The 57,671-nt window shown below is 47.5% G+C and carries 49 protein-coding genes and 1 riboswitch (2 of these 50 cut by a window edge); of the genes, 5 read left to right on the top strand and 44 right to left on the bottom strand.

From position 1 onward, the window contains the following. The 3 genes from MZO40_RS06375 to MZO40_RS06365 form a co-directional block, all read right to left on the bottom strand. On the bottom strand, window positions 1-334 hold the 5' portion of the coding sequence (locus tag MZO40_RS06375; RefSeq protein ID WP_105920076.1) for a ribonuclease HII. It extends 434 nt beyond the left edge of the window; 334 of the gene's 768 nt are visible here — the first part of the coding sequence; it begins with the start codon at window positions 332-334; the stop codon falls past the left edge of the window. Continuing rightward, entirely contained in the window at window positions 327-1,181 is an 855-nt protein-coding gene (ylqF, locus tag MZO40_RS06370; protein ID WP_105920075.1) for a ribosome biogenesis GTPase YlqF, read from the bottom strand. The genes MZO40_RS06375 and ylqF overlap by 8 nt, the downstream gene beginning before the upstream one ends. Before the next feature lie 381 nt (window positions 1,182-1,562). Then, the gene (locus MZO40_RS06365; RefSeq protein WP_105961990.1) at window positions 1,563-2,711 is read right to left on the bottom strand and encodes a cobalamin-independent methionine synthase II family protein; all 1,149 of its coding nucleotides are present in this window, start codon (window positions 2,709-2,711) and stop codon (window positions 1,563-1,565) included. A 184-nt stretch (window positions 2,712-2,895) separates the two neighbouring features. Between MZO40_RS06365 and MZO40_RS06360 the strand changes: the two genes are divergently transcribed. Next, complete coding sequence (locus MZO40_RS06360; RefSeq protein WP_050338604.1) at window positions 2,896-3,822, top strand: LysR family transcriptional regulator; 927 nt, start codon at window positions 2,896-2,898, stop codon at window positions 3,820-3,822. A gap of 177 nt (window positions 3,823-3,999) precedes the next feature. Here MZO40_RS06360 and MZO40_RS06355 read toward each other — a convergent pair whose 3' ends face one another. The 33 genes from MZO40_RS06355 to MZO40_RS06195 form a co-directional block, all read right to left on the bottom strand. Next, on the bottom strand, window positions 4,000-5,475 hold the full coding sequence (locus MZO40_RS06355) for an MFS transporter (RefSeq protein ID WP_083202662.1): 1,476 nt from the start codon (window positions 5,473-5,475) through the stop codon (window positions 4,000-4,002). 337 nt (window positions 5,476-5,812) lie between these two features. Next, a complete protein-coding gene (locus MZO40_RS06350; protein ID WP_105921433.1) occupies window positions 5,813-7,291 on the bottom strand; it encodes a S41 family peptidase in 1,479 nt (492 codons plus the stop codon). Window positions 7,292-7,321: 30 nt separating this feature from the next. Then, window positions 7,322-7,543 carry a YozE family protein gene (locus MZO40_RS06345; RefSeq protein ID WP_050338602.1) on the bottom strand — a complete coding sequence of 74 codons (222 nt, stop codon included), beginning with the start codon at window positions 7,541-7,543 and terminating at the stop codon, window positions 7,322-7,324. 17 nt (window positions 7,544-7,560) lie between these two features. After that, window positions 7,561-8,199 carry a YpmS family protein gene (locus MZO40_RS06340; protein ID WP_050338601.1) on the bottom strand — a complete coding sequence of 213 codons (639 nt, stop codon included), beginning with the start codon at window positions 8,197-8,199 and terminating at the stop codon, window positions 7,561-7,563. Between the two features lie 13 nt (window positions 8,200-8,212). Beyond that, the gene (locus tag MZO40_RS06335) at window positions 8,213-9,157 is read right to left on the bottom strand and encodes an SGNH/GDSL hydrolase family protein (RefSeq protein ID WP_105920072.1); all 945 of its coding nucleotides are present in this window, start codon (window positions 9,155-9,157) and stop codon (window positions 8,213-8,215) included. 149 nt (window positions 9,158-9,306) lie between these two features. Then, the gene (locus MZO40_RS06330; RefSeq protein ID WP_050338599.1) at window positions 9,307-10,158 is read right to left on the bottom strand and encodes a DegV family protein; all 852 of its coding nucleotides are present in this window, start codon (window positions 10,156-10,158) and stop codon (window positions 9,307-9,309) included. 105 nt (window positions 10,159-10,263) lie between these two features. After that, the gene (locus MZO40_RS06325; RefSeq protein ID WP_050338598.1) at window positions 10,264-10,755 is read right to left on the bottom strand and encodes a dihydrofolate reductase; all 492 of its coding nucleotides are present in this window, start codon (window positions 10,753-10,755) and stop codon (window positions 10,264-10,266) included. A 14-nt stretch (window positions 10,756-10,769) separates the two neighbouring features. Then, window positions 10,770-11,720, bottom strand: a complete 951-nt coding sequence (locus MZO40_RS06320; protein ID WP_088771238.1) for a thymidylate synthase — start codon at window positions 11,718-11,720, stop codon at window positions 10,770-10,772. A gap of 12 nt (window positions 11,721-11,732) precedes the next feature. Further along, entirely contained in the window at window positions 11,733-13,652 is a 1,920-nt protein-coding gene (locus MZO40_RS06315; protein WP_105961988.1) for an ABC-F family ATP-binding cassette domain-containing protein, read from the bottom strand. Between the two features lie 817 nt (window positions 13,653-14,469). After that, window positions 14,470-14,925, bottom strand: a complete 456-nt coding sequence (locus MZO40_RS06310; protein ID WP_003638839.1) for a hypothetical protein — start codon at window positions 14,923-14,925, stop codon at window positions 14,470-14,472. A gap of 56 nt (window positions 14,926-14,981) precedes the next feature. Then, a complete protein-coding gene (locus MZO40_RS06305) occupies window positions 14,982-16,205 on the bottom strand; it encodes a CCA tRNA nucleotidyltransferase (RefSeq protein WP_088771236.1) in 1,224 nt (407 codons plus the stop codon). Continuing rightward, window positions 16,202-16,987 carry a 4-hydroxy-tetrahydrodipicolinate reductase gene (gene dapB, locus MZO40_RS06300; protein ID WP_105961987.1) on the bottom strand — a complete coding sequence of 262 codons (786 nt, stop codon included), beginning with the start codon at window positions 16,985-16,987 and terminating at the stop codon, window positions 16,202-16,204. Before dapB ends, MZO40_RS06305 begins: the two co-directional genes overlap by 4 nt. A 533-nt stretch (window positions 16,988-17,520) precedes the next feature. Next, window positions 17,521-18,318: a Cof-type HAD-IIB family hydrolase gene (locus tag MZO40_RS06295; RefSeq protein WP_105961986.1), complete on the bottom strand. Its 798-nt coding sequence runs from the start codon at window positions 18,316-18,318 to the stop codon at window positions 17,521-17,523. A 116-nt stretch (window positions 18,319-18,434) separates the two neighbouring features. Beyond that, on the bottom strand, window positions 18,435-19,703 hold the full coding sequence (locus MZO40_RS06290) for a lipopolysaccharide assembly protein LapB (RefSeq protein WP_105961985.1): 1,269 nt from the start codon (window positions 19,701-19,703) through the stop codon (window positions 18,435-18,437). Between the two features lie 206 nt (window positions 19,704-19,909). Further along, entirely contained in the window at window positions 19,910-20,185 is a 276-nt protein-coding gene (locus tag MZO40_RS06285) for an HU family DNA-binding protein (RefSeq protein WP_003638844.1), read from the bottom strand. 250 nt (window positions 20,186-20,435) lie between these two features. After that, window positions 20,436-21,746: a ribosome biogenesis GTPase Der gene (gene der / locus MZO40_RS06280; protein ID WP_050338591.1), complete on the bottom strand. Its 1,311-nt coding sequence runs from the start codon at window positions 21,744-21,746 to the stop codon at window positions 20,436-20,438. A gap of 137 nt (window positions 21,747-21,883) precedes the next feature. Continuing rightward, the gene (gene rpsA, locus MZO40_RS06275) at window positions 21,884-23,170 is read right to left on the bottom strand and encodes a 30S ribosomal protein S1 (protein WP_252133168.1); all 1,287 of its coding nucleotides are present in this window, start codon (window positions 23,168-23,170) and stop codon (window positions 21,884-21,886) included. 89 nt (window positions 23,171-23,259) lie between these two features. After that, window positions 23,260-23,946 carry a (d)CMP kinase gene (gene cmk / locus MZO40_RS06270; RefSeq protein WP_050338590.1) on the bottom strand — a complete coding sequence of 229 codons (687 nt, stop codon included), beginning with the start codon at window positions 23,944-23,946 and terminating at the stop codon, window positions 23,260-23,262. A gap of 36 nt (window positions 23,947-23,982) precedes the next feature. Further along, window positions 23,983-24,615, bottom strand: a complete 633-nt coding sequence (locus MZO40_RS06265; RefSeq protein ID WP_050338589.1) for a LysM domain-containing protein — start codon at window positions 24,613-24,615, stop codon at window positions 23,983-23,985. A 61-nt stretch (window positions 24,616-24,676) separates the two neighbouring features. After that, entirely contained in the window at window positions 24,677-26,116 is a 1,440-nt protein-coding gene (locus MZO40_RS06260; protein WP_088771233.1) for an ATP-dependent DNA helicase RecQ, read from the bottom strand. Continuing rightward, window positions 26,103-27,146 carry a helix-turn-helix domain-containing protein gene (locus MZO40_RS06255; RefSeq protein ID WP_105961983.1) on the bottom strand — a complete coding sequence of 348 codons (1,044 nt, stop codon included), beginning with the start codon at window positions 27,144-27,146 and terminating at the stop codon, window positions 26,103-26,105. The genes MZO40_RS06260 and MZO40_RS06255 overlap by 14 nt, the downstream gene beginning before the upstream one ends. A 1,282-nt stretch (window positions 27,147-28,428) precedes the next feature. After that, the gene (locus tag MZO40_RS06250) at window positions 28,429-29,013 is read right to left on the bottom strand and encodes a Gx transporter family protein (protein ID WP_003638852.1); all 585 of its coding nucleotides are present in this window, start codon (window positions 29,011-29,013) and stop codon (window positions 28,429-28,431) included. 123 nt (window positions 29,014-29,136) lie between these two features. After that, window positions 29,137-29,258, bottom strand: a riboswitch (FMN riboswitch). Window positions 29,259-29,312: 54 nt separating this feature from the next. Further along, the gene (locus tag MZO40_RS06245) at window positions 29,313-30,029 is read right to left on the bottom strand and encodes a pseudouridine synthase (protein WP_252133167.1); all 717 of its coding nucleotides are present in this window, start codon (window positions 30,027-30,029) and stop codon (window positions 29,313-29,315) included. Further along, entirely contained in the window at window positions 30,029-30,628 is a 600-nt protein-coding gene (scpB, locus tag MZO40_RS06240) for an SMC-Scp complex subunit ScpB (protein ID WP_003638854.1), read from the bottom strand. The genes MZO40_RS06245 and scpB overlap by 1 nt, the downstream gene beginning before the upstream one ends. After that, window positions 30,615-31,379, bottom strand: a complete 765-nt coding sequence (locus MZO40_RS06235; RefSeq protein WP_050338585.1) for a ScpA family protein — start codon at window positions 31,377-31,379, stop codon at window positions 30,615-30,617. Before MZO40_RS06235 ends, scpB begins: the two co-directional genes overlap by 14 nt. Further along, the gene (locus tag MZO40_RS06230; RefSeq protein ID WP_003638856.1) at window positions 31,348-31,728 is read right to left on the bottom strand and encodes a hypothetical protein; all 381 of its coding nucleotides are present in this window, start codon (window positions 31,726-31,728) and stop codon (window positions 31,348-31,350) included. Before MZO40_RS06230 ends, MZO40_RS06235 begins: the two co-directional genes overlap by 32 nt. A 41-nt stretch (window positions 31,729-31,769) precedes the next feature. Further along, window positions 31,770-32,660 (bottom strand): site-specific tyrosine recombinase XerD, encoded by an 891-nt coding sequence (gene xerD, locus MZO40_RS06225; RefSeq protein WP_050338849.1) that lies wholly within the window; start codon window positions 32,658-32,660, stop codon window positions 31,770-31,772. A gap of 7 nt (window positions 32,661-32,667) precedes the next feature. Beyond that, window positions 32,668-33,555 carry a S1 RNA-binding domain-containing protein gene (locus tag MZO40_RS06220; RefSeq protein ID WP_105920065.1) on the bottom strand — a complete coding sequence of 296 codons (888 nt, stop codon included), beginning with the start codon at window positions 33,553-33,555 and terminating at the stop codon, window positions 32,668-32,670. A gap of 51 nt (window positions 33,556-33,606) precedes the next feature. Further along, window positions 33,607-34,065, bottom strand: coding sequence for a DUF441 domain-containing protein (locus MZO40_RS06215; protein ID WP_021336629.1), 459 nt, complete (start codon window positions 34,063-34,065; stop codon window positions 33,607-33,609). Between the two features lie 1,201 nt (window positions 34,066-35,266). Then, on the bottom strand, window positions 35,267-37,027 hold the full coding sequence (gene pyk, locus MZO40_RS06210) for a pyruvate kinase (RefSeq protein ID WP_050338583.1): 1,761 nt from the start codon (window positions 37,025-37,027) through the stop codon (window positions 35,267-35,269). Window positions 37,028-37,112: 85 nt separating this feature from the next. Further along, window positions 37,113-38,075 carry a 6-phosphofructokinase gene (gene pfkA / locus MZO40_RS06205; protein ID WP_021336630.1) on the bottom strand — a complete coding sequence of 321 codons (963 nt, stop codon included), beginning with the start codon at window positions 38,073-38,075 and terminating at the stop codon, window positions 37,113-37,115. A 113-nt stretch (window positions 38,076-38,188) separates the two neighbouring features. Then, the gene (dnaE, locus tag MZO40_RS06200; protein ID WP_105961982.1) at window positions 38,189-41,539 is read right to left on the bottom strand and encodes a DNA polymerase III subunit alpha; all 3,351 of its coding nucleotides are present in this window, start codon (window positions 41,537-41,539) and stop codon (window positions 38,189-38,191) included. A gap of 391 nt (window positions 41,540-41,930) precedes the next feature. Further along, window positions 41,931-43,199: an RNA-guided endonuclease TnpB family protein gene (locus MZO40_RS06195; protein ID WP_105961981.1), complete on the bottom strand. Its 1,269-nt coding sequence runs from the start codon at window positions 43,197-43,199 to the stop codon at window positions 41,931-41,933. Between the two features lie 97 nt (window positions 43,200-43,296). Here MZO40_RS06195 and tnpA point away from each other — a divergent pair, with 97 nt between their 5' ends. Together tnpA and MZO40_RS06185 are read left to right on the top strand one after the other, a co-directional pair. After that, window positions 43,297-43,737 carry an IS200/IS605 family transposase gene (tnpA, locus tag MZO40_RS06190; RefSeq protein ID WP_105961980.1) on the top strand — a complete coding sequence of 147 codons (441 nt, stop codon included), beginning with the start codon at window positions 43,297-43,299 and terminating at the stop codon, window positions 43,735-43,737. A gap of 355 nt (window positions 43,738-44,092) precedes the next feature. Continuing rightward, on the top strand, window positions 44,093-44,293 hold the full coding sequence (locus tag MZO40_RS06185) for a YjzD family protein (protein WP_088771227.1): 201 nt from the start codon (window positions 44,093-44,095) through the stop codon (window positions 44,291-44,293). Between the two features lie 198 nt (window positions 44,294-44,491). Here MZO40_RS06185 and clpB read toward each other — a convergent pair whose 3' ends face one another. The 4 genes from clpB to MZO40_RS06165 all read right to left on the bottom strand — a co-directional run bounded on the left by clpB (window position 44,492) and on the right by MZO40_RS06165 (window position 50,208). Beyond that, window positions 44,492-47,095: an ATP-dependent chaperone ClpB gene (gene clpB, locus MZO40_RS06180; protein WP_105961979.1), complete on the bottom strand. Its 2,604-nt coding sequence runs from the start codon at window positions 47,093-47,095 to the stop codon at window positions 44,492-44,494. Window positions 47,096-47,212: 117 nt separating this feature from the next. Continuing rightward, window positions 47,213-48,451, bottom strand: a complete 1,239-nt coding sequence (pepT, locus tag MZO40_RS06175) for a peptidase T (protein ID WP_088771225.1) — start codon at window positions 48,449-48,451, stop codon at window positions 47,213-47,215. Between the two features lie 40 nt (window positions 48,452-48,491). Beyond that, complete coding sequence (locus tag MZO40_RS06170) at window positions 48,492-49,514, bottom strand: Nif3-like dinuclear metal center hexameric protein (protein ID WP_252133166.1); 1,023 nt, start codon at window positions 49,512-49,514, stop codon at window positions 48,492-48,494. Continuing rightward, on the bottom strand, window positions 49,501-50,208 hold the full coding sequence (locus tag MZO40_RS06165; protein ID WP_105961977.1) for a tRNA (adenine(22)-N(1))-methyltransferase TrmK: 708 nt from the start codon (window positions 50,206-50,208) through the stop codon (window positions 49,501-49,503). Before MZO40_RS06165 ends, MZO40_RS06170 begins: the two co-directional genes overlap by 14 nt. 556 nt (window positions 50,209-50,764) lie before the next feature. Here MZO40_RS06165 and MZO40_RS06160 point away from each other — a divergent pair. Continuing rightward, window positions 50,765-51,955, top strand: coding sequence for an O-antigen ligase (locus tag MZO40_RS06160; RefSeq protein WP_252133165.1), 1,191 nt, complete (start codon window positions 50,765-50,767; stop codon window positions 51,953-51,955). A gap of 121 nt (window positions 51,956-52,076) precedes the next feature. On the opposite strand, the gene MZO40_RS06155 is transcribed toward MZO40_RS06160, so the two are convergent. From MZO40_RS06155 to MZO40_RS06145, 3 genes are all read right to left on the bottom strand, one after another. Continuing rightward, the gene (locus MZO40_RS06155; RefSeq protein ID WP_225367267.1) at window positions 52,077-52,460 is read right to left on the bottom strand and encodes an MmcQ/YjbR family DNA-binding protein; all 384 of its coding nucleotides are present in this window, start codon (window positions 52,458-52,460) and stop codon (window positions 52,077-52,079) included. A 172-nt stretch (window positions 52,461-52,632) separates the two neighbouring features. Continuing rightward, window positions 52,633-53,406, bottom strand: a complete 774-nt coding sequence (locus tag MZO40_RS06150) for an ABC transporter permease (RefSeq protein ID WP_165861036.1) — start codon at window positions 53,404-53,406, stop codon at window positions 52,633-52,635. Between the two features lie 13 nt (window positions 53,407-53,419). Beyond that, a complete protein-coding gene (locus tag MZO40_RS06145; protein ID WP_105961975.1) occupies window positions 53,420-54,364 on the bottom strand; it encodes an ATP-binding cassette domain-containing protein in 945 nt (314 codons plus the stop codon). A 151-nt stretch (window positions 54,365-54,515) separates the two neighbouring features. Between MZO40_RS06145 and MZO40_RS06140 the strand changes: the two genes are divergently transcribed. Further along, window positions 54,516-55,022: a MarR family winged helix-turn-helix transcriptional regulator gene (locus MZO40_RS06140; RefSeq protein ID WP_050338571.1), complete on the top strand. Its 507-nt coding sequence runs from the start codon at window positions 54,516-54,518 to the stop codon at window positions 55,020-55,022. Between the two features lie 106 nt (window positions 55,023-55,128). On the opposite strand, the gene MZO40_RS06135 is transcribed toward MZO40_RS06140, so the two are convergent. Next, window positions 55,129-57,671, bottom strand: partial view of an SEC10/PgrA surface exclusion domain-containing protein gene (locus MZO40_RS06135; protein WP_105961974.1) — the 3' portion only. The gene runs 814 nt beyond the window's last position; only the last 2,543 of its 3,357 coding nucleotides appear in the window; its start codon lies beyond the right edge, outside the window; the stop codon is at window positions 55,129-55,131.

Genomic DNA, 57,671 nt, shown 5'->3' with positions numbered 1-57,671 from the left:
TAGCTGTCAATTGTTTGGAATCATTGACTTCAATTAAATCGAACTGGTTATCCAACACGACTGCCGCAGTCACGACGGGACCCGCTAATGGCCCCCGCCCGACTTCATCGATGCCGGCGACGTATTGCCCACCGCGTGCCCAAAAATCACGTTCGAGTTGCATGTGGTGATTGAACCGGGTCACTAACGCTGCGTGTTTTTCAGCTTGGCGAAGATAGCGTTGATAAGCCTGTTGAACGCCTTTACGACTGTCAGCTTGCGCGGCCGTTAACACGGCTTTATCCGGATGGTCGGCTAGCAAACGCTTAAATTCCGCAATCGTTCGTTCAGGCATCCGGCTGATCCCCCGTTAAGTCCAAGGTAAAACGACCGAGACGCCCCTTGCGAATATCCAGTAGAAAGGCGACGCAGAACCGTTCCCAATCATCACGCATGCCGGCGTTTTTGGTCATCGCGATCAAGAGCTCTGGATTGGGTAGCGCCAATTGGTCAGCCGTCAAATGATATCGGTCAACTAACCGATCAGCGTAGTGCTGTTTGAAGAAGTCTAAGGCAAACAGGGCGACGTCATCATTAGGATAAATATTTTCTTTGATGGCGCCCGTAACCGCTAGTTTCGTACCGACAACTTGGTCTTCAAATTTTGGCCACAAAATACCGGGCGTATCGAGTAATTCAAGCTTTTTAGAGGCCTTGAGCCACTGTTGACCCTTCGTCACCCCGGGACGGTCCCCGACCTTGGCGATCTTCTTGTTGACGATGTGGTTTAATAAGGTCGACTTACCCACGTTCGGAATCCCGACACAGACTGCACGAATCGGGCGATTGGTGATGCCCCGTGCGGCGATCTTGGCTAGTTTATCCGCCAACATGTCGGTGGCGGCCTGCGTCATTTGTTTACCAATCGTACGACTACGCGAATCAACAGCGATCGCGACTTGGCCTTGCGCTTCATAATACTTGACCCAATCGGCCGTCGCTTGCGGATCCGCCAAATCCTTCTTGGTCATGATCAATAAGTGCGGTTTTTGTTGAATCGTTTTTTCGATTTCTGGATTACGTGAGGCCACTGGAATCCGGGCATCCACCAATTCAAAGACGATGTCTACTAAGTGTAAATTATCTTGAATTTGGTGAATCGCCTTAGCCATATGACCGGGATACCATTGAATGTTTGCCATTGCGTTTCACTCCTATAATTATATTGTGTGATGGTTAGCCTAATTGAAACTAGCTGGCGTGCTGCGTCAAAACCGGTTTGATTTCAGCACTCACCAAGCATCTACTCAGCCTGACCTGGCAGCCGACTAGTCTGACTAAACCAGGGGGCATACTCCGAGCCACCAATGGTCATGCAATTAACTCATGCGTTCATCGGTGGCAGCAAGCTTTATTTTACCATGTTTACCGACTGCGTGCTGTGTATTCTGTGTTGGCGTGTCCTAAACGCAAACGAGACATGCACGTTCCTTTTCAGGGCACGTACATGTCTCGTTTGATTACTAACTTAATATTTGGGTTAGTTGAAGATTCAAAACCATCCCGATGATTTAAAGGTCTAATTAATCCCAGAACTTCGCCGCAATCTGTTGTCCCTGGTCGATCTTGGCCCACTGCTGGGCTTCGGTCAATTCGTTACCTGAATCGCAGGAGGCGAAACCACACTGGTGCGATAAGTAGAGCCGGTCTTTATCTAAAATCTGGCTGGCCTGCGTCAAGAGTCGCAAGGCCCGGTCTTCGTCATCTAAAGTGTTGGTCTTACTTGATAGTAGTCCCAAGACAACTTCAACGTTGGGCCGGTCTTCTAGTACCTTCAGCGCCGAAATGTCACCGGCACGGTCGTCATCCCATTCGAGGAAGAAGCGGTCGTAATGTTGATCATGTAAGAATTTCTTGGCAATCGTGTTGTAACTACCTTCCGCAAAATGGCGACTTTCGTAATTACCACGACAATTATGGGTCCAGACCTTTAACCCCAGCTGATGCCCGAAATCGACCAATTCATTATTCGTATTGACCGCCACATCCGCCAGTTCCTGGAGGCTACCATTGCCGGCACCGAAGGGATTTTGTTGATTATCGCTAGCAAACACTTCCCACAGACAGTCGTCAAATTGAATGATTTGACCACCCGCAGCCTGATAATCTGTCAGAAATTCCTTGTAGGCCTTGACTAAGCCATCGTGCAACTCATCCACGGTCTTGTAGACTTGGTCCGGACCATACAGCTTGTCGATGTATCCGAATTCCACGAAGGCGTGCGCTGGGCTCCAGATGGTTAGTTTGACATCATTATCATCCGCCCGTGCCTTCAGTCGCTTGTAAATATCAATAAAATGATGATGTTTGCCAGAGAGTGGCGCCGTGATCTCAATGCCGATATCCTTACGCGTTTCAAAATCACTACCGTCATGGTCACGGAAATTGTAACCCTCATCAGCGATAAACCGCCGAATTCCGCTAAAACCCCAGACAAAGTCCAGATGCCACATTGATTTGGTATATTCCCCGTCAGTCAGCACATCGATCCCATGGGCCTTTTCAGTTGCAATTACTTTTTTGACGGCCGCCGCTTCGGCCGCTTGGTAACCTGGAAAAGCATCATAAAATGGATATTGAATGTCATCACGATGTTCGATTTGATTCTTGTAACTCAGTAAGCTGGCTGGCCGTAACAGTGAACCGACCAATTGAAAATGTGTTTTTGTCATAAATTGACAGCCTCCGTCTTTGATTTGATGAGTTTATTATAACAATCAGATTAGAAAATAGATAAGACGGATTACTTAGATGATATAATAGGCATTGCCTATAACGTCACGCGAGCGAAACGCTGAAATCAGCACCGCGTTACGCCCACATTTTCGTCATCATCTTCAAGGAGGTTACCCTGACATGCGAATCCAACAATTAAAATACTTAGAAAAGATTGCGGCCACTGGCTCGATCAACGAGGCTGCCAAACAGTTATTTATCAGTCAGCCGTCACTCTCGCAAGCGATGAAAGAACTGGAACGGGAATATCAAGTCCAGTTGTTTTATCGTAGCAAGACCGGAATCACGTTAACGGATGCTGGCCGCGAATTTATCAACTATTCGCGCAGCGTACTCGACCAAGTCAACCTGCTCAATGAGCATTTTGGTCAGGGGACCGTTCGCAAGCGAATCTTCAGTGTGTCTGCCCAGCACTATGCCTTCGTCGTTCACGCCTTTGTCCAACTAGTCAAAGAAATTGGTGGCGATACCTACCAGTTTACCCTGCGCGAGACGGAAACCGAAAACGTGCTCAATGACGTCCAGACGCTGAAGAGCGAACTCGGCGTCATTTACCTCAATCAATTCAACCGGACCGTCCTGAGCCGCCTGATTGCCGAAAAAGACCTACAGTTCGTCCCACTCTTTGAAGCACACCCGCACGTCTTTGTGGGGCGCGACAACCCGCTGACGCGCAAAAAGACCTTGACGCTGGCCGACCTTCAAGATTACCCCTATCTCTCTTATGAGCAGGGCGACACCAGCTCATTTTATTTCTCAGAAGAAATTCTCAGCACCTTGCCGCACAAAAAGCACATCCGCATCAGTGACCGCGCCACGATTTTTAATCTGATGGTCGGCTTAAACGGCTACACCATCAGCTCGGGAATCATTAGTAGCGAACTCAATGACGAAAAAATCGTCGCCATTCCGCTCAAAGTCGACGATGCCATGACGCTGGGCTATCTGCGGCATAAAAAAATCGAATTGAGTGCGACGGCCCAACGCTACTTGGCACTGCTGAAGCAGCATATTCGGGGGTATGGGTTCGACGTTTTTGATGATTAGATGCCAATTTTTAGCCTCGGGGCAACGCAAATGGGGACTTAATGCAGCAGGCTACCGCGAATTCACCACGGATTATAAAAGGACCTCCCACCTGGAAGGTCCTTTTATAATCTAGCATCGTTTCATCGAAACACACGACTAGTCACGACATAATTCGCTGCGCGTTATTCAGGGATATCACGCTTCTGCCTGCCGCCGTGCTTCTCGCCGTTGCGCCCACAGATTCAGGACTAAGGCGGCAATCATCAGCCCAAACGCTAGAATCATGATATTCTGTAGTCCAGTATGCAGAATCTGGCGCATCATCGGGACGAGGTTGGCAGGCAACCGTCCGGCGCGACTCGCATCACTGAGCTGATTCATCATCGCCATGGTGATTTTGCCATCGGAACGGGCGACACCACTAGCTAAGGCTTGGTTCATGATTAAACCAAAGATGGCCGTCGTAAAGGTCTGGCTCAGCATTCGAATTAAATAGCTAAAAGAGGTCGCAACTGGAATATCGCGCTGATCCGCATCAACTTGCACTTTAACTTGTAGCTCATTAAAGCAAGCCCCGTTGCCCCAACCTTCGAAAAAGCCAGCCAAAAGCAAGACCCAGTATGGTAATTTGACACCACCAAGCATCAATGGGACGAAGGTCAGCGTTAAAATAATAATATTAATCGTCAAGACCTGATGCGGGGTCAAACGCCGCCGCATCCGCGGTACCGACTCACTGCCGCCAAAATTGGCAAAGGCGCTCGGAATCTGCGTGGCACCCCCAATTAATGCCGACGTTCCAAGCAAGCCCTGCGCCCACATAGGACTATAGGTCAAAAAGGCCACGAACGCACCCCAAATGAGCACGAATAAGACGAAGTCGACCACTAAGGGGCTGTTTTTAAACAGTCGGCCAGGAATGACCGGATCGACTGCTCGCCGCTCAACAATTGTTAAACTGCCAAGTATGACCAGCGCCGCCACGATGACGATTGCCACGATCCAGAGTGAGACCATCCCAATCAATTCGATGCCACCAAGCAGGCTGATGATGCCGACTGCCATCAATAACGCACCGGCGCGATCCATCGGCTGCAAGTTATGTTGCCGTTTGGGTTCCTGATAGAAGATCTGCAACAGCACGGCCGATAAGATTCCAATCGGCACGTTTAGATAAAAGATCCAGTGCCAGGACCAAACATCGACGATCACCCCGCCGACCATTGGCCCAATGATCGTTGCCATGCTAAAGCAAGCTGAGACCAAGCCCAGTGCCCGCATCCGTTCGCGCGGATCCTTAAAAATATCCGCGTACATAATGTATGGCAGTGAGATCATCCCACCGTTACCCAGCCCGGCGATACCACGGGCAATAATCAAGAACCAGATATTAGGTGCGAGACCTTGTAACAACGAGCCAACGATAAACAGGCTAGTCGTCATCTGGTAGGCCCGTTTATTCCCTAACCGCTCGCCCAACTTCGACCAAATCAAAGTGGAGACAGCCGTTCCAAGCAGGAAGACGGCCACGATCCAGGCCATCAATCGCAACCCGTGCAAATCCGCGATAATGGCGGGTAACGCCGTATTCACGTTAGTACTATCGATTCCGGCCATCACGTTTGAGAGTAAGAGGGCCCCTTGAACAAAATAAATGGCGCGTCGATTCACAAAAAGACTTCTTTCTATGCCGTCACCACCGTAACCGCTGTGGTGACCTGTAATTTCCCGCAAAAAACAGGCGGTATCCGAAAATACGCGCCTGCAAATTAACGTACGCTTTCTAGTATACCGCTTGCCCCCCATCCCCTGGCAAGCCCCAAACGGTCTTTTTACGAACAGAATTTGAATTGCTTGCTGCTCGTAGTCTTAAAAACGATTCACTGCGCTGAGCTTAGCAGTAAATCCGATCATGAAGTCCATTGCTCACCAATAAATGAAGCGCGCGTGTCCAAACACACAGCTAAATAAAAACCAAGCCCGGAAAAGCCCAAGCTTGGTTTCTAAATTAATTCGTTTTTTCGATCAACTTCATGGCCGCATCATAGGCGCGGTCGTTGTCGCTGATTTTATTTGCTAATTCAGTTTCAATCTTCGTCAACGTCTGCTTGTCAACTTTACCAGTGGCACTCAACTTTGCGTGCTTCTGATATTGTTTGACAGCTGCCGTGGTGGAATCACCGAAGTAACCGTTGACCGTTCCCTTGAAGTAACCTAACGCTTGCAAGTACTTCTGGAACGTCTTGACGTTACTGTTGACCTTATCTGCTTGCAAGTCACTCACTTTACTGATGACCGTCAAACTAGCATAACTTGGTTCATCCGCTTTGACATCCGGCGTCAAGCCCTTCTTGTTGATCCACGTGCCATTCGGCGTGAGCCACTTGGCAACGGTAATCTTCATTTCGGTCTTATCGCTAAAGGTCGTGACTGTTTGGACCGTCCCTTTACCATAGGACTGTGAACCAACTAATTTAACGCCAGCAGACTGGTGCAAGGCGGCCGAGAAGATTTCTGCAGCCGAGGCACTCCCACCGTCGATCAAAACGGTCGTTGGTTTGGTCTCCTTAAAGCCACCGTCATACTTCTTAGAAGCGGTGTACTTCTCAGTTGAACCGTCCCGTGCTTCGACTTGCATGATAGTCTTCCCGTTCTTCAGGAAGATAGAGGCCATCTTGAGCGCTGCCGTCATCAAACCACCGGGGTTCCCACGCATATCGATAACTAACTTCTTGGCGCCCTTCTTATCGAGAGCCTTCAATGCAGTCTTGAATTCTTTGGCCGTATTGGTCGAGAAAGTCGAGACGGTGATGTAGCCGATCTTCTTGCTACCGCCGACGAGCTTGTAGTCAACGGTCGTCACCGGAATCTTGGCCCGCTTCAGGCTCACTGTGAAGGTCTGTCCGCTGCGTTCAATCGTCAATTTAACGGTCGTGCCAACTTTACCGCGCATCATATTGACCGCTTGTGTCAATGTCTTGCCAGAAACAGACTTACCATTGACCGCCTTGATGATATCCTTAGGCTTTAAACCGGCCTTCTTGGCAGGGGTACCGGCAATTGGCGAGATAATTTGAACATAATTGCCGGACTTTTGAACCTGAGCCCCAATCCCAGAAAATGAGCTATCGATGGTGTCGTTCAGGCTCTCGGTCTCACTCTTATCCATGTACTCGGAGAATTTATCTCCTAAAGAATTGACCATCCCGTTGATGGCACCATTCGCCAACTTGTTGGCATTGACCGGTTTATAATAATTTTGATTGATGGTCTCGTAGACCGATTCAATCTTTTTCATTGCCTTACTAGTCTGTTGCATACTGCTGAGTTGGGCATTAACTTGCCGACCAATCAACCAGTACGTTCCGCCAACCCCGATCCCGAGCGCAACGACGATGGAAATAATGTAAGTCCATAAGCCGACGCGTCGTTTGGGCCGCGGTGTTTTTTTCAAATGCGGATTGGTTTGTTTGGGTTCCTCTGACATAACCGAACGTCCTCTTTCCTACGAATAAATTTATGCTTCACTTGCGAGATAGGCTTGCCACGCATCATCAAATATCGTCATTGAAGGCAGGTAACCCGCGTTCAATTCTAAATATTGAGAGACCTCATGAAAATCCTTGCTCTGCTTCGGAAACGACTGATCCAGAAACGCATTGTTCGCAAATTCAGCAATCGCATCGGTACTATCAGGGTTCCGTTGGGTCATCAAAAACGTATAAAATGTTTTGTGCATGTATTCACCTCATCTTCTTAATCACTAGTTTTTGGAATGTGCATTTCAAACTTGAACTGGTCGTTCTTCAAGTCAAGCTTATCAACACTATAACGAACATCGTGTTTACCGACCAGTTTATTCAAATACAGGTCGATCGTCTTACTCTTGGCATTCAACTTGACCCACTTAGGCGTTTTGTAATTATTATTGATGTAATTAATAACGAAGCTGATTGGCAACGACATTGTGCCGACCGACAAGTTCGTGGCTTTCAGTGAAATATTACCATCATCGATCACGCTCGGCTTCATGGTAATCACAAACGAAACATCCTGACCTAATACTTTGGTCGTCCCTAACAGGTAGGCACCCGTGGACCGGACAACGAAGCGATACTTCATGTCTTGCCCCTTTTGTAAGTCGGCTAGATAGTAGCTCGCTAAGGCGTTCAATTGCTTGCGATTCATGGTGATTGGTACACTAGCGGCGTCATTACGGCTGGTGGTCAAACTGGTACTTTCACTTGGTGACCGAAACACTTGCGTTCCAACGTAAGCGCCGGTCCCAATAATTAAGGCAATCAACACGATTGCGACCCATTTCCAAATATTGACGGGCCCCGTCGACTTGGGCGGCTTCGGACTCGTCGTTTTGGTGTGTTGTGCTTCCCGCATCTCAATTCCTCCTTTATTTTTTAAGTAACCAGGCATCGTGCGTCATCATCGTCTGGTACAGCTTCGACGTGAAGACCCGATAACCCCGTTTATTCGGATGGAAATTATCACTCGTCGAAATCAGGTCATTGGTCTTATTCTCCGTCGCCAACGCGCCATTGATGGCCTTCGCACTCGTGAGACTCGTCAGCGTTGTGGCACTGGCTGCTCGCTTCAACTTGCGAATTTGCGCGGCCGTCTTGTACTGACCATGTGACATCGTCCAATTAATATCCATAAAATAAGTATGCTTATATTGACTGACCGTCGTCTGCGTCTGATCATTCCACTGACTGATATAGTGGGTGATCGACGTCACATTCGGGAAGTTCACATAAATTGGATTATAGATGCTAAAGACAAAAATCGACGCTGATCCATTCAAACTTTGTAATTTATTAAACAGTTTCGTCAGCTTCGTGGCATACAAGGTCTGCGCCTTGGCGACCGTGGCATTGTTCTTGGCCGTATTATTCGACGTGATCGATCCTTCCAACGTCTGCAACAAGTCATTACCACCGACCGTCACTGTTAAAACGTCGGCCTTAGCAATTTTTTGTTGCAACGCTTTAGACTTATTGATTCGCGCCAAAATCTGGTCACTGCGGTCACCGGATTTACCGGCATTGGTCGTTTTGACCGTCAAATCTTGTTTCTTGGCTAACGTCTGCTTGATCTGACCGACATAGCCGCCTTCGGATTCATCACCGACCCCTTCTGTCAATGAATCCCCGACTGCCACGAGGTTGATACTGCTCTTGTGCGGGGTCGTTTTTTGCGTGGCTTTTTTAGTCGTCGTGGGCTTGGTCGTAGTGGCCTCGTCGTGCGGATGCATCAAGTAGTTGACCCCGAAAAAGACGGCCACCGCGAGAACTGCAACCACCAGTACGACTTTGATGGTTTCTTTAATTTTGGACATGAACCTCCAACCTTTCTGACACTGGTTATTTGAACGATTGGCTGACAACTTACCCCTAAAACAATAAAATGGTCATCATCCCCAAACTGGGACGATCACCATTTACCGTTAGCACTCGCAGACAGGTCGTCTGTAAGCCTTCGTTAACTTTAAGCTGGTGCCTGGGTATGATATTCCACCGCAAAAGCGCCCGGACCACCATGGGTTGCGATGATCGGTACTGTTGGTTGAACGCTGACCCGTAAGCTTGGTAAAGCGGCTTGCAAGCGCGCCTTATATTCTTCAACGCGTTCCGTCGCACCAACGTGTGAGATTGCGACTTCCACCACGTTCGGTGTCGCAATAATATCTTCAAGAACTTTATCAAAAAACTTATTAATCGCTTTGACGCCACGGCCCTTCATCTTCACATCTAAAGTGCCATCGTCAACTTCGAGCGCAATTTTCACGTTCAGTAACGTACTGATTGCCCCGGTCAAACGACTGATACGGCCACCGGCAACTAAGTTATTGAGCGTCATCACACCCATAAATAACTTGGTGTGGGCCTGAGTGGCGTGGATTTGATCAATAACCGTCTGCTTGTCAGCACCATCCTGGGCCAACTTGGCTGCAGCAATCACTTGAAAGGCCAACGCCCGGTCCGTGGTGCGCGCATCAATCACCGTTACATCGGTCTTGGTAATCGATGCGGCCTGTTCTGCGGTGTGAACCGTTCCTGAAATCGCTTCGAGCATGTTGATGCAAATCACGCTTGAGCCATCCGCACCTAACTTGTCAAAAGTTTCAATAAACGTTCCCAGCGCGGGCTGACTCGTCTTAGGCAAGGACTTGGCCGTTGCCATTTTGCTAATAAATTCCTCACGTGTGATGGTTTCATCTTCCACGTAAATAGTGCCATCGATCATGACAGTTAACGGAATCACGGTAATATCGTATTTTTTTACCTCGGCATCCGTCAAATTTGCCGAAGAATCGGTCACAATCTTGATTTTCGTCATACTTTGCCACGCTTTCTTATACTTGTAACGTTAATAAAATCGTTACAATAAATTAATGCTTTCAGTATAGCAGAAATCTGCTTGACTTTCACGATTCGCGCTGAATTAACGGCGGCGAAAATCGTCAAATTCATACGGATAACGGTTTTTGTCGTCCACCGTTCCAACCTGCTTAGTGACGAGTTGCCACTGCGAATAGTCGATCGCAGGCATCCAAGTGTCACCGTCAAAACGCGCGTTGATACGCGTCCGATAGAGATAGTCCGCAATTGGCAGCACGGCCTGAAAGACCACCGCGCCTCCAATGACGAAAATCAGTTCATCCGGATTTTTGGCGGCCAGGTCCTTTAAGGCCGCCAAATCAGTCAGTTGTTGCACCCCCGCCGGCAATGCGAGGTCCGACTGTTGCGACAGGACCCAGTTTGTCCGGTGTGGCAACGGGCGTTTGAATCCCATAAAAGTTTTGCGTCCCATCACCACGTGGTGTCCTGTCGTCAACGTTTTAAAACGGTGCATGTCCGCTGGCAGGTGCCAAGGTAACTGGCCCTGCTTGCCAATCAGGCCATTTTGGTCCTCCGCCCAGATCAAAGCAATCATCGTCAACCAGCCTCCTAAATCGCAACCGGCGCTTTAATGGCCGGTGCGGGGTCATAGCCTTCTAACTTAATATCGCTCATCTGATAATCGAAAATACTGGTATGCGCACCATTTAGAACTAACTGTGGTGCCGGTTTGGGTTGCCGGGCCAACTGCGTCTTGATTTGTTCGATGTGGTTGGTATAAATATGGGCGTCCCCCAACGTATGCACGAACTCGCCGACTTCTAGTCCAGTCTCCTTCGCAATCAGATGGGTCAACAGCGCATAACTCGCAATGTTAAACGGCACCCCTAAGAAGACGTCTCCTGAACGTTGGTAGAGCTGACAAGAGAGTTTGCCATCCGCGACATAAAACTGGAACAGCGTGTGACAAGGTGGCAACGCCATACTTGGCACGTCTTCTGGGTTCCACGCCGAAACGATCAGACGGCGTGAATCAGGATGCGTCTTGATCATATCGATGACATTGGCGATTTGGTCGATCGTCGACCCTTGCCGTGTTTGCCAATGACGCCACTGCGCACCGTACACGTCACCTAAGTTACCAAATTTGGCCGCAAAGGCATCGTCGTTCACGATTTGGTCATCAAAAGCTTTCATTTGGGCTTGATAAACCGGTGCGAACGCCGGATCATCCAACCGCCGATGTTCAAAATTCGTCATGTCCGGGCCATCATAATCGGCACTCGTGACCCAATTCTTAAAGGCCCATTCGTCCCAGATATGATTGTGGTGTTTTAACAAATATTGAATGTTCGTGTCACCGTGTAAGAACCATAACAATTCACTTTTGATCAACCCAAACGGCACCTTTTTAGTCGTCAGTAATGGGAAGCCCTGACTCAAATCAAAGCGCATCTGATAACCGAAAATACTGTAAGTCCCAGTTCCGGTACGGTCATCCTTGTACGTGCCATGTTCTAAAATGGTGCGCGCGAGTTGTAAATAACTATCTTCTAACATGCGATCATCCTTTCAGGCTTCTGCGTACTGACTGAGGTAATCCCAACGTTCCATCTTCTCATCAATGGTCTGCTCGGTTTTGGTCAGTTCTTTTTGTAAGTCCGCTAACTTGCCGTAATCACTGGCATTAGCGGCCATCGCTTCTTCAATCTCACTCTTATGGCTGTCAAGTTCTTCAATGACTTCTTCAATCTTGTCATATTCTAACTGTTCAGCATACGTCAATTTTACTTTTTGCTTAGGTGCCGCGGCGGATGATGGTTCCTTATCAGCAGCGCTAGTTGACTTGGCTGAACTGGACTTCGTGTGCGACTTTGAGGCATCCGCACTGGCCGCTTTTTGGTCCTTCAAATAACTTGAGAAACGCCCCGCGTACCGTTCAATATGTCCTTGACCATCAAAAATCAGGAGCTTCGTGCCGACTTTATCCAGGAAGTACCGGTCATGTGAAACGGTAATGACGGTGCCGGCAAAGTCATCCAGGTAATTTTCAAGGACGGTCAACGTCCCAATATCCAGATCATTGGTCGGTTCATCCAGTAGTAACACGTTTGGTTGTTGCATCAATAATTTCAGCAAATATAACCGCCGCTGTTCACCACCAGAGAGCTTGCGGATCAACGTTCCGTGCATTGACCGTGGAAAGAGGAATTCCTCTAACAATTCGGTTACTGACACGTGTTCACCCTGTTTGTTGAGCACCGTCTCACCGACGTCCTGCAAGTAATTGATGATCCGTTTATCACCTGGAATCGGTTCGGTCTGTTGCGTGTAATAGGCCATTTTGACCGTTTCACCAATCGTCACCGTACCGCTGTCTAGTGGTAAACGCCCAGCAATCACGTTTAACAGGCTGGACTTGCCGGCACCATTGATCCCAGTGATTCCGATTCGGTCATTGGCCTGAATCAACATGGAAAAGTGGTCCAGAATCGTCTGTTGGTCAAATTGGAGACTGGCATCTTTTAACTCGATTACCTTTTTACCAAGCCGTTGTTGCCCCAACGAAATGTCAACATCACCATCAACTTGTAAGGTATTCAAATTGTCCTTTAAATCGTTGAACCGATTGATACGGCCCTGCTGTTTGGTACTCCGGGCAGGCGCACCGGCGCGCATCCAGGCCAGTTCCTTTTTATACAGCTGTTGCTGCTTATGTTCGGCCAACACATCGCGGGCGACCCGTTCAGCTTTGGCTTGCACGAAGTCTTGGTAGTTTCCAGTGTACTTGTGCAGCTCGCCAAACGAGAGCTCAAACATCTGATTAGCGACCTGATCTAAGAAATACCGGTCATGGGTCACGACGATCAGTGCGCCTTTATAGCTCGCCAAGTAACTTTCTAGCCATTCGATCGAATCAAAATCGAGGTGGTTGGTCGGTTCGTCTAGCAACAGTAAATCTGGCGATTGAATCAAAACCTGTGCCAGGCCGACCCGCTTCTGCTGACCCCCGGACATCTGTTTGATCGTCTTCGTCAAATCCGTAATGTGCAACTGGGTCAAAATCGTTTTGACATCACTTTCCGCCGTCCACGCGTCTTCCTGATTCATCTGGTCTTCAGCGGCCACGTATGCTTTTTGCGCAGCGGGGTCTTCTGGATGGTCGGCATAGACCGCGAGCGTTTGCTCGTAGTGCCGAATCGTCCGAAAGACTTGCTGACTACCAGCCAAAACGGCATCGATCACCGTTAAATTTTCATCCAGTTCTGGTTTTTGTTTTAAATAACCGATCGTATAATTCTTTGGCATGATCAGCTGACCAGCTTCTGGTGCCGTCACGCCCGCTAATACGTCTAATAAATTCGTCTTCCCGGACCCGTTAACGCCAATGACACCAATCCGGTCATGTTCATTCACAATAAACGAAATATCATGAAATAACGTCTTCTCACCATAAGTTCGGGTCAGATTTTCTGCTCTTAAAGTTTGCATTCTCACGATCCACCCTTTTTTACATCATTAAGTTCTATCTTAGCTAGAATTGGCCTAAAACACAACTGACAAACGCGCAAATCCGATTAATATTTTGAAAAGCTGAGTGACATGAATCATGGTTGAAAGGCCCGATTGGTTGGTTTACTGTTCGTCAGCCAATGCGCGTCCGATTCCGACTTCCGGGGCTGGCTGACAATATGCAGTAATGTTAATATTCCATCGAGTAAGATAGCTAGGAAGTTATCAGGAACTAGTCTCACAGTTCAAAGGCAGCGTTATGGTTATCAAGTAATAGTGAGCATTTCATTCATCGTTGGGTCCGCACGTGCTCGCCTTTCAAATACCATCCCAGCTGGAAGGCGTTTCTAACAATGCTCAGCGGCTCATAGCCTGTGAGAATCAGACGTTGGGACTGAGGATTAGCCTAGCTAGAGCGTTAAGCGGTGAATTTCCGCTTGGCGTTCTGGCGTAGCTAACCGGGAGTCTCAGTCTGACCCGAACACATTTCGGCAATATTGCATAGAACGTGGAATACCAGTATTTAAGACGTGGGTTGTCGGCTCAAGTCTGTGTCTATCGCGTTCCAGCGTTGTCATAAAAGCCTGGAAGCTGGCGTAAGACGAACCAAGCACTACAAGTTTACGCAAAGTTCTCCTTGTTTCCAGTGGGTCTGAGCTGGTGGCCTTTGAGCTTAAGAACTAACGCCTTTTAATCATGCCTCACAACAAATGATCAGGACAAAAATAGCCGCCCTAGGAAATTGTCTCCTAAGGCAGCTACTTCAACGTTCAATTAATTTATTTGGCACCAGCGCTTACTTGTTCCGGTCACCATAAACATCAAAGACGGTCCGTTCGTCATCGACAACTAAGTGTAACTTGCCGTCGCTGGCTAATGAACTGGTTTGATAAATGTTGTCGATACCGTCTGCATCCCGTGGCTTGAATGGGAGGTAGATTTGTTCACTACCCCGTTCGTCACCAAATAAAATATCGATTTTTTCAATATCTTGGTAATGGGTCACCCGTTCGAACATCCCACTTGTCACAGAAGACAATTGGGTCGTTTCAGGGTCGATTGCGTCGGCATCTGGCTTGAATTCAGCTTTGAAGGACTTGCAAGGATGAATGATCGTCATGTGACCACCCTTGATACGGCCGTAACTCGTCGTTACACGGCCAATCCACAGGTCGGAGATATCTTGATGATGCACCGTCCAAGTGTCACCATTCCGAAAATGAAATTTCAATGCTTCTAATGCTCGTTCCATTTAAATCACCTCATTGAATTAGTTTCACTTTAATCGTAACAGATTCATAGAAAATATCAATGGTTTTTTGAATCCGCTACCATCCGTGCAAAATCAAGCAAAGCGTCTTGCTGATTTTCAACTTTTCCAGTGATGACGGCCTGCAAACAAGTAGCCAAAATCGACCCCATCATCGGTCCCGGTGTCACCAGCTTCGCCTTCAACAAATCACCGCCATTAACTGCTAATTCATGCTTATCATGAATCGGTAGACTGGCATACGATTGGGCTAACTGAGCTTGATCCTGGCCGAAACCTAATATAGTTGCCACCTGATTGGCCGTTGTTAGCGCGTCTAAGCCAGTGTAGAAGTTTTCCTCGGACGTTAGTCGACCAGACCGTTCTAAGGCGTTGAGCGCGTTGACAGCGGCTGTGACGTGGCTGATCAACTCATTGCTCGTCTTCCAAGTCTTTAATAAGTGGCGAATCGCCGAGGCATCACGCAGCTGCATTTGCCAACTCAACAAGGTCCAGACGCTCTCAATCGTCGATAAATGCCAATCTGGTAGCGCTAGTAGTTGTTGTAACATCGGCTTTTGGGCCGCCATCATTGGCATGTACTGGTACAACCCGGTCGTCAGCAAGCTTTTCAACCCGGCATCGGGATGCTGTCCCATTAGTAACTTCTCCCATTCCACACGGGTCCGTTCGACGGCAATCTTTGTGAGTAAGGCCGCATTATCGGTGATTGCTTGTTGCGTTTGGGGCTCGATGGCAAAATCCAGCTGGCTAGCAAAGCGGACCGCCCGCATCATCCGCAACGCGTCTTCATGAAAGCGTTCTTCCGCGACACCCACGGCCCGCAGTACGCCACGTTTTAAGTCAGCCAAGCCATCGAATAAATCAATCACTTCACCCTTGGCCGTCATCGCCAGCGCGTTAATCGTAAAATCACGGCGCTTCAGGTCTTCTTTTAGTGAACGCACAAACGTCACTTGGTCCGGACGCCGAAAATCCTGGTAGCCCGACTCAGTTCGAAACGTGGTCGTCTCATAGCCGTTACCGTGGTCTAAAATCATGACGGTCCCGTGCTCAATACCGGTATCGACGGTGCGCTTAAACAGTTGTTTGACCTCGGCTGGAAAAGCACTAGTCGCAATATCGACGTCATGCAGTGGCTTGCCGAGAATCGTATCGCGGACACAGCCACCAACGAAGTACGCTTCAAAACCAGCCGCTTCAATTGTTTCAATGATTGGCTTAGCTTCTTGAAACGCTGCTGGTAATTGCGTCAAAATCATAGTAAGTGCTCCAAACCAACGAAGAGTTCGTGGTACTGGTTGACCTTTTCAACCGCAACTTTGACCCCGGTCATAAATGAGATCCGGTCAAAGGAATCTTGGCGAATCGTCAAGCCTTCACCTGGGCCACCAAACATCACTTCTTCGTGCGCAACGAGTCCTGGTAACCGGACAGCGTGAATCCGCATGCCTTCGTATTCCGCACCACGCGCCCCTGGTAACGTTTCGGTGGCGTCAGGATTGCCTTGTTGCTTAGGCTTGCGCACTTCCGCGATCTTCTTGGCGGTACTGATGGCCGTCCCACTTGGGGAATCGATTTTGTCATCATGGTGCATTTCAATGATTTCAACATCTGGGAAGTACTTAGCCGCTTGTTGGGCAAATTGCATCAATAAGACGGCACTGATGCCGAAGTTGGGTGCAATCAAACCACCGACTTGTTTTTCTTTAGCCAATTTTTGTAGGTCTGCGACTTGTTCGTCGGTCATCCCGGTTGTCCCAATCACTGGTGAAATGCCATGATTGAGCGCAAACTTGGCATTTTCATAGACCGCAGTTGGAATCGTAAAGTCGATCCACACCGTTGCATCGGTCTTGATTTGGTCTAAGTCATGAAAAGCTGGGACGTCTTGGCTCTTAAAACGGTCATCTTCATTCAAATTTTGGTCCTTACTGCGGGCGTCATAGACCCCAACCAATTCAAAATCAGGATTATCGATCACCATTTGTGCAGCAGTACTACCCATCCGACCCTTGTAGCCGGCAACAATTACTTTTACCACAATAAATTCCTCCTCAAGATTAAACTACCTGACACGGTGGCTGGTTGCTCAAACGCCGTAAATACTAGTTGCTCAACACCTGAGCTATTTTGGCGTGCCAATCAAGTCAAGTGGCACCTTCACCACTCACGCATCCACCACCGCGTATACCCTTATATTTTAGCAGACTATCGCACAATTAGGCAGTAGAATTGTCTATCACTCGCGAGAACGTCGACTTGCATCCCACTTGCGCCCTGAAATCGCGGCACCAGAAATCAAAAAACAGTGGTGACCTAGTCATCATTTGACCGGATCATCACTGTTAAATAGGATTTATTGGACTAATATTGCCTTGTTGACCATGTGGATGTCGCAATATTCTAATCTTGCAAGCCGAAGTCAGGCCTCGACGGTTGCAGAAATTCCAAACGACATCAGGGGCAGCAGCATTTTCAGACATCTTCGAAAATCAAAATCCAAAACTTATCTGAGTCGGCAACGATTTCGCACGGTTTAGCCGCAATAAAACAAGCATCTAAAAGCCGCATTGTTTAAATCAACGTATCGATCGCCGCTAAGACGCCATCATGATTATTGTCATGGGGCGTCAAATAGGTCGCCGTTCGCTTGACCGGTGCAATCGCGTTCTGCATAGCAAAGCTGTAATCGGCTTCGTGCAACATTTCTAGGTCGTTCCCATTGTCGCCGAAAGCGGCCGTCTGGCTGGCGTTGATGTGCCAGTGTGACTGCAAATACGCGAGTCCGGTCGCTTTATTGACATGTGGTGGGATGACATCTAGCCCGTTACCACCACTGACCGTCGCTCGCAGTCGGCCCGCAAACTGGCGATTAATCAGATCAGCGTGAGCGTTGGCATCCGTGTCTTGCCAGCTAAACGTCGCCTTATAAATATGGTCGTCAATCGTCATCAAGGATGGCACCACCCGCAACCGACTCAGATAATAGCGCATCAGTGGGCTATCATCCTGTGGTCGAATATAAGCGGCTTGTTTGCCAGAAACTGAGATCTCAGCTCCAGCTAATGCCGGTTCAGTGGTGACAAAGGTCAACAATTCTTGATACAGTGGCAAGTCAATCAGACTTTCAGCCAGGACCTTGCCGTGATTGTCGATCACCAGGCCGCCATTTTCGGCAACGTAGGTCAGCTCGCCGTGAATGCCATCAAAAACGTCGATACAATGCTGTAATTGGTTTCCACTGGCCACAACAAAGTGTTGACCCTGCGCGTTCATCTGGTCTAACTGAGCTTGAAAACGCGGATGGTCAAACTGGTGGTCGTCTCTTAAAAATGTCCCGTCTAAATCCGTGGCAATGATGGCTACTTTCACGATAATTGGCTCCTCACTTAACTTAATCTAAACGAATCAGTCATCGATCCTATGGAAGCAACCGACGAAAACATTCGCAACTAAGTTCATTCTACCAAAAATGAAAGTGTTTTCAACTAGTAACCCTGGTCTTCGTAATCTTCTAACATCGCGACCATTTCACCATCGTCTGGTTCAATCACCAAGTAATTGCGTAAGGCGGCCACCGCAGAATCCGCCATCCCAGCTTCGCGGAAGAAGTAAATGGCTGGTTTGAGGAAGTCCTTGTTATGTTCGAAGAAGGGATAAGCCGCCTCGTAGTTATCCTTGGCCGCTTGTAAATTGTCCAATCGATCGTTTGAAATCGCTAAGTTCCAGTAAAACTGCGGGTCAAACTCATTGCTTTGTAGATATTGATCCAATAAATCGACGTTATCCTGATACCGTTCGCGTTGAACGAGCAAGTTAGAGAGCTCCAAAACGGTCGTCAAATTGTCAGGGTCAATACTCAAGCCTTCGCGCAGGTACTTTTCAGCCAGCTCCTGATCGTCCAATTTCAGGGCTAAGCGGGCCGTTTGCAAGTACAACTGCTCATTGTACTGGTCGACCGCTAACCCTTCTTGCAGCGTCAATAACGCCTTATCAAGCTGATGCAGCTGTTCTTGAGCTTGCGCTAAGTAAGGATACAGTGACGCATACTGGTCGTCAGATTCCCGTAACTTATTAAAAATATCGATGGCTTTTTGCGGTTCGCCCAGCTGCAGGTAGGTAAAGCCCAGTTCAAACTGACTGTCTGGTGTTAACTTGGCCGGTTTGATCTGTTCAAGGTAGCCGACCGCTTGTTCAAAACGCCCGGACTCCGCGTAGGATACCCCCAGACGTTCAACCAGATTGACTTTGGAGATTTCCAACTCACCCTGCTTGATCAAATCCAAGTAAAAACGGATCGCCTGGCGGTAGTTGCGAATCAAGAAGTAAAATTCGGCTAACGCAAATTCCACGATGGGTTCATCTGGTGCCAAGTCGTAGGCTTCCTTCAACTTTTGCTCACTGACTTCGAACAACTCTTGCGTTTGATACAAGTCAGCTTCCACCAGTAGTGCTTGCACATAGGCTGGTGAATCCGGCTTGACTTGGTGCAAATAATCCAGCGCCGTGTCCGTATCATCTTCATCAATCGCAATGTCTGCAAGACTAGTTCGCAAGTCATCTTCATCGGGATACTTAGCGAGCAGCTTTTTGTAAGTGCGTTCAGCTTGCTTCAAAAAGCCCAGTCCGTATAATTCTTCAGCCAAACTGTACAGTGTGTCATCGTCGTCTTTGCGCAGTGCCCAAGCAAAATGTTTCTTGGCTGTGTCGATTTGCCCGTTCGATAGTGCTGCGAGCATTTTTTCTGAATAACTCATTACACCCGTCCTTTGTACTAGTGCGGCCGCATCCAACGGCCCACTAGTCACTCAATTTTATTTAGGCGAACGTCGGTCTCATTAATTTCGACCACCCGTTCTGTCGATTTACCTGACATATAATCATAACGCAGACGACACCAAAAAAGCCAGTATAACGGTCGCTATACTGACTTTTCCGGTTGCATTTCAATTAATGATCTGCATTATTTAACTGCATCCTTTAAAGCTTTACCTGGCTTAAATGCAGGTACTTTGCTTGCAGGAATTTGGATTTCGTCACCAGTTTGTGGGTTACGGCCCTTACGAGCAGCACGTTCACGTACTTCGAAGTTACCAAATCCGATCAGTTGAACTTTTTCGCCCTTTGCAAGGGTTTCTTGGATTGATGCAAAGACTGCGTCAACTGCAGCAGTTGCGTCTTTCTTCGTTAAGTTAGTTGCCGCAGCAACGTTGTTAACTAATTCAGCTTTGTTTGCCATGTTTGATTCACCTCCCCGTTACAGAGTGAAGGATCACTGCGCTTTTTAACACGGTTGATCCAGATGATCATTTTTGAGTGGTCCAAAAATGAGAGAAACGATAACAAGCATCATTTCTTCATCAAAGATAGCATAGGAATGCCTTAATAGCAAGCTTTTTTAGCGTTTTCAGCTAAAATATCGCAAAAAAGTGATATTTATTTACATCAATCTCAAAATGTGCTAAAATGCCGACCTTATGCGCTTTTGACTACTTACGCCGTCGTTCGATCATATGGATTGGCGTTCCGGTAAAATCAAACGCATTTCGAATCTGATTTTCCAAGAAACGTTCATACGAAAAGTGCATCATATCAGGGTCATTGACGAAGACCACGAAGGTTGGTGGTTGAATCGCCACTTGAGTCGCATAGTAGACCCGGAGCCGCTTACCGTTATCACTTGGCGTTGGATTCATCGCAATCGCATCCATGATGACATCATTTAAGACGGATGATTGAATCCGACGCATATGGTTCGTATTGACCTTCTTGATCAGTGCTGGCAGTTGAGCCAAACGCTGATTAGTCTTAGCTGACACGAAGATGATTGGCGCGTAGCTCAGATAAACGAACTGGTCACGGATGTAAGCTTCAAACTCTTGCATCGTGTGATTGTCTTTTTTAACCGTATCCCACTTGTTGACCACGATCACGATGGCTTTACCCGCTTCATGGGCGTAGCCAGCAACCCGCTTATCTTGCTCACGGATGCCTTCTTCACCATTAATGACGAATAGAGCCACGTCACTATTATCAATCGCCTTTAGCGCCCGCATGACGCTATAACGCTCGGTATTTTCGTAGACCTTACCCTTTTTACGAATTCCGGCCGTATCGACCATCACGAAGCGGTCGCCGTCTTCATCCGTAAACGCCGTATCAATGGCATCGCGGGTCGTCCCGGCAACATCTGAGACGATCACCCGTTCTTCACCCAACAACGCGTTGACAATCGAGGACTTACCCACGTTGGGGCGGCCAATCAGACTGAACCGAATCGTGCCAGGTTCATCTTCACCGCTCTTTTCAGGGAAGTTCTTGATGACGGCATCCAACAAGTCACCTAAGCCAAGACCGTGTGCCCCAGAGATTGGGTACGGGTCGCCAAACCCAAGTGAGTAAAAGTCATAGACTTCGCTCCGTAATTCGGGATTATCGACCTTATTGACGGCTAAGACGACTGGTTTGTTAGAGCGATACAAAATCTGGGCAACGTGCTCATCGGCATCCGTGACACCTTCTTTGATGCTGACCAAGTAAATAATGACGTCAGCTTCGTCAATCGCGATTTCGGCTTGTTGTGTGATTTGCTTAATAAACGGGGCATCGTCAATATCGATCCCACCCGTGTCGATCAAACTGAAATCTTGCCCAAGCCATTCACTATTGGCATAAATACGGTCACGAGTAACCCCGGGCGTGTCTTCCACGATCGAGATTCGATCACCAGCAATACGGTTAAAAATGGTCGACTTACCCACGTTAGGGCGACCAACAATTGCGACAACTGGTTTTGCCATGGTATTAATTCCTCCTTTGCCCTCATAGCCGTCGAGGACGGTACGAGTCATCAATTAACTGGAACGTCCCAATTAATCTGTTCCTAAAAAAATATCCTTCAAGGCAAGCTTGAAGGGTATTTTTAACCAATCAATGATTAGTTTTCATCATTGTTGTTTTCAGCGTTCTTCAATTCGTCACCAATCAAATCACCTAAAGTAAATCCAGTTGATTCTTCTGGAGCGTTAGCCGTTGAACGTTCGCTAGCAGTCCGGTTGTCGCGGTTGTTGTTGCGGCGACGGTTGTTGTTACGACGTTCTGGTTGGCTTTCGTTATCATCGTCAGCAGTTTGTGGCTTTTCTTCCAAAGCTTTAATTGATAAAGCTAACCGCTTTTCGTCTGGACGAACGTCTAAGACCTTAACTTTGATTTCTTGACCAACTTTAAGCACGTCATTAGGCGTTGCGATGTGTTGGTGTGAAATTTGTGAAATATGAACTAACCCTTCAACACCAGGGAAGACTTCCACAAAGGCACCAAAACTCGTCAAACGCTTAACTTTACCGTCAAGTACGGCACCTTGAGGGGCTTTTTCTTCAATGCCATCCCAAGGTTCTGGTAAAGTGGCTTTGATTGAAAGTGAAACCCGTTCGCGGTCAGCGTCAACAGATAAGATCTTAACCTTAACTTCTTGACCAACCTTCAAGACGTCAGCAGGCTTTTCAACCCGTTCGTATGAAATTTCTGAAACGTGAACTAACCCATCAATGCCACCAAGGTCAACGAAAGCACCGAAGTTCGTCAAACGAGCCACTTTACCTTCAACAACATCGCCAGCTTGTAAAGTCTTCAAAGCTTCTTCACGTTGTGCTTCACGTTGCTTTTCAACAACCGCACGGTGTGATAAGATCAAGCGATTTTCGCTAGGTTCAATTTCAATAATCTTAAGTTCAAGTTCTTGACCTTTGTAGGCATTTAAATCTTCAACGTAATGATCATCAATCATTGAGGCAGGGATGAAGCCACGAACACCAGCGTCAACGACTAACCCGCCCTTAACAACTTGTGTTACCGGAGCTTTAATCGTATGACCTGCTTCGTATTCTTTTTCAACGTCGTCCCAAACTTTGCGAGCTTCTAACCGACGATGTGACAGTAAGTAACTGCCGTTTTCCTTGTCGCTGCCAATCCGAGAAATGACAACCAAGTCTAAAACATCACCGACTTTAGCGGCTTCGTTGACATCGTCAACCCGTTGTGTTGAGAGTTCCTTCAATGGAACGACCCCTTCAACACCGGTACCTTGGATACCAACAATTACTTGTTTGTCGTCGTCGATTGCTAAGACTTCACCCTTAACAACGTCACCGACGTTTACTTCTTCGACGCTGTTTAAAGCGTCTAAAAGTTCATTTTTATCTTGGCTATTTTCGTTTTCACTCATGCAAATTTCCTCCTGTCAACAATAACTCTAACCTATATCATAGCTGAAAATGCAATGAAAAGCTAGCTAAAAGCATTAAGTTAATGCAATTAGATTGTTGAACTTTGTTTTTTTGTAATAATTTCAGCAATTGCAGCGACCACTTCGTCAATCGACATCGGGGTCGTATCAACTAATGTGGCATCCGCTGCTTGCGTTAATGGTGACACTTTACGCGTTGAATCTTTATGGTCGCGCAATTCGATTTCAGCTTGTAGCTGATCCAAGGGCGTGTCGATTCCCTTTTTGATGTTTTCCGCGTACCGGCGTTTGGCCCGCTCAGCGGCAGAAGCCACCAAGAAGATTTTGACTTCGGCATTCGGTAACACGGTCGTCCCGATATCTCGACCATCCATCACGATACCACCGGCCGTTGCCATTTCCCGTTGTTGGTCGGTCAAAATGGTCCGAACTTGTGGCAAAGCGGCAATCGTCGACACGTTGTTCGTGACGTCTGGCTGCCGAATCGCTGACGTAATATCTTCCTGGTTGGCAAAGACCAGCTGGTCCGGTTCGCCAGGTTTGAAACTAATCTTGAGCGTCTTCATCGCCGCGATGACCGCAGTCTCGTCGGTCAAATCCACGTCGTGTTGCATGGCCCAATAAGTGACCGCCCGATACATGGCACCAGTATCGACATAAATATAGCCAAACCGCTTCGCAACGAGTTTGGCTACGGTGCTTTTACCAGCTGAAGCTGGACCGTCGATGGCCACTTGTAGTGCTTGCTTAGCCATTAAACTAACTCCTCACAATCTCAAAAAAATCGTGTATTAACGGACACGTAGCCGTTGTCCCGCTGAAAGCGTCGAGTCAGATGACAACCCGTTAAGTTCTAACAGTTTATCCACTGAAATTCCGGCATTCGTCGCGACCCGGTAGACCCCTTGACCGGCCTCTACCGTAACGTACTTAGTGCCTGAAGATGATTCTGAGGAGCTACTACTGCTGCTAGCACTACTTTCGTCAGTACTCGCCGATGATTCGGAGCTGGCGGCTGACTCACTGGCAGCTTTTGAACTAGCCGCCTTCGAACTAGCTAAAGCTAAACTACTGCTTTTAGCAGCGGCTTTTTTAGACGATGCGGCCGCTTTTTTCTTGCTAGCAGCAACTGAAGATTTACTGTCAGCAGCACTGGCCGATGACTTTTTCGAGCTCGAACTAGCAACTTGTTCGGTCTGTTGCGGATTATTAAGCGAATTCTTTTTCACCAAGAAGTAGCCAATTGGTGCCAAAGCGAGCAACAGGATCAAAACGACTAATACCGTCGTTAAAGTCGAGTTACTACTGTCTTGTTTTCGTTTTTGAGTTCGCGATAAATTGCCCGAGTCATCCCGATCGTCTTCAAAAGTTTTGTCCCAAGGCTTGTCAGCTTGGGATTTATCATTATCATTTTTTTGACTCATAGGGTGTTCCTCCTCAAAAAACTTTCAACCAATATTGTAACATAACCCAGAATTGATTTCTTTAAGAATTTGGTAAAAACAATTGGGCTAAGCGCTGCTCCCACGTGACAACCGTCGGACTTATACTGGGTTTCACCGCGGTCAGTCCTAGTTCGTCCAGCGGAAGCGGCTCACCTGCTAACTGGCAACAACGGTCAGTATGTGGCGGTTCAGTTTCGTCAAAATAAGCTAACATGACCGCACGGTGACAAGTCGTCGTTTGAACATATCGCATCAAATCGCGTAGCTCGTGTTCCTTGGCCGCCTGACGTGCCGCAAAAATTTCAGCGACCTCGGCCGGCGAAACCGCCTGTTGCCAGTAGGCCTCTAGCACCCGACTGCGATCATCAGTGACCGGTTGGCCAGCCTGATGACGTGCAAAATCTTGTTGGACTTCGTTAGGCGTTGCAGCAGTCAATTCGTTTAAATTCCGAACGAGGTTTTCATCGCCAGGCGCATACAGCATCACGGCTAATGCCTGGTGACCATCCCGCCCAGCGCGCCCAATTTCTTGAACATAATCCGCTAAGGTGGTCGGTAAGTGGTAATGAATGACCAACCGAATATCGGCCTTATTGATCCCCATTCCAAAAGCGGATGTCGCACAAATGACATCCAACTGGTCGGCCATAAACTGTTGCTGAATCTTAAAGCGATCCTCTGCCGCCAGCCCCGCATGGTAAGCTGCCACGCGCAGTTCGGTCGTTGTCCGCAACCATTCGGCAATCAGATCCGTTTGGCGTTTGGACGTAAAATACACGATTGCTGGCCCCCGACTACTCGTGACGAGGTGTTGGAGTGTCGCGCGTTTATCAGCCTCATCATTGACCGCTTCCACGGCCAGATAAATATTAGATCGATTGACCGAATACAACACTTGTTGCGCATCAGTCGCATTCAGCTGCGTCAAAATATCTTGGCGAACCTGCGGCGTAGCAGTCGCCGTCAACATCAGCGTGCGCGGTGTGCCTAACTGTTGGCGAATTGGACCCAGCCGTCGATAATCCGGGCGGAAATCTGGACCCCAAGTTGAAATGCAGTGGGCTTCATCAATCACTAGTAACGCAATCGTCAATTTCGCCAAGGCTTCTTGAATCACGGTCTGCTGCAACATTTCCGGCGAAATAAAGAGAAACTTCACCTGGTTCAAATTGGCTAACAACTGTTGACGCACACTGAAATCCAGCTGTGAGGTTAAGGCGGCCACCTGCTTTTCACCCTGGTAATTTAAGCGGGCAACTTGGTCTTGCATCAGTGAAATCAGGGGCGACACCACCACGACGATGCCTGGCACCACCGTACCGACCAACTGATAAATCAAGGATTTCCCAGTTCCAGTCGGTAAAACAGCCAGGACATCCTGACCTGCCAGCAAATCCTGAATAACCGCCAATTGTCCCGGACGAAACTCATCGAAGCCATATTTAGTTTTTAACAGTTGATACAATTCAGCTTCCGACATGGTGACACCTCATAATTTGAAATAACCGAAATTCAAAGAAATCCAATTCCGGTAACGCAGCCTGCGCATCTTGAAACGACCAACTGGCAATTTCTGGTTGACCTGCAAAGCAACGTGTTAACGTCTCAATGACCTGAGCATCTAGCACCGTCGTAAACGGAAAACTGGGCAACCAAATAGCGACTTCCAACAAGTGTTCACGGACCGTACTCAATTTCAACTTACGAGCAGTGGCAATTTTGGTCAAGGCGTGTGTCTGCGTAAACGCTTGATAGGTTTGCTGGGCACTTTTACTGACCGGGCTCGACTGAACGAGCGGCGCTAATAATGGCCACAACGGGTCATCGGGATGGGCTTGTAGCCACCGTACCCACTGACAACTCACATCTGTCCGCATCAAGCCAGTCTCAAGTGGCTGCCGATGCAGCATTGCGGCTAACTGGTCATTGGTCCGTCCTGGTGCCTGATAGCCCGTCAAGCTGTCAACAAACACCGTCGCCAATTCATCGGTCGGGACACTCGTCAAAAAAGCGGTCAACGCCGCATGAACACGGTCACCCAAATCAGTCGTCGACTGTTGTCGCAACCACCGTTTGACCTGCGCCTGAATGCTGGGGTCCGTCGTGGTCGGATAGTAGCGGCGCTCATGATGGACCAACTCGGAAGTCACTTGTAGCGCCAGCTGACTGACTTGCTGAAAACGGCGCACATCGACCGTCTGAAATCGGCTGAATGCTTGTGGCAAGTAGCGGTGTTCCTGAATGGCCACCCACCGCGCCTGCCCTGCCGCAGTCAGCTGCCAACTGCCCGCTTCCGGACTAATCAGCAATCCGTTCTCTTCCAGAACCGCAGTCGCCGCCATAAAATCTTCGAGGGGGACCCCGTGCCAGCTATCTAGCAAATCTAAACAGCCCGCGGTCAAACCAGCAAACAACGTCGAGACTGTGCGGCGTCCGCGTAAGACATTGAACATGCCTTTGGCGCGGCGTGGCGTCGTCCCAAATAAGAGCAGCACATAATCCGTAAACACCGTGGCACCTCCTTTCTTAATTAACTGATCGTTGGGTATCTAAATGCAGCGACTTTTATGTAGATTCGAACTGAACTTGCTTTGCTACAACAACACAACAAATTCTTTCAAGCCCAAAGGATTCACTAGATTGTTGATTGCACGCTGTATCAATTACACCTTGTGCTAGTTAATTTGTCCTGAATTATGATTAAATCGTGCGGATTCTAAGTTCAAAGGCTACCAGCTGAGACCCGCTGGAAACAGTGCGAGTTACCGTAATCTTTATGTGGTAGATGCGTCCTTCACCGGCTTCCAGGCATTCTGGGCAATGGCCGGAACGTGGTGGACACAGATTTAAGCCGAAAACCACGTCTTAAATACTGGTCTTTCACTAACCAAGCCAAGAACGCTTGCTAAGTGAAATTTCACCACCGGGCCTTGCCCAGAATACCTTCCAGCCGGGATGGTATTCGAAAGGCAGACATGTGCAAACTCAACCTTTTTTGGATCTGTCGCTGGTTTTGTTACACGTTCATGGTGACATTCAACTGTGAGACTGATTCTAACGATAGCTAAACTGTTTGCCCATGCTTTATGGCTTCGGACAAGCAGCCTTATTAAACTTGTCAGCATTTTCCCTAGTCGTCTGAAATAACCAAGTCTTGAATTCTGAATGAAGGCAATTTGATCGACTAATTTCAAGACTAGTGTCTGGTGAAATTAGTGGGATTGAGAACAATGAACAATATTCCTGTGATTTTCTCAATAATTAAATGCCATAAGTCATGATGATACCAATCAAACCTTTGCATGAAGAACTACCCACCTAATATTTAGTGGTCAATTGCACCAGGATAGGTGGTCGTTCATCTGCCATTCGAACGGTTTCCCGACTGGCCGGACCGCCGGACAATGCTCAGTAGCCAAATTATTCTTAGCTGGAAGTGATTTTCTTCCGGCTTAGAATAAGACTCGTATTTGAAATTGCGCAGTGGTCTTCTGCGTGAGTTCAAATCGATGTCGGCTGCGTTCCAGCAATTGTCAGCCGGCCCCGGAAGTCGGACTAAGGTGCGCACCGGCAGACGAACAGTAAGCCAAACAATTGGCACGATTTAATCATCTTTAAAGCTAAATAACAGCTAGCACAACGCAGGAGCTTTCACGACATAGACTTGAACGCCATACCAACTCAAGTGAAAAAACGCAATGCTTTAAGAATAGCACGCTCAGCGGTCAAAAAAAAGCAGTCACCATGCAATTACGCAATTGATGACTGCTCACGTTTTTCACGTGTTATTTTTTAAACGCGACTTGTCAATTGATTATGCGTTCCCAACCACTTTGCTAAACGGTTGTAGACTAACCAGAAGACGTTGCCAACCAATAAGCCTTTGATCAAGTTGAATGGGACAACGGCCACTAAGACGATCGTGTTCAACGACATGCTTAGCTTCATACCCATCACTTGTAAGTAAAATGGCAGTACGAACGTCAAGTTGGCTAACGATTCAATGACCGTTAGTCCGATCGTCGCGACGCAAATCGCCAGTGGCATCCGCCACTTTGGATTGCCGCGATAATAGCGCAGCACAGCGGCAAAGGCTAAAATCAGAATAGCCGTACCTAAGAAGCTGGCCAACGAACCAATTAAGTTATAAACTGCAAAGCCAACCATGGCTGAATGCAGTAATAACTTGATGATGGTGATGATGAACGCACCGCCGACGCCGAATAGAAATAGACCAATCAAAATCGGAATATCCGAAAAATCAATCTTCATCCATGGCGCAACCGGCAAAATCGGAAACTCCAGTAACATTAAAATATACGCAATGGCACCGAGTAAGGCTATGCCCACTAGTCGGTGTAACGTTGTATGTTGCATAACGCACCCTCCTATGGGTCATCTTCAATGAACCGCATTACCATTTGTTCAACTAAAAAAATCCGCTCCGATCACACTAACTGTCATCCGGGGCGGACTTACTTGCAACGCTTGGCAAATAAGCTCGATCTTCTTTATACCAGACTTTACTGTCGACTTTGGAATTGCACCAAATCACTATGCACACGCATAGGTCGCGGGTTATTACCGCCGGTCGGGAATTACACCCTGCCCTGAAGATGAACCAATATTTATTTTTACAAGTTCATTGTAATGGCTTCCGTTCAAAAATGCAAGCGTTATCGTTCACCTTTTAACTTACTAATTTCGATCGGCTTCAATTTACGATATTCGCCGGGTTGTAAACTTTGCAAATCTAGAACCCCATACCGTTCACGTTTCAGCTTCGTCACTGGATGACCAACTGCCGCCAGCATTTTCTTCACTTGGTGATTATGGCCTTCGTGAATCGTCAACTGGACCAACGCGTTATTTTTCTTGTGATCACTATCTAACAAATTCGACTTGGCAGGGGCAGTCTTGCGACCATCGATTTCGACGCCGAGCCGTAATTGCTTCAAGTCGGCATTAGTCGGGACGCCTTCAACCTTCGCCAAATAAGTCTTTTTGACCTCATATTTCGGATGGGTCAGCCGATTAGCTAGTGCACCATCATTGGTCATAATGAGTAAGCCGGAAGTGTCATAGTCCAAACGTCCCACCGGATAGATCCGTTCAAGCACGTCCTCAAAGAAGTCCATGACCGTCTTACGGCCCTTTTCGTCGTGAACCGTCGTGACGACGCCCCGCGGCTTGTAAAATAAGTAATACACAAGTTTTTCAGCGTTCAACGGCACACCGTCAACTTCGACGTGGTCATGTGGTTCGACCTTAACGCCCAACGTTGTCACGGTCTTGCCGTTGACTTTCACGTGACCAGAAGTAATCAAGACTTCGGACTTCCGTCGCGACGCAATGCCGGCTTCTGCCATCACTTTTTGTAATCGTTCTGCCATTAGTTTTCCTCACGATTTCCTTTTAGTTTATCCTGAAATGCATTCAAAAATAGATCGGTTTCTGGAGCGGGATGTTCAGCATCACTCAGCGCCGCCAAATCGATGGCTGGTAAATCGTCGAGTGATTTCAAGCCAAAGTAATCCAAAAACAGTTCCGTGGTCCCATATAGAATCGGTCGCCCAGGTTCATTTAACCGCCCCGTCTCAGTCACGAGTTGCCGAAGCACCAGTTTTTGAATCGTCGAGCCACTGTGGACGCCTCGAATCTCATCAATTTCGATTCGAGTCAACGGTTGCCGGTACGCGATGATTGCAAGCACTTCTAGCGAGGCCTGTGACAAACTGGTCGTCAGTGGTGCTTCAAAATACCGTTTCAATACTGGGGCAACTGCGGCCTTAGTCGCCAGCCGATACGTGTTCTCCGTCGATAAAATCATCAACGCACTATCCTCGTCTTGCTCATAGCGAGTCGCAAGTTCCGTTAGCATCGTGGTGATTGCAGGCTTGGCAAACCCCGTTGCGTGTTCGATTTCAGCCACGGTAATGCCCTCATCCCCAGCAACAAATAATAATCCTTCAATCTGTTCAATGTTCGTCATGCTGTTCATCCTGTCGTAAATATAAATGGATCGGGGTCAGCGGTGCCGCTTGCTGGAGCGACACTTGATCCTGCTTGGTTAATTCTAACACAGCCATAAAGGTTGTCACTAACATTTCATCACTTGCACTGACTGTAAACAAGTCTGCAAAATCCATGCCGTGCGGTTGTTGCTGCAGCTGGGTGGTAATTTGCACCATTCGTTCATCGATGTTAACCGTCTCGGCAACGACCGTCTTGGTGAGCGGTCGCACACGACGCCGTTTTGCCACTAATTGACGAAAGGCGGCTTGCAAATCATCTAACGTGATGCCTGCGGTCAACTTAGGCGCACTTAAATCAGCAGGCACTAACATGGCTTCGCGTGTGAAATGTTGATGCCGTTCCTGTTCCTTGGTCCGCAATTCCCCAGCAGCTTCTTGATAGACCTTATAGGCCAACAATTCAGCCACCAACGAATCACGGGGGTCAGTGTCATCTTCTAAATCCTCGTCATCTTCTGGCTCCGGTTGCGGTAGCAGGAAGCGACTTTTAATGGTCATCAAGGTCGCAGCCATCACTAAATAATCACCAGCAATATCGAGTTTCAGCGCTCGCATGGAATGCAGATAATCTAAATATTGTTGGGTGATGGCCGCAATCGGGATATCATAAATATCCATCTTATTTTGCCGAATCAGATGCAATAATAAATCCAGCGGTCCCTCAAATTCCGAAATCTTAATGGTGATTGGTTGTTGTTCGTCTGTCACGATTACGCTCCCACGCACCCACAATTGGTGCCATTTCTAAAGTTCCCATCACGCGCTGATCCGGGTACAATGCGGCCAATTCATCCAACATCTGATATTGATTGGCCGCCGTTCGTTCTTCTGGTGACAAAGAGTCGTGGTGCAATAAAATAAAATCAGTGCCGACTTCAATGCCCATGATGCCACAGAAGTCACCGTCGCCTTGCCGCCATAATAGTAATTGGTGGTCATCAGTGGACTGGTACCACTGCATTTCCGTCTGCAAGTGGGCGATGTCTTTAAAGTCAGGAATAAACGACAATAAGCCCATCGCGACCTTCTCGTAATCCTTACGGTATTTTACCAGCACGATTCCTTCCTCCTTTATTCGTCTGACTAACGCACGGGACACTAGGCCCGCGGATGATACTTATTATAAACTTCAGCCAGCCGTTTTTTCGTAATATGCGTATAAATTTGAGTCGTCGAAATATCGGCATGCCCGAGCAATTCCTGCACGACTCGTAAATCGGCCCCATTCTCCAAAATGTGAGTCGCAAATGAATGCCGCAATGTATGTGGCGTCACGTTTTTCTCAATACCGGCCGCTTTGACTTCGGCTTTTAAATTCTTCCAGACGCCCTGCCGGCTCAATTTACCGCCGTGATTGTTAATAAACAAATATGAGTTACGACGTTTCGGTGAGGCCAGCTTCGGTCGAGCGGTCTTCAAATACCGGTCGATAAAGTCGATGGCAACGTCACCAATCGGAATGATCCGTTCCTTGTCACCCTTACCAATCGTTTGGATCAAGCCCAAGTCTAGGTGCAAGTCGTCCATCGTCAAACTGATCGTCTCGCTCACCCGTAAGCCGGTCGCATACATGACTTCCAATAAGGTCCGGTCCCGCAGTCCGAGTGGCGTATCCAGCTTAGGCACTGCCAGCAGTCGTTCGACCTCGTGTGGTGATAAGACTTGCGGCAAATGTTGGGCCCGTTTGGGGGTATCGATTTTGAGCATCGGATCACTGTCGATGACGTGCATCTGGGCTAAATATTGAAAAAACTTCCGTAAACTAGAAACACTGTGAATGATCGTATTACGGGACTTGCCCGCTTCATCTAAATACTGCAAATAATTCAAGAGCACGTACCGATCAACCGCCCGGTAGTCCGTCATTTTCTGAGTCGCTAAGTATTGGTTGAACGCAGTCAAATCTTGCGAATAACTCTTGATCGTATTCTCGACTAACCCGCGCTCAACACGCAAAAAATGCAGGTAATCAGCAAGCTGGTCCTGCATTTTTTGATCAATCGTCGGCTTGCTCATCCGATGTTTCAACCAACTTGATTTCACCTGGTTGTTGGCTAATCAAGCGTTGCTTCAGTAAATTCCCGACGGCCCGTTTAAATTGCGACTTGCTGATACCAAAATAATTGCGAATGTCGTTCGGGTCACTCTTATCCCAAAATGGTAGCGTGTGATCCGCTTGATGTTGCAATGCAGCCAGCAACATTTGGGCATCGTCACCAATTTCTTCGTAGCCACGGGGCTTCAAAGATAGATTCAACTCACCATCGCGTAAGAAACCAATGACCCGGACCTTGACGTGCTGCCCCATTCGTGGCTCCTGCTCACGTTCAGAAGGATGAATGAATCCGAGATGATTGTCATCGGTAATGACCGAGGTCCCAGCCATCTTCAAGCGAAAGACCGTCGCCATCGTATCCGTGTTCTTCATTTGTGCCCGGTCATACGGCTTTGAAATCGCTTCAAAGTCCGTTAATTCAGCTAAAGTTGCCCATAAGCGTTGTTTATTGTCCCGAGCTAACTTAACGTATAGTCGGTCATCTTTTTTGGGCCATAACCGACTGATGGTTGGTAATTCATCTAGTGAGACAACTAGGTCCTTATTAGGCAAGCCAACATCAACAAACACGCCTAAATCATGGCGTGTCCGTACGACCGTCCCCCAGACAAAGTGGTCAAACGAAATCTCTGGGACCAGCCGGGTCATTTGCAGGTGATGGTCCTCATTTTCGTAAACAAAGCCTTCATACAACCCACCGATATGCAATGGCTTCTCGGGTTCAGTCTTGTCGACCATCAACGTTTGGCCCTCGACCTGCACGAAATACGCGTCGTCATTTTCATCCGTTACCTTCGCAGTAACGACCGTTCCAATAATACTCTCCATGTGATAACTCCTCTGAGCGACTGACATGTGTCGCCGCCCGTCTTCTTGATTTTACTGTAAGCTTAAATGTAAGACTTGAATAATACAATAAGTGATGCCGGCAGCGATAATCGGGCCAGCGGCGACCCCTTTAAGTAATACGACACCCATGATGGTCCCAAAGACCAAGGCCACGGTAATTTCTGGAGTAGCTGACAACAGTCCAACACCATGAAATGACAACACCGAGACCAAGACCCCACAAGCCACGGCAATCCAACCGACTGGTGACTTGAAGGCGTGCCATAAATCACGAAATCCAATCTGCCCGGTCGCAATTGGGATCAGGATGGCAACCGTAATCACCGTCACACCCCAATTGATGCCTTTTTGGCCAATGGTCGTCAATATTTTGTTCGTATTAGGGATCAACTTAATCAGTAGCACAACCACAGTGGCAATCTGCAAGGATTGATTCTTACCAAACCATGCGACCACTAAGATTGCGAGTAAAAATAACCAGCTTTCCATACGACACCTCACGTGTTATTAATTGTAACTGAAAATGGGTTGAATTACGAGTGTTGTTAGCGTTGACAGCCTAAATTTACGCTTAATCTGTGGGCTCTCGCCGATTTTAGCCGACGCTTCAAGTTCATCCTATGGAAGACATGAATCAGCTTCTACGCGTTCTGCTCGTTAATTTTGCCATGAATTATGATTGAATCATGCTGTTTTCTAAGTTCAAAGTCGGCCAGCTGGGAACCGCTGGAAACAGTGCGAGTTAGCGTAAACTTGCAGTCGTGGCGTCGTCCTACACCGGCTTCCAGGCATTCTGTGCAATGGCCGTAACGTGGTGGACACAGATTTAAGCCGACAACCCACGTCTTAAATACTGGTCTTTCACTAACCAAGCAAAAGACGCTTGCTAAGTGAAATTTCACCACTGGGTCTTGCCCAGAATACCTTCCAGCCTGGATGCTGTTCGAAAGGCGGACATTTGCGGACTCAACTTTTTGTTGTATTAGTCGTTGGTTCCTTGTCGCACGGTCATTTTGGTATTAACTGTCAGACTGGTTTCAAACAATCGCTATATCTTTTATCCATGCTTTAAGGCTTCTGACGAGTAGCTTCATTAAATTTGTCAGAATTTTCTCTAGGCGACTGAGATAGTAAAATCTGGAATTCTAACGAAAATCATTTTAACGACTAAACTCAAGATCCGTGTCCGCTGAAATTGGTGGCATTGAAAATAGTGAACGCTGTTTGAGTGATTTTCTCAGCACTCAAATCCCCTCAAGCATCAACGGTTCCAAATTAAAAGTTTGCCTGAAGGACCAGTTACCAATATTCAGTAGTCAATTGTACCCAGATAGGTGGCTGTTCATCTGCCATTCGAGCGGCTTCCCGACTGGAGGGGCTGGCTGACAATGCTCAGTAGCCAAATTATTCTTAGTTGGAAGTGGCCTTCTTCCGGCTTAGAATAAGACTCGTATTTGAAATTACGCAGCGGGTTTCTGCGTGAGTTCAAATCGATGTCGGCTACGCTCCAGCAATTGTCAGCCGGCCCCGGAAGTCGGATTGGGACGAACAATGCTGACGAACAGTAATCCGAACTAACCGGCATGATTTAATCATAATTCCTGACAAATTAACTAGCCTAATGCGTCCCTTATGTATATAAAAAGCCGTCGCATTGCGACGACTTTTCAGTATCAAATTAAATTTGATCTTAAAGCGCGTTGGAAGCACCGCGGTAAACAAGGCCACGACGTGAGTCAACGGTGATCAATTGACCATCGGAGATAACTGACGTTGCATCCTTAACACCAACGATAACTGGAATCCCCATTGAGATACCAACAACGGCAGCGTGTGAAGTTAAACCACCATTTTCAACAACTAAAGCACTTGACTTTTCGATTGCTGGTAAGTAGTCTTTGTCAGTCGTCTTAGTAACTAAGACGCCGCCTTCAACAGCCTTGTCGATAGCTTCTTGAGCAGACGTTGCGATTACGGCTTTACCGATAACCGTTTCGTCACCGACACCTTGACCATCAGCTAACTTAGAACCAATTAATTGGATCTTCATGATGTTAGTCGTCCCGCGTTCGCCAACTGGAACACCGGCAGTGATCAAGATTAAGTCACCTTCCTTGGCAAAGCCAAGTTCAACGGCCTTAGAAGCAGCTAAATCAAACATGTCATCAGTGGTTTCTGGTTTGTCAGCCACGATTGGTTGAACACCCCAGTTAACCATTAAGCCACGTTGAGTCCGTTCATCAAAAGTGATTGCTAAGATATCAGCATTTGGACGGTACTTCGAAATCATCTTAGCAGTGTAGCCAGATTCAGTCGCAGCAACAATCGTCTTGATGTTCAAGTTCTTAGCAGCACGGGCAATCGCAATACCGATTGTTTCCGTAACACTAGTCTTGTCGAAACGGTTTAATTGTAATGAGCCGTTTTCAGCCAAAGTGTTTTCAGCCTTTTCGTCGATCTTAGCCATCATGGCAACTGATTCAACAGGGTAAAGACCGTTAGCACTTTCACCAGAAAGCATCGTTGCGTCAGTACCGTCAAAGACAGCGTTGGCAACGTCAGAAGCTTCGGCACGAGTAGGACGTGGGTTTTCTTGCATTGAGTCTAACATTTGAGTAGCCGTGATAACAGGCATACCTAAAGCATTGCACTTCTTGATTAAACTCTTTTGTACCAATGGCACATTTTCAGCAGGAATTTCAACACCCATGTCACCACGAGCAACCATCAACCCATCACAAACCTTAAGAATTTCATCGGCGTTGTCGATACCTTCTTGTGATTCGATCTTAGGGAAGATTTGAACGTGTTCCATGTGCTTTTCTTCAAGTAATTCACGGATGTCTAAGACATCTTGTGGCTTACGTACGAATGAAGCAGCAATGTAGTTGATTTCGTGATCCAAACCAAAGCGAATATCGCTTGAGTCCTTTTCAGTAATCCCAGGTAAGTTGATTGAAACGCCAGGAGCGTTAACACCCTTACGTGAGCCTAAGACACCGGCGTTTTGAACAGTTGTAACCAATTCGCGGTTAGCTTCGTCCTTTTCGTCGATCTTCATGTCTAATAAACCATCATCAAAGAGGACATGGCCACCTACATGAACATCATCATAGAGGTTCTTGTAAGTAACGGCAATCTTATCATGGGTCGTATCTAATGATTCGTCCATGCTGATACGAACCTTGTCACCGATCTTGTATTCAGATTTTCCGTTAGCTTGAACGGTCGTCCGAATTTCAGCACCCTTAGTATCAAGCATGATACCAACGGTCTTACCCGTAATCTTTTCTGCTTCGTGAACTTTGTTTAAGCGATCCAAATGTTCTTCGTGGTCACCATGTGAAAAGTTGAAACGGAAAATATTTGCGCCGGCTTCGATCAATTTAACAATAGTGTCAGTATCGGTGCTGGCAGGACCAAGTGTTGAAACAATCTTGGTTTTTTTCATAAGAAAAATCTCTCCCTTGAAAGTTTTTATAAAAAGACATTAACGTCATTTTTATCAAATTAAAATAAGAACAAATGTCGCAGAATTACTTGAATGAGATTTCTTCATTCAGCTTATCTAATGACACTTCAACGTCGTGCTTAGATTCAAATAAATCTAAGATGTTGTGGTTAACTAATTGGTTGTTTTGAATCCCAACCGCTAAGCCACCCTTACCGGCAAGTAAGAGTTCCACAGCGTACGCACCCATCTTGCTGGCCATCACACGGTCTTTAGCAGTTGGGTTACCACCACGTTGCATATGCGCAATGGTGTTGCCACGAGCATCGAAGTCACCATATTCAGATAACTTCTCAACAAATTCCTGGGCACCCATAACGCCTTCAGCTAACACGATCAAGTTGCTCCGATGACCATTGGCCCGGTTGTGCTTGATCTTGTTGGCGATGGCTTCCATGCTCCAGTCAACTTCTGGAACGACAATTGCAGTCGCGCCAATTGAAACACCAGACCATAAGGCAACGTCACCAGCGCCACGGCCCATAACTTCCACAACGAAAGTCCGGTCATGACTGTGCGCCGTATCATAAATCCGGTCAAGAGCTTGCACGTTCGTATTGACAGCCGTGTCAAAACCAATCGTGAAGTCCGTGTAAGGAATATCGTTATCGATAGTCCCTGGAAGACCAATCGTATTGTAGCCATGTTCTGTCAGGCGCAAGGCACCGTGATAAGAACCGTCGCCACCGATAACAACTAAAGCATCAATACCAAACCGCTTTAATTGTTCGATCCCCTTTAATTGGCCTTCTTCATGGGCAAATTCTGGGTAACGTGCGGAGTATAACAAGGTTCCGCCGCGTTGAATGACACCATCTAAGTCGGCTGCTTCTATTTTGTGAATGTCACCGGCAACTAATCCAGCAAAGCCGTAATTGATGCCGTATGCTTCCAACCCTTCTGCCATTGCTTTACCAGCAACTGCACGAACGGCCGCATTCATACCAGGAGCGTCGCCGCCACTGGTTAAAATACCAATGCGTTTCATTTTTTCACCTCAGGCAATAAATTGAGTTCGTAACTCCATAAGTGATTCTAACACTTTTCATGTGGATTGTCTGTTATTTTCGCAAATTAAATTCGTTAAAAAACGCTGTCGTATCAAGGGATAGCGTTCTTCATGACGACATTATCGCGACCTAATAACGTTGTAAGCGCTGCAACCAAATCTGGATTTTCAGCCACCCAATACTGTGAATTTAGTTCAACTGTTCGGTGGGCAGCTGCGGAATAGATCAAAACCGGATTAGGTCCATGAAATTGACTTAAGATTTTTAAAATTTCTTTCTGAGTCCCGGCATCCGCCTGGTCTGGTTGCAACCGTAAAAAGAGTTGCCCAGCTGGTTTTGGTACCTGGTCCGCTAATTGCCAAGTGTTGACGATCACCTGCAGGTCGCGCTGTTGCTCCACCTTACCACCAATCAAAGCAATCGCTTCTGGCTGCAATTCCGCTTGGATGCGTTGAAAAGTATTCGGAAAAATCGTTAAATTGATTTCGCCTGACAAGTCACTGCCAGTAGCAAACGCCATCGGTTGACCACGCTTAGTTCGAATCGTCCGCACCTTGGTAATATAGACCAATATTTGTGCCGGTTGTTCATTTGTGAGCGTGCTGACTAATTGAGTATGACGCTGACGTGCGAGCCAGTCGTAAGCTTCAACTGGATGGCCAGAAACGTAGACGCCCAGGGTCGCCGCTTCCTTCTCCAAGCGCTCACGTAACGGCAATTCAGGTTGCTTTTTGATTTTTGGTGCTAATGATTCAAATAAGCTCATGCTATCACCGGCCAATTCGGCACTCGACATCAGTTCGGGCACACTCGTCAGTAATTCCGCACGATTAAGGCCGAACCGGTCAAAAGCACCAGCATAGATCAAGGCGTTCATTAAATCGGTTTTAAGCCACTTGTCATCGATCCGCTGCATGAACTGTTGTAGATTTTTGAACGGCCCGTTGGCTTTACGCTCATCCAGCACGCTCGCAATAAAGTCACGACGCAGGCCTTTAATTGAACTCAACCCAAAGACGATGGCTTGCCCGTTCCAATCAAAATACTGACCACTGCGGTTAATATCGGGTGGCACAATGCCCACTTGGTGTTGGCGAGCCTCGGCCAGATACTGTTTCAGCTTAGTACCGTTACCCAAGACTGAGTTCATCAAGGACGTAAAGAAGGCGCCTGGATAATGGACTTTCAGGTAGGCCAATTCGAACGCCATTTTACTATAGGCAACCGCGTGAGACCGGTTAAATCCGTAATTTGCAAATTGTTCAATATACTGATAGACCTGAACGGCCACGTCGGTTGAATAGCCATTCTGCGTCGCTCCAGCAATAAACTGTTCTCGCATCTTATCGATGACCGCCCGTTTTTTCTTACTCATTGCACGCCGCAATAAATCGGCTTCGCCTAAGCTAAAGCCCCCCATCACGGCGGCAACTTGCATGACTTGTTCTTGGTAGACTAAAATGCCATAAGTCGGCCCTAGAATGGGTGCCAGCTGCTCAGCTGGATATGTGACCGGCTCTTGCCCCTGCTTGCGAGCGATAAACCGGTCAATGTTTTCCATCGGCCCCGGACGGTACAACGCATTGACCGCCGCCACTAACTCGAAGTTATCCGGATGCAACCGCCGCAGAACGTTGCGGATTCCCGCCGATTCAAATTGGAACACGCCGGTTGTATCGCCCGCTTGAAATAGTTTGAGCGTCGCGGGGTCGTTCAGGTCAATCTTGGTGATTGCGAACGGTTGGCCAGTCTGACGTTGCACATAATGTAGCGCACTCGCCATTAATGACAAATTCCGTAATCCCAAGAAATCCATTTTTAACAGGCCGACTGCTTCAACCGTATCCTTAGTATACTGAGTCATCATCATGGTCTCACCACCGGCCTGTAACGGTACGATCTCAATTAGTGGCTTTTGACTCAGCACGACGCCGGCCGCATGGGTCGAGTAATGCCGTGGGAGTCCTTCGATTCGCCGCGCCGTTTCAAAGAGCAAGCGATTTTTGCTGGAATCAGCCACTAGATTTTGTAACCGCTGAGAGCCCTGGTAGGCTTGCTGCAACGTGATGTGCAACTGGTTCGGAATCGCCGCGCTCCAATCGCTCATTTCAAAGGTCGACAGTCCGAAGACCCGACCGACATCACGCAAGGCTTGTTTGGCCGCTAACGTTCCGAACGTAATAATTTGTGCGACCCGGTCGTGCCCGTATTTCTGATGCACGTATTCCAATACTTGTTCACGACGATTGTCCGGAATATCCAAGTCAATGTCGGGCATGTTAGCACGTTTGGCATTCAAAAAACGTTCAAATAACAGGTCATATTGCAAGGGATCGACATCCGTGATCTTCAAAACATAGGCCACTAACGACCCTGCCGCCGAACCCCGCCCAGGACCTGTGGTAATATCGGCCTCATGGGCATAATTCATGACGTCCCACACGATCAGAAAGTAGTCATCAAACCCCATCTGATCAATGACTTTCAGTTCTCGTTCTAGGCGCTCTTGATACACTTGCCTGTCCACGTCGGCTGTCATCGCCGCTAACCGTTGCTGTAATCCTGCCGTACATAATTCACGCAAATAAACATTGGCTGCTTGCCCATCTGGCGTTGGAAACGTCGGTAATTGAGGGGCCTGAAACTGTAATTCAACCTGACACTGCGCCGCAATCTGACTGGTGGCTTCCACGGCGGCCGTTAAGCCCAATCGTTCATAGTCGGCTACGACTCTTGCGCCTGGTCGAAGGTAATCCTTACCGTCAAGCCCCTGCAAGGTCTCCGGCTTTTCAATCTGTTGGCCACGGTCAATCGCTTGGAGCACTGTCACTGCAAAATAATCAGTTGTTTTTACGTAATTGACGGGGTCCAACGCAACAATCGGCAAGTTTTGCTGCTGGGCAAATTCAGTCATCGTTGTCCGTAAAACTGGCGCCTGATCTAAAGACACGCCTAAATAGAGACTACCCGCATCAACTTGTTCGCGCACCGTCGTCACCCAATCAGCCGCCTGCTGTGCCGCATTTTGAAACAGGAGCGTTGCAATTTCGCTGTTCTTAGCCGGCGTTAAGACCATTAAGTGGTGTAAATAAGGCAAAACTGCCGTCAACGGGAGGGTCTCCGTGGTGGCCGTCTGTTTCATGGTCGAGAGTTGTATCAAGTTCTGATAGCCAGCCTGGTCCTTAGCTAGAACCACCAAGCTAAACGGCTGGTCGGTCAATTGTAGGCCGGTTAGATTTAAGGTAATGCCCAAGATGGGGGTAATTTCCGCCTGTCGACAAGCGTTGTAAAAGTCAACGATTCCGTACATCACGTCGATATCGGTCAACGCTAGTGCTGGATAGCCCTGTTGCTTAGCGGTCTGCACTAATTCGGAGATGGTACTGGTACTTTGCAATAAACTGAACGTGCTCAGGACTTGCAACGGAATATATTGTGCCATTTTGCTGCGCCACTCCCTTCTTAATTTTGATTAAATAAAATCATGTGGGTTAAATAAACGATTCAGGTTAAGCATATCAGCTGACTGACGCGTTTCGCACGCATCAATATTACGCGGTTAGTCAACCACTCCCGACTAACACCGTACTTGTCGGTCTTAGCCTACCTGATCGTTGGTCAATTAACATTATACCAAACAGTTGTTCTAAGCGGCAGTCAAAGGATGTCAACCACTCCCGACTAAAGTCGGAAGCTTGTGAGAATCGTCCCTAACGGGGCAACGACCACAATTTGCTTAGATACAGTACTGCTCCCCATCAAAGATGGTTCGTCTAACACACTAATTACCAAAGCCTTTAGAGTCCGCAGGTTGCCAGACGGACTATTAGTAGCTATATTGTTGCGAGCTTTTCTAATCCTTTATCGAGGATATTGTTAGCTGCATTCCAATCACGAATGTGATGTACACCGCATTTAGGACATGTCCAGTCACGGTCATTAAGCGTGAGCTTCTTGGTCCCAGCATTCCCCATCACAAAACCACATTCATGACAGGTTTGCGTGGTATTCCGAGGGTTAATTGTAACAAACTGACGACTATACAATTTAGCTTTATAACTTAGCATGCCTAACAGCGTCCGCCAACCAACATGAGCAATACTCATTGCTAACGCATGGTTCCGTAACATATTCTTACTGCGTAATTCTTCGGCAACAACCAGATCGTGGTTCTTGATCAGTGTTGTTGAGACAAGGTGCAGAAAGTTATTGCGACGATTAGCAACTTTTCGCTGGAGGGTAGCCACCAATACACGTTGTTTCTGATAATTCTTAGCATTTCGTAACGGCCGCTGTTCCTTCTTAGCTCGCAAGGCACGACGAGACAACTTGCGTTGGGCTTTAGCTAGTTTGCCCTTAATAGAACGATAGTACCGCGGATTGGAAACAACGTTGCCATTAGAATCAGTCAGAAAGTTATCGGTATTGAGATCGATACCAACCGGTGATTGTTTAATATGGTCTATTTCAACAAAAGTTTGTTCAGAGGCCAATTGCATAGAGACGTAGTAGCGCCCCGTCGCATCCATTGAAATTGTCGTGGTGCCAATGCGCGTATCATGACGACGGGCAAATATCTTATCCGGAATACCCTTGAAACGCATAGTTCCTAATTTAGGTAATTGCAAATGGCGTTTGTCAATCAACCGGACACTGCCATTAACCATATTGGCAACATTTAATTTGCTAGCGTACATGCATGATGTCTGGTACTTTTGTTCTGTTTTGCGCTTATGAAATACTGGGACACCAGATTGATGAACTTTGCGAAATAAATTCCAAGCAGCGCGATAATTCTGAATAGCATTAGCTTTCATTAAGCTATCCAAATCAGGATCATTAAGCCAACCGTGAATATTCGAAATACCGGTTGATGGCCTTTTGAGCCGCTGTTCCAGTGTTTCAATGCGTGTCTGCACGATAGCAATCGGTAATTTCACTTGCTTTAGCATAAAGAGTTCACGGTTCATACCATTCATTTCGTTATAGATAAAGCGACAAGCATCGCTATTGTGCTTAATTAGCCGTTTTTGTTCAGTGGATGGAAATACTCTGACCTTAACACCGTAATGATAGGGCAGTTTCGCCATCGTTTTACTCATGAAGTTTTCACCTCCTTAATTTAGTGTTATGATTATAACATATAAGACTTTAACAATCATTTAAACAGTCTTCATATCAATGATAAGGAGGATTCACATGAGTAAAAACAAAAGCCACTTAGACGGCACTATCTATGAACGGAACTACGTTTATAATTTTCATTTTCACCTAATATGGGTCACAAAATATCGAAACAAGGCATTCACAACGCCTCAACTTGTTTCAGATATGACAGCAATTCTACAACGAATCGCCAAACTTAATGAAGTTACCATCGAACAAATGGAGGTAATGCCCGATCATGTTCATATGCTTATTAGTTTTAAGCCAAAATATGCACCAACGAATGTTGTCAAAGCATTCAAAGGTGCCTCTGCCCGAATGTTTTTCGATAAGCACCCGGAAATCAAAAAACAGAAATTTGGGGATGGCCACCTTTGGTCAAACAACTACTACATGAGTACACTTGGGAATATAAGTAAAGAAATAATAGAATCATACATCAATAATCAAAGAAAAAACGCTTCACAGCGTTAAACATTGGGCATTCATCTGCCTGATTAAAATCAGGAGATTTCTGACCTGTTTTCTGTTAAAACCATAACTTTTGCGTCAGAAGCACTATCAGCTGCAAACACACATGTCCGCCGTAATTAAGATAAGGCTAACTGTCGTGCGTGATTACAGTATGTCCTGATGGCTGCATTCGTGTTTTTTCACCTCAACGAACCAGTCACAATAACAAGTGCGACCTGGCCTAAATCAAACATTTGAGGGTATCATTATTCAGCAAATACCGACCCAACCTAATTTCCCCCGCTAAACCCGTTAACGTCCAATTGCTTTTTCCCGCCGGTGTGTTAAAATAATTCTCATTGGGAGGTGTCGGAAAATGATGAGACAACTAACGATTATTTTTTGGAGCGTGCTCTTCGGTGAAGTCATCGGTTATATTGGTGGCGCCTTGGAACAATTATCCTATAATCCTGGTGAAATTGGCATCGTTGCCGCAGTCTTTGCGTTAATCGTTGTCAACAGCATCACCTACATTACTAATCATTCCCAACCCGCTAAAGGTTCAGAAAATAAGTAATCAAAAATTCACAAGCGGCTTGGATGATCAATAATCCGTGTCGTATACAAATAGGACGGAAAACCAAATTTTGGTTTTCCGTCCTATTTGCTTTGTTTCAAGTTGATTGTTAAAAGCGAGTTGCGCGCAGTCGCCCGATTGGCCATTTGCACAATAATCAGATGCAATACAGGTCAAGCAGACGCCTATTGAACCGACTTATGCCGGTTGCGTTGCCTGATTTTCAAATACCAAGTGGTCATCCAACAAATTGATGGCAACAGTTGATTTTGGTGCCACCCGACCGGCGATAATTTCCTTGGCCAATGGCGTTTCGACGTGATTCGTGATAAAGCGCCGCAACGGCCGTGCACCATACGCAGGTTCATAACCCTGCTCAGCAATCCACTTCTTAGCTTCATCGGAAATCTTCAGAGTGATTTCCCGGTCTTGCAACCGAGCTGACAAGCGGTCGATCAGCTTAACGACGATTTCTTCGATTGCGTCTAATTGTAACGGCGTAAACATGATAATATCATCGATTCGATTCAAGAATTCAGGCTTGAAGCGACTTTGAACCAACTGCATGACTTGTGAATGGGTTTCGTCTGACAAATGACCTTGGTCGTCGACGCCCGCTAACAACAATTCGGACCCCAAGTTGGAAGTCATGATCAGAATCGTATTCTTAAAGTCGACTGTCCGACCCTGGCCATCCGTCAACCGGCCATCGTCAAGCACTTGCAGTAAGATATTGAAGACGTCTGGGTGGGCCTTTTCAATTTCGTCGAATAAGACGATCGAATACGGATTACGGCGAACCGCTTCAGTTAATTGGCCACCTTCTTCGTAGCCGACATAACCAGGGGCTGCCCCGACGAGCCGTGAAACGGATTCTTTCTCCATGTATTCACTCATGTCGATTCGAACCATGTGGTCATCGGCATCAAATAAGTTTTCAGCCAAAGCCTTGGCTAATTCAGTCTTACCGACCCCAGTTGGTCCGAGGAACATAAATGAACCGAGTGGCCGATTGGGATCTTGTAAGCCGGCCCGTGACCGCAAGACGGCATCGGATACCGCGTCAACGGCCGCATCTTGGCCGACGACCCGTTCGTGTAAGTGGTCTGCCAAATGCAGCAACTTTTCCCGCTCGCCTGCGACTAACTTGGCTACCGGAATGCCAGTCATCCGCGAAACCACGTTGGCGATCTGGTCCGGGGTGACCGATTCTTCAACCAACCAATCTTCATGATGGTCATTGGCTTCCATTGACTTTAATTCTTGTTCTAATTCTGGAATCGTACCGTGCTGCAGTTTGGCCGCCTTTTCCAGATCATAATTACTTTCGGCTGTTTCTAGCTCATGTTTAGCCTTATCAAGCGCGGACTTCTTATCGCTCAATGCTTGCAGGCTCTTCTTTTCACTGTCCCACCGTTCTGATAAGGCGCGTTGCTTTTCTTTGGCACTGGCCAGTTCTTTTTGAACGTCACCTAACCGTTTGACAGACGCGTCATCGGTCTCTTTTTTGAGCGCCGCTTCTTCGACTTCTAGCCGCATCAATTGGCGGTTAACTTGGTCCAGTTCAGTCGGATTCGAGTTCATTTCGACCCGAATTTCGGCGGATGCTTCATCGACCAAGTCCAAGGCTTTATCTGGCAAATACCGGTCAGTGATATAACGGTCGGATAACTTAGCCGCCGCCACTAAGGCATTATCGTGAATACGAACGCCGTGGTGAATTTCAAAACGTTCCTTCAAGCCCCGTAAAATACTGATGGTATCGTCGACGCTTGGTTCCGCAACGAGCACTTTTTGGAACCGCCGTTCGAGTGCCTTATCCTTTTCCATGTACTGACGATATTCATCTAAGGTCGTGGCCCCAATCAAATGGAGTTCGCCCCGTGCGAGCATTGGCTTGAGCAAGTTGCCGGCGTCCATACTGCCTTCCGTCTTGCCCGCGCCCACGATGTTATGAATTTCATCAATGAACATGATGATTTGGCCATCACTCTTCTTGATTTCCTTCAAGACCGCCTTCAACCGCTCTTCAAATTCACCACGGTACTTGGCGCCCGCAATCAGGGAACCCATATCTAGCGAGAATAACGTTTTATCTTTCAAATTTTCGGGAACGTCACCGCGAACGATTCGTTGGGCCAGCCCTTCAACGATGGCCGTCTTCCCAACACCTGGTTCCCCAATTAAGACCGGATTGTTCTTGGTCTTACGTGATAAGATTCGAATCACGTCCAAGATTTCTTCGTCCCGGCCAATGACGGGGTCCTGGTTACCTTGCCGGGCTTGTTTGACCAAATCGACCCCGTACTTTTCTAAGGCCTGATATTGGTCTTCTTGGTTGCGGGACGTCACCCGTTGACCGCCGCGAATCCGGTCGACCGCATTTTTAACTTGACCCGCAGTAATCCCTTGACTGGTCAAGTATTTGGTCAGCTGATCACCCGTTTGATCCATTAAGGCGAGTGCCAACGTGTCGGTTGCCAGGTAGTCGTCACCTAAAGATTTGCGTTTGGCATCAGCCGTCTGCATCAGCGTTGCCAAACTACTGCTCATGGTGCTGCCATACTGGACGTTGCCGCCACTAACGACCGCGATATCATCTAATTCACGGTCCAATTCTTGTTGTAACTGGTCCAAATCGGCGCCAGCTTCACTGAAGATTTGGCGAACGAGTTCACCTGGTTGCGTCAAAAATTTAAATAAATGGGGCACGCCAATCTCTTGGTGTCGCCGGGTTTGTGCGATATGTTGCGCCTCTTGTAAGGCTTGTTGTAAGCTTTCTGTAAATTGTTCTGGATTCATAATTCAAAGACCTCCTCAAAAACGGTAGCAAAAAGGCAGCCGTCATAGCTGCCAATGTTTGTTTGACCTTTATTGACTATTAAAGTATAACCGAAAAGGTCAAATAAGGTCAAGAAATTAGTCCTGCTCGTAATTGTCTTGAATAATTTGTAAAACAACGTCCACGGCGCGTTCCATCACTTGTTCTGAAACGTACTCGAAACGCCCGTGCATGTTCTCACCACCGGCAAACAAGTTCGGCGTTGGCAAGCCCATGAAGGAAATCTTGGAACCATCCGTCCCACCACGGACCGGGTAAATCTCAGGTTTGATATCTAATTTGAGCATCGCTTGTTTGGCCAGCTCAACGACCCGCATGTCCTTTTCGATCACTTCACGCATGTTGTAATACTGGTCCTTCATGTCCACCTTGACCCGTGCGACCCCGTCAGCCAAGTTCAACCGATCGGCAACCGCCGTAAAGAGCCGTTTGCGTGCTTCGAATTTGTCACGGTCATGGTCCCGAATAATATAGGTCATCTTAGCACTATCGACTGTGCCTTCCAGACTCAATAGGAAGAAGAAACCTTCGCGTCCTTCCGTATGTTCAGGAACATCGTGGGCTGGCAGTGCGGATTGGAAATCAACGGCTAATTGAAGCGCATTGACCATCTTATCCTTCGCTTCACCGGGATGCACATTGACCCCAGTAATCGTGACCGTTGCCTGGGCCGCGTTGAACGTTTCGTATTCCAATTCACCTAGTGGACCACCATCCACGGTGTAGGCATAGTCCGCGCCAAATGCAGGCACGTTGAAATGGTCGGCCCCTGTCCCAATCTCTTCATCTGGACCGAAACCAAGCCGAATCTTACCGTGCTTGATCTCTGGATGGGCTAATAAGTATTCAGCGGCACTGATGATTTCAGCAACCCCCGACTTATCATCGGCACCCAATAAAGTCGTACCATCAGTAGTGATCAACGTGTGACCAGCGTAGTTTTTCAAGTTAGGAAAAACAGCGGGATCTAACACGTAGTCACCGTTGCCAAGCTTGATAACTGATTCACCGTCATAATCCTCAACGATTTGTGGATTGACGTTTTCAGCGTTGAAATCAGCCGTATCGATGTGTGAAATAAAACCTAATGTCTTGACAGGTTTGTCGGTATTGGCGGGAATCGTGGCGAAGACATAAGCGCTTTGCTTGTCCTGTTCAACATCGCTCAAGCCGAGGTCGGTCAGCTTGGTCATCAATTGTTTTAAGAACGCGGTTTCACGCGGTGATGATGGCACCGTCGTGGATGCTTCATCGGAACGACTATTGATTTTAACGAAGGTTAAGAAATCTGAAATTAAGTTTGGATATTTTGACATATGATGACTTCCTTTCTATTTTTAAACCAATTGAACGAACTTAGATAAACGTAAATGGATCAGTATTCAGCTTCGAGGCCACCACTTCCACTGACCAGTCGGATTCCTGTTGCCATTGCTGGAATAATTCGGTCAGATGTGACTTGCAAATACTTTCGATGTGATGCCCTGGGTCCACGACCGTCAAACCAGCCGCTAACATGTCATGACCGGTGTGATAATAAACATCACCCGTGACATAAGCCTGCGCACCGGCCTGTAGCGCTTGCGGATAAAACTTACCGCCATCACCACCAAGGACGGCCACTCGACTGATCATTTGGTCCGCATCCGCGCAAACTAACCGTAAGCCATCGACGTGAAAGACCCGTTTGCATGCTTCGGCAAACGCACGCGCACTCATCGGCTTCGGTAAATCACCGACACGCCCCATATAATACTGGTGACCACCTGATAGCAGGGGCACGACTTGATAATCCCACGCATCACCCGCTAACGCATTAACACCGGCAACTGCAGCCGAAAGCGCATCTTCTGCCAGGTCAACACTGAACTGTTCACCTGAATTCAAAGCATAACGATCGAGTGTCGCGCCAGCAGTACCGGTGAGATAATCTTGTACAGCTTCGACCTTGTCCGTTGAAACGGTTACCGTCATTTTGACTGCTTGCGCATGGTACCCGGGCACTAGTCCCTGCACATCCTGCAGTTGCAAGGCATCCGCCAGCCAATCGTTCATGCCACCTTCCGCACAATCCAAGTTGGTGTGCGCCGCATACACAAGAATGTGATGTGCGGCGAGTTCTGCGTACATCGCTTTTTGTGGATCTTGATAATCCAGATTGTTAGCGGAACGGAACATGACCGGGTGATGAGCAAAAATCATGTCGGCACCAATGGCAATCGCCTCCTGGACGACTTCGGGCCGTACGTCTAACGTCACGAGTACTTTATGCACGATTTGTTGCGGGTCACCAATTTGCAACCCGGTAGGATCGTGTTCCCACTTCAACTTGAGTGGCGCAAATTGTTCAAAACGTTCAATTAATTCACTTGCCTGCATCCGTTAAGACTCCTTCGATTAACTTGATTTTAGCCGTCGCTGCCGCCAAATGTTCAGTCGGTGCGACCTTAGCTTGTTGCATTTGGGCCACCGCATGTTGGACCCGTTGTAATTCACGCTGCCACTTAGCAATAAACACTGGCGATTTTTCCGCGAGTAAGAACGGGCCAAACAATTGCTCAGCTGGCGTATACGTCACCGGATGGGTCACCCGGTCAGCGCAAATCACTTCATACGTATGTCCATCTTCGGCCAAAATGCGTTCAGCCGTAATCTCAAACTGATTGGCTGCGAGCCAGTCGCGCACCGTGGCTTCACCAACATTTGGTTCTAGTACCAGCCGTTGGACTCCGGCTAGCTGTGCGGGCCTTTGTTCTAGGATGTGGCGAATCAGTGGACCACCCATGCCGGCAATCGTCACGGTGTCAATCTGATCTTCTGGTTGAATCGCTGCCAAGCCATCTGCCAAACGAGCGACCAGCTGATCTTCTAAGCCCAACTTTTGAATTTCACGTTGGGCGTTTTCGAACGGCCCGCGCACGACTTCACCCGCGACACCGTAACTGATTTGATGATTTAAAGCTAAATTAGCCGGCAAATAGGCGTGGTCCGACCCAATATCGGCCACCCGCGCTCCCGGTTGGACAAATGCGCCAACCGTGGCTAATCGTTGTGACAATTGTTTTGCATCCACAGGCAACTCCCCTTAGTAAGGGTCACGGGTCACCAACCGGCAGGACTGCCCTGATTGACCGACCACGTCACCCAATTTGATTTATGTTGTATGGCATTGTACGCGTGAAAAGAAATGAAACTGGTCAAAAGCAACATGGTCAACCCCACTGGATATCGCGCAATGGGCAGCAAACCGCTTGGCTAATTTTCATTAAACCGACGTGCAATTGACCGTAACTATCGTGCTTTAGTGACACGAGGTTGCTACACCAATCAGAAACACGACAGTCATTGTTCCAACTGCATGCTTCAGGCGCGCGTTTGGTAGCATCTCAACATCATTTCTTTTTAAAATCCCACGCACAATGCGACTTCTAATTCACTATTCATATTTTACCATGCTTCATCATGAATACGGCTTCATGACGTTAATTTTTCATGAAAATTACTAAGTTCTGTGCAAAATGATTAAATTTTCGTTAACCGCGGCATCTCATTTAGTCGACCGTGCCATAATAAAGTCACGTCACATCGGTAACTGGCGTACTATTTAATGAGAGAAAGTTTGATCAATCATGCAAAAACGTTTTGCGGTAGCGTCTCCGTTCTTGACTGGTCTTAAATTATTAGCCATCCTGCCGCCCGTCGGTATTGGTTGGCTCGTCTATCTAAGCCGGTGGCAATGGTTAGCGTTGCTCAAACATCCTCGCACCTTTAGCAAGCACGACCCCTTATTAGGCTTCATCCTGCTACTGATGGGAGTGACGGCACTCAACCTTAATCATCGCGATTATCGGGGCGTCCTCTTATCCGGATTGATGTTATTTGTATTAGTCAATTTGTGGCTACTATGCCGTGAATCGAGTGAATTAATTGCCTGGCACGAGCTACGCCGGTTTATCATCCAATTTGGTTTGTATATTACAATTAGTGGGTTTGTCTTTCATTGGCTCAACCAAATCCTTACACTGCCAAATTGGCTCAAATTCTTGTTGGGGGACTTGCTGTGGGGCTATGCTGCGAATCAGAATCGGTTGTTTGGTTCGGCTTACAACCCGAATGACGCCTGTTGCTTATTACTGATTGCGCTTGGCCTGCTGATGACCCAGCTCAGTCGCCCGACCAAACACCCGTTGACCCGGTGGCCATTAATTAATTGGGCAGCCGCGGGTTTGCTCTGCGTTGGCATCTATCAGACCAAATCTCGGACTGGGCTAGTGCTCATGATTGCTTTATTGATCGTGACCGCCTATCAAATTTTCCATCGCCATCGTATCTTGATTACCGGACTACTGGCAGTCGGCTGCGTCACCCTCTGGGAAGTCTTTCCGCGCAGTGCCTCGTCTTGGACGGCACTCCAGAGTCGTATCACGATTTGGCAAAATAGCTTTGATGTCTTCAAGCAGGCCCCAGTCCTTGGGGTGACTTACTTCGGCTTTGCTCGCCGATATTTTCAAATGACCGGCACCTATGTCCCCCACGCCCACGATATTTTCTTAATGTTACTCGCCTCATTCGGCATCCTGGGTGGCGTTGGCTTTATCACGCTCGTTATCAGTAGTGGCTGGCATCTGACCAAGTATTGGCACCAGTATCGCCAACCAAACCTGCGCTACTTTATGATGACCGTGCCCATCATTCTGGCTTACGGCCTAACTGATTTTGTCCTCTCATCGATGCAAGTGTTGATTATCATCCTGCTGATTATCGCTTACTGGCGCCATGAACAACAAGCGACGCCCCGATACGCGCCGACCATCCGTTGAATGAATGCGGTTAAACAAAAATGCACCCCACTTGTCAGTTGCTGATAAGTTGGATGCATTTTTTGATTTTCTTTGGTTCGGGTTAGTTCGGATTAAATCAAGCCGGCATAAACTGAGCGACTTATTTGGTCGTTAGCTGATAACTCGTCGCTAGCAAGCGTTCAACGACTGCCGGCGCGACCTGGTCTAATTGCACGGTAATCCAGTGGCGCTTGTTCATGTGGTAGGCTGGCAAATACGCCGGCTCCGTTTGCAATAATTCGACGTCTTCTGGATCCAACTTGACATCTAAAACTTCTACCAACGTCTCATCACCTGGGACCAAGCCTAGATTGGATTTGCTGACGGCCATCACCAAACCATACCACTTCTGATTATCCGCGTGCCGCAAAACCGCATAATCCGGATATCGCTGCCACAAATAAGCCGGCGTCGTCTGATAGCGGTCAGCGACTAGTTTGAAAACTGCTTGCGCGTTCATCTCATCACGGCTGTATTTAATCATACGTCAAACATACATTAAACACGAGGGCAACTATGGCACGGATGACATGGTGACCCCCTGACTTTTTTCCAGGGTAATTAATTCAGCGGAAGCATCGACCAGCAGCGTGCTGTTCACTAATCTATCAACGCACTATCCCATAATTATTCGGTAGTTATTGGCCTATTTTCCATTAGCCCCGGTGCCGATAAACCAACACCGTTAGCGGCATGAAGATCAAGATCATGATAATGCCACTCACCCCCACCAGCGTCGTTGCGCTCGTCCATTGACCAGTACGCAACACCGTGCGAATCGCCGTAATCGTCAAGCTAACGGGATTGGCGTTGACGACTGGCTGCAAAAGTTTTGGCAACGTCTTGGTGGGAATAAACGCATTCGACAGGAACGTCAGCACTAAGATGATAATCATCGACAGACTACCAATCAAGGCCGCGTTTTTCACTAATAACCCGACTAAGGCAAAAATCCACGATGTCGCCCAACCGATAAAGACCGCTAATCCCAGTGCAGCCAGGAGTGCCATTGGTCCCACAGTCGGTCGCCAGCCCATCACCACTGCGGTCACCAAGGCCATTGCCCCTGATAACAACAAGCGGAAAATATCACCGACCAATTGGCCAGCGAGCGGCACGATTGGGGCAATCGGTAACGTCTTGAAGCGATCAAAAACCCCCGCGTTAATATCTTCACGCAACTGTTGGCCGGAGCCAGACGCGGCGTTTAAAATGCTCTGGACTAGGATACCAGACACCAGCATCGGTAAATAGGCGTGGACACTGCCCGCAATGACACCACCAAATAAATAACCGAATAATAAGGTGAATATCACTGGCTGAAAGACAACATCACTCATGTTATCGGGATTATGAATCGTTTTAAGTAAGTTTCGATGGGCCATCGTCAGGATATCACCCATCACGTGTTTACGAATTGTGACTTGCATCACTGTCATCTCCTTAATTTTTACCGACCGTCATGGTCAAAAAGACATCATCGAGCGACGGCGGTTCCAACGCAAACCGGTCGATTTCAATTTGTGCTTGCTGTAATCGTTCAAGAATCTGGGCCGTCACCCGCGTTGCATCGTCCGCTGCTAATTGTACCGAGACAGTCCGGTCACTGACTTGGACGGGTTGGGTCGTCAATTGAGTCATGATCCGTTGTGCGGGCTGCGTCGCCTGTGTTTGCGCCAGTGCCAATTGTAATTTCAACCCGCCTACCTGCTGTTTTAAGGCCGCAACTGGTCCTAACGCTTTCAACCGACCGTGGTCCAATAAGGCAATCCGGTCGGCTAATTGGTCGGCTTCTTCCAAATATTGCGTCGTCAGTACCACCGTCGACCCTTGGCGTACTAACTGGCGGATGGCCGTCCACATTTCGCTACGTGTCCGCGGATCCAAGCCGGTCGTCGGTTCGTCTAAAAATAAAATCTTAGGCCGGCTAATCAAGCTCACTGCCAAATCCAAGCGTCGCCGCATCCCACCAGAAAAGGTACTGAGTGGCCGTTGTGCCGAATGTTCGAGACTAAAATCACGCAATAATTCATCTGCCCGAGCTTTAGCGGCATTCCGAGTCAGCCCGTTCAACCGACCAAAGATAATCAGGTTTTCACGTGCACTCAAGTCCTGATCAATCGTCGCCGTCTGACCAGTCAGCCCAAATTGCTGACGGACTGCGCGTGCCTGGGTCAAGGTATCGTAGCCGTTTAAACGAATCGTGCCACTGTCCTGCCGCAACAAGGTGGTCATCATCTTGAGTAAGGTGGTCTTGCCGGCCCCATTTGGTCCAAGCAGGCCGAAAATCTCACCAGCTTGAACATTAAACGAAACATCGGCCACCGCTAATTCATCGCCAAACCTTTTTTGAACCTGTTGAACTTCAATGACATGTTGATTATCCATATTGCGAACCTCCCAGTTCAATTCATCAGGGCCCCTGATGAAATATATACTAAGGGGCCCTGACTAATTTGTCAACAATTAAATCACGTCGACTGGAAGAATGTTGTATACTTAAGAACAAGTCAGAAAACAACGAATGGGATGAAAAACCGTGCCAGATCAAATCAAGGCGGAACTCGTTTCCGGTAAATTAGCTGAATATGAACAGCTCAGTAAAATCTATGATGACATCGTCAAACAGACCCACCCCCGACTTGCCGTTGAAGGTCAGGGCAAGATTCTGCTCGCACTCGCCGATGAAGACCACTTGTCACAGCGGCAATTGGCCGACCGCCTCGGAATGTCGCCGCAGTCAACAAGTGAATTCGTCTATAAATTGGTCAATCGAAAGTTAGTCACGTTATCTAAATCCACCAAGGATCGGCGCGTGAACCTGGTTAACCTCACCGCGGCTGGCCGTGAAGCGCTTGAGGCTGAGCCACAGGAGGTCCCACCGTTCATCAATGCATTGAACGATGACGAACTCGACCAGCTGATTCCGTTATTGAATAAAATCACGACCGCGATGTATGCAGATATCGATACGGCCAATCCGACCTTGGGCGTTAAGTTTCATAAGTTATTCGCTAGTCGGTATTTGAAAAAATTTCAGAAATAGTAGATGTGTCATACGATTCGCTTCAAAACAACAAACGAGGCTGCCCGGTAGTTTTACTGGGTAGCCTCGTTTGTGCGATTAATTAAAAAGATTATTTTGAGACCTGCTAGTGAATCCGTCGCTTAGAGGTTACTCGACCAAGCGTCAATCCGCTTAAAAGTAAACTTAATAGTGTCAGCCCCAACACCGCCAAATGGTTTTCCGACGCTTCACCGGTCTGTGGCAATGTGCCTGCCGTGGTTGAGTGTGCTGGCGTATGGGGAGTGAGACGCTTCAGACTTGGTGCGACGTTTTCAGTATTCGCAGTGTTGTGTCCTGTTGCTGCCACGTTGGCGGTCGCTGTCGTCACCTCGGTTTGGTCAATAGCAGACGGCGTATCTGATACTGAATCAGCTTGTGCTTCATCAACAACAACTTCAGTCACTGCATCGACTGATTGCTGTGGCTTTTCAGTAACGGTTGGCACTTCCAAACTAGCTTGTAGCTCCAATGTCCGCAGAACTTTTTGGGCATGCGTGTAGGCCTGATCAGCATCCGCCGCAGCAGTTTGCGCATCCGTCAGCTCTTGTTGAGCGTCTGCTGCATTTTCTTTAGCGGTCTGGTAATTTGTCTGGCTAGTCGCAAGTTGTACCTTAGCAGCTTCTAACGCTGCTTTAGCGGCTGCCAATGTTTCGTCGGCATGGTCCAGCTTAGATAAATGAGCTTTAGCCGCGTCGTACTCAGCTTGGCACTGATTTACGAATTGTGTTGCCTTGTCCAACGCTAATTTTGCGGCATCTAGAGAATGGTTGGCAACGTCGAGCTTTTGTTGCTGCGTGTTTAGAACATCGTTAGCTTGTTTCAATTGCGTCTTGGCAGTCGATAATAATTCTTGAGCGCTAGTTAATTCATTCAACGAATGTTGTTTCAGACTGGCAAAGTTATTGAGCTTGTCAGTGATTGCTGTCAACTGTGCTTTAGCAGTAACGACGTGTTGGTTGGCGTTAGTCAGCGCTTCAACTGCATGCTGTGCTTTACCAACCGCTTCCTTAGCGGTATTTGCTGCTGATTGTGCATTGCCTTCAGCGATGGCTTGTACCTGTTTAGCCGCTGATAAAGTCTGGCTAGCTGATTTCAAGGCCGCGGTTTTAGCGTTTGCGTTCGCAGTCGCAGTAGCGAGGGTGGCACTGGTAGCTTGAACGCGAGCTTTAGCATTATCAAGGACCTTTTGTTGGGCAGCTTGAGCATCCGCTAAATTGGCCAATTCTGACTTGATCTTAGCGAGGCTGGTTGTATCGTTCGCTAACTTAGTTTTTAGGCTGGCCAATTTGTTATTAAGTGCCGTCATTTGGTTGGCTAATTGCGTCTGCTTAGTCTTTGCTGCATTTAGTTCAGATTGTGCATTAGTAGCGTCTTGGCGTGCTGTTGCAAGCGTGTCATTAGCAGCAGTCAAACTAGCTTTGGCGTTATTCAGGTTAGTTTGTGCGGTAGTCTGAGCTGTTTGTGCTTTGTTAAGCTGTTGCTTAAGCTCTGATACAGAAACAGCGGTGGCAATTGGAGTTGTGTCAGGTGTACTTCCACCAATATTGGCACTTTCGCGTTGTGTAATGTGAAGCGCTCCGAACTTGTCAAAAGCTAATCCAAGGTAAGACTGATTGTTATAGTCTGAGGAGTCAGAACGTCCACCAATAAGATCGTAAAAGTGTCCCCAGCTATTCTGACCACCATCTCCAAATAGCATAAGAACAATATCGTCCATTACGCTGGACTTTAAGTCTGCCATTGTCACATAGCCATTAATCTTTTGCGTATTGGACAAGAAGGTTTGACCCCAGTCTTCAGAAATCCAATTTCCGACATCTTGTGAACCAACATGATATTTGGCTGCTGTGTCATCCAGTGCGTCGCCAAGATGTTCACCGCTTGTTGCAATGTCACGATTAGCATCCGAATACGCTTGAGCAACATCTTTGGCAATAGCCAAATCTACAATCTGTGACTTGGTATTTAACGTGTCATTACGCCACATATTACGTGCTTGGTTAATAAGATTTAATGCAAAGTTAGTTAATTCTTGATATTGTGCACTAGTTAGATCTGATAGACTTGAAACCTTGGTACTTTGGTCTTTTGCTGATGCATGGTATTGATTGTCTGAATATGATTGTTCTGCGAACTGTTGACAATAAGCATACCATTTCTGCTTATAAGCAGCATATTCCGCATCGGTCATAGCGGCAATTTGGTCCGCCGGCACTAAGCCGTTAACAGCTTTTTCCCAAGCGGCTTTATCAACTTTTAATGTTGGCATAGCAGCAAGCTGACTTTGTAAATCAGCAACAGCCTGTTGGCGTTGGTTTAACGTGGTTTGGGCGTTACTTTGCACTGTGGTTGCTGAGTTGACATTGTTTTGAGCTTGAGAAACTGCGTTATTGGCCGTAGTAGCGTTGGTTGTCTTGTTGGCAACGTCTTTATCCACATTAGCCTTGTTGGTTGTCGTTTGAGATAACGACTGTTGCGTATCTGAAATGTTTTGTTTCCCTTGATCAATTGCAGTTTGTGTTTCGTTAGCTTGTTGAGTTAACTTACCTGCATCCAAGTTGTCCAAGTCTTTTTGAGCTTGGTTTTGCTGTGCAATCGCTGCATCATTATTTTGTTTAGCTTCATCTT

It is taken from the genome of Lactiplantibacillus sp. B652 (genome assembly GCF_023806745.1).
Lineage (GTDB): Bacteria > Bacillota > Bacilli > Lactobacillales > Lactobacillaceae > Lactiplantibacillus > Lactiplantibacillus pentosus.
Note: the sequence above shows the minus strand (reverse complement) of the source record. Positions and strands in the feature narration are given on the sequence as shown.

Excerpts from the sequence above, each read along its gene's own strand:
- tnpA (WP_105961980.1), top strand. The coding sequence starts at position 43,297 with ATGAGTAAAAACAAAAGCCACTTAGACGGCACTATCTATGAACGGAAC.
- MZO40_RS06215 (WP_021336629.1), bottom strand. The coding sequence starts at position 34,065 with ATGGAAAGCTGGTTATTTTTACTCGCAATCTTAGTGGTCGCATGGTTT.
- MZO40_RS06155 (WP_225367267.1), bottom strand. The coding sequence starts at position 52,460 with ATGATTAAATACAGCCGTGATGAGATGAACGCGCAAGCAGTTTTCAAA.
- MZO40_RS06310 (WP_003638839.1), bottom strand. The coding sequence starts at position 14,925 with ATGGAACGAGCATTAGAAGCATTGAAATTTCATTTTCGGAATGGTGAC.
- MZO40_RS06195 (WP_105961981.1), bottom strand. The coding sequence starts at position 43,199 with ATGAGTAAAACGATGGCGAAACTGCCCTATCATTACGGTGTTAAGGTC.
- MZO40_RS06305 (WP_088771236.1), bottom strand. The coding sequence starts at position 16,205 with ATGATTTTGACGCAATTACCAGCAGCGTTTCAAGAAGCTAAGCCAATC.
- MZO40_RS06245 (WP_252133167.1), bottom strand. The coding sequence starts at position 30,029 with ATGGCAGAACGATTACAAAAAGTGATGGCAGAAGCCGGCATTGCGTCG.
- scpB (WP_003638854.1), bottom strand. The coding sequence starts at position 30,628 with ATGACGAACATTGAACAGATTGAAGGATTATTATTTGTTGCTGGGGAT.
- MZO40_RS06150 (WP_165861036.1), bottom strand. The coding sequence starts at position 53,406 with ATGCAAGTCACAATTCGTAAACACGTGATGGGTGATATCCTGACGATG.
- MZO40_RS06185 (WP_088771227.1), top strand. The coding sequence starts at position 44,093 with ATGATGAGACAACTAACGATTATTTTTTGGAGCGTGCTCTTCGGTGAA.
- MZO40_RS06315 (WP_105961988.1), bottom strand. The coding sequence starts at position 13,652 with ATGCAAACTTTAAGAGCAGAAAATCTGACCCGAACTTATGGTGAGAAG.
- MZO40_RS06345 (WP_050338602.1), bottom strand. The coding sequence starts at position 7,543 with ATGCACAAAACATTTTATACGTTTTTGATGACCCAACGGAACCCTGAT.
- MZO40_RS06170 (WP_252133166.1), bottom strand. The coding sequence starts at position 49,514 with ATGCAGGCAAGTGAATTAATTGAACGTTTTGAACAATTTGCGCCACTC.
- xerD (WP_050338849.1), bottom strand. The coding sequence starts at position 32,660 with ATGCAGGACCAGCTTGCTGATTACCTGCATTTTTTGCGTGTTGAGCGC.
- cmk (WP_050338590.1), bottom strand. The coding sequence starts at position 23,946 with ATGGCTAAGCAAGCACTACAAGTGGCCATCGACGGTCCAGCTTCAGCT.
- pyk (WP_050338583.1), bottom strand. The coding sequence starts at position 37,027 with ATGAAAAAAACCAAGATTGTTTCAACACTTGGTCCTGCCAGCACCGAT.
- MZO40_RS06340 (WP_050338601.1), bottom strand. The coding sequence starts at position 8,199 with ATGCGGGAAGCACAACACACCAAAACGACGAGTCCGAAGCCGCCCAAG.
- MZO40_RS06360 (WP_050338604.1), top strand. The coding sequence starts at position 2,896 with ATGCGAATCCAACAATTAAAATACTTAGAAAAGATTGCGGCCACTGGC.
- ylqF (WP_105920075.1), bottom strand. The coding sequence starts at position 1,181 with ATGGCAAACATTCAATGGTATCCCGGTCATATGGCTAAGGCGATTCAC.
- MZO40_RS06350 (WP_105921433.1), bottom strand. The coding sequence starts at position 7,291 with ATGTCAGAGGAACCCAAACAAACCAATCCGCATTTGAAAAAAACACCG.
- clpB (WP_105961979.1), bottom strand. The coding sequence starts at position 47,095 with ATGAATCCAGAACAATTTACAGAAAGCTTACAACAAGCCTTACAAGAG.
- pepT (WP_088771225.1), bottom strand. The coding sequence starts at position 48,451 with ATGTCAAAATATCCAAACTTAATTTCAGATTTCTTAACCTTCGTTAAA.
- MZO40_RS06330 (WP_050338599.1), bottom strand. The coding sequence starts at position 10,158 with ATGACGAAAATCAAGATTGTGACCGATTCTTCGGCAAATTTGACGGAT.
- MZO40_RS06365 (WP_105961990.1), bottom strand. The coding sequence starts at position 2,711 with ATGACAAAAACACATTTTCAATTGGTCGGTTCACTGTTACGGCCAGCC.
- dnaE (WP_105961982.1), bottom strand. The coding sequence starts at position 41,539 with ATGGCACAATATATTCCGTTGCAAGTCCTGAGCACGTTCAGTTTATTG.
- MZO40_RS06335 (WP_105920072.1), bottom strand. The coding sequence starts at position 9,157 with ATGTCCAAAATTAAAGAAACCATCAAAGTCGTACTGGTGGTTGCAGTT.
- MZO40_RS06250 (WP_003638852.1), bottom strand. The coding sequence starts at position 29,013 with ATGCAACATACAACGTTACACCGACTAGTGGGCATAGCCTTACTCGGT.
- MZO40_RS06290 (WP_105961985.1), bottom strand. The coding sequence starts at position 19,703 with ATGAGTTATTCAGAAAAAATGCTCGCAGCACTATCGAACGGGCAAATC.
- pfkA (WP_021336630.1), bottom strand. The coding sequence starts at position 38,075 with ATGAAACGCATTGGTATTTTAACCAGTGGCGGCGACGCTCCTGGTATG.
- MZO40_RS06325 (WP_050338598.1), bottom strand. The coding sequence starts at position 10,755 with ATGATTGCTTTGATCTGGGCGGAGGACCAAAATGGCCTGATTGGCAAG.
- MZO40_RS06285 (WP_003638844.1), bottom strand. The coding sequence starts at position 20,185 with ATGGCAAACAAAGCTGAATTAGTTAACAACGTTGCTGCGGCAACTAAC.
- MZO40_RS06220 (WP_105920065.1), bottom strand. The coding sequence starts at position 33,555 with ATGGAGAGTATTATTGGAACGGTCGTTACTGCGAAGGTAACGGATGAA.
- MZO40_RS06145 (WP_105961975.1), bottom strand. The coding sequence starts at position 54,364 with ATGGATAATCAACATGTCATTGAAGTTCAACAGGTTCAAAAAAGGTTT.
- MZO40_RS06160 (WP_252133165.1), top strand. The coding sequence starts at position 50,765 with ATGCAAAAACGTTTTGCGGTAGCGTCTCCGTTCTTGACTGGTCTTAAA.
- der (WP_050338591.1), bottom strand. The coding sequence starts at position 21,746 with ATGGCAAAACCAGTTGTCGCAATTGTTGGTCGCCCTAACGTGGGTAAG.
- MZO40_RS06320 (WP_088771238.1), bottom strand. The coding sequence starts at position 11,720 with ATGTTAGAAGATAGTTATTTACAACTCGCGCGCACCATTTTAGAACAT.
- MZO40_RS06260 (WP_088771233.1), bottom strand. The coding sequence starts at position 26,116 with ATGTCGGAAGCTGAATTGTATCAACTGTTAAAAACTAAATATGGCTTC.
- rpsA (WP_252133168.1), bottom strand. The coding sequence starts at position 23,170 with ATGAGTGAAAACGAAAATAGCCAAGATAAAAATGAACTTTTAGACGCT.
- MZO40_RS06265 (WP_050338589.1), bottom strand. The coding sequence starts at position 24,615 with ATGAGTCAAAAAAATGATAATGATAAATCCCAAGCTGACAAGCCTTGG.